Here is a 55,698-nt window from a genome sequence, read left to right as displayed (position 1 = left end):
TGGTGTGCGATCGGTTCCATCGATAGCTCGGTGGTTTCGAGCAACTCCCTTGCCCGGTCCACACGTTGGTGGAGGAGCCACTGCAGTGGGCTGAGGCCCGTTTCGGCATGGAAGCGGCGGGTGAGGGTGCGCACGCTGGTGTTCGCGTGGTCGGCCAGGTCGGCGAGGGTGAGCGGTTGGTCGAGGCGGGCCAGGGCCCAGGCGCGGGTGCCGGCGAGGGATACGCCGCTTTCGGGTGGGAGCGGTGACTCGATGAACTGGGCCTGACCGCCCGGGCGTACGGGTGCGGCGACGACCAGGCGGGCGACCGTGTTGGCGACGGCGGCGCCGTAGTCGGTGCGGATCAGGTGCAGGCACAGGTCGATGCCGGCGGACAGTCCGGCGGAGGTCAGGATCGGGCCGTCCTCGACGTACAGCACGTCCGGCCGCAGGTCGACGGCCGGGAAACGGCGGCGGAACTCGTCGGTCATGGTCCAGTACGTGGTGGCCGCGCGCCCGTCCAGCAGGCCGGCCTGAGCCAGGACGAAGGCGCCGGTACAGATCGAGGCGACCCGCTTCCCTTCGGCCGCGGCGGTGCGCAGCGCGGCCAGGACGCGCGGGTCGGCGTCGGCGCGGGCGCCGGTACCGGTGACGATGACGGTGTCCGCGTCGTCGATGGCGGCCAGGGTGTGCGGCACCACGATGTCCAGGCTGCCGGTGCCGATGACCGTGCCGGGGTCGGCGGTGCACACCCGTACGCCGTAGCCGGTCGTGCCGTCGGCCAGGGCGACCGCGCCGAGCACCAATTCCGGGATGGACAGGTCGAAAGTGGTCACCGGTGGCACGGCGACGACGGCTATTCGATGCACGGCAGGCATGGCCCGAACCTCCGGATGTTTGGCATTCCGGCCACTACCGTACGTCCGGGCGGGAGCGGGAGGGTGGGTGGGTGGGCACGTCCGGATCGGACGCCCGCCTTCCCTCTCTCCTGTGGAGCAACCATGTCTTCATCCGCCGCGTTCCATGTCGTCGTCGGCGCCGGTTCGACCGGGGCGGCCACCGCGCTGCTGCTCGCCGGATCCGGGGAGCGGGTCCGGATCGTCACCCGCCGGGGTGGCGGCCCGGAGCATCCGCTGATCGATCGCGTCGCGGCCGATGCCACGGACGCGGCCCGGCTGGTCGAACTCACCCGGGGCGCGGCCACGTTGTTCAACTGCGCGATGCCGGCGTACGACCGATGGCCGATCGACTGGCCGCCGTTGGCCTCGGCGCTGTTGACGGCGGCGGAGCGGACGGGGGCGCGCTACGTGATGTTGGGCAACGTGTACGGCTATGGCCGGGTGGCCGGCCCGCTGACCGAGGACCTCCCGATGGCGCCGACCACGGTCAAGGGCCGGGTCCGAGCGGCGATGTGGGCGGACGCGCTGGCCGCGCACGAGGCGGGCCGAGTCCTGGTCACGGAGGTCCGCGCGAGCGACTACCTGGGCGCGAACGCGTCGTCCCTGTACAACTTCCTGGTCGTCCCGGCCGTACTCGCCGGCACCCCCGCCGCCCTCCCGGCCGACCTGGACGCCGCACACAGCTGGTCCTACACCGGCGACGTGGCCCAAACCCTGGTCGCCGCGTCCCGCTCCGCCGAATCCTGGGGCCGCGCCTGGCACGTCCCGTCCACATCGACGTGGTCGGCCCGAACCCTCACCAACCGCCTGGCAGAACTGACCGACTCCCCGACCCCACACCTGACCCGCATGTCCGCAGCGGAGGTCCGGACGATCGGCCGCGAGAACGCGATCATGGCCGAGGTCGAAGAAATGCTCTACCTGACGGAACAGGAAACCATCCTCGACGCCACGACGACGGAAAAGCTCCTGAACGTAACGCCCACCGAGATCGACCCGGCCCTACGCGAACTGGCTGCCCCGCACGCCGCCTGACGCAACGTCAGCGTGGGCCGCCGACGAGCGCGGCCCACACTCGCGAACTCCGGCCTCCCGCCGGGTGGTTCACCTGCATGGCAACCAGGCGCCCCGAAGATTGCCCGGTTCTGGCAATGATCTTCGGGGCGGCAGGAGCAAGGCTGTTCATGCCGGTGGATGAACCACAAGGCACGGGCCGTAGGCCGCTGTTTCCAACGGCGGCATCGATCCGGAGCCGGTATGTCATCCCTCGGTTCCGCCCGAAGCTCCTGTTCTCAGCGTTCGCAAGGAAGGTCTACCCGTGAAACTGACCCGTGCCGCCATGACCGTCGCAGCCGTCGCTCTGACGCCCACGCTCCTGCTCGCCGGCCCCGCCTTCGCCGGCAACTCCGGCGGCGCGGCGACGACGTCGGTCACGGGCGCCTCGACCCCGGCCGGGGGCGAGATGTCCGACGAGGACGCCAAGGTTGCCATCCTGCGCATCATCGCCGACCCCAGCACCGGCCGAGGGGTCAATGACGCCGCGCAGGCGGCGCTGAACGGCACCGCGCAGGACCGGCGGTACTTCCTGGAGACGGGCCGCTGGGCAGCGCAGGACGAGGACGACCGCGTCGCCGTCTTCCGCATCCTCGCCGTCGCCCAGACGAACAATGACAGGGCGGTCGTCCAAGCGGCCACGGACGCGCTCAAGGCGGGCACTCCGGAGGCAGTGCGCGCTTTCCTGACGACCGGCTACCGCCTCGCCCAGTACGAGGACGACCGCGTCGCCACCTTCCGCATCCTCGGCGTCGCCCAGACGAACAAGGACAGGGCGGTCGTCCAAGCGGCCACGGACGCCCTCAAGGCAGGTACTCCGGAGGCAGTGCGCGCCTTCCGGACGACCGGCTACCGCCTCGCCCAGGCCGAGGACGATCGCGTCGCCGTCTTCCGCATCCTTGCCGATCCGAACATCAGCGACCGGCTCCGCACGGCGGCGCGGCAGGCCCTCGACAACGGCACGCCGGAGGCGTTGCGGTACTTCCTGGAGCACGGCCGGTACGAGGTGTAGTCCTGAGCCGACCCTTGACGACCGGCCGGCGAAGCCGTCGAACACGACCACTGGTCCGCGGGCTCCACCTTTGCCGGCTCGGGTCGCCGGGCGGGCGCGTCGTATGGGTCCGCCGGCCGTGACGTGTTTAATCGGTCCCGGGACGAGTGGCGCGGTGGAAGGAGCCTCGGTGGCTGTGGTCGTGGATCGGCAGGGGCTCGAGGTCTCCGGGATGGGGGACGAGGGCGTTCGGCATTTCGACCGGGCGCTTGACGCGCTCCTGTTCTTTCGACCGGAGGTGGGCACCGAGGTCGAGGCGGTGCTGGCCGCCTCGCCCGACGCGCCGATGGCTCGGGTGTTCGCTGCCTATCTCGGGCTGCTCGGGACCGAGGCGGCCGATGCCGCCGCCGCTCGGGAGCGGTTCTCGGGGTTTGCGCCGACCCGGGTCGGGCCCCGCGAGGTGGCGCATATGCGGGCCGCCGAGGCTTGGTTGGGTGGGGATATTCGGCGGGCCGGCGACATCCTCGGCGAGGTGGTCGTGGCGTACCCCCGGGACACCCTCGCGCTGGCGATCGGGCATCAGATCGACTTCTTCACCGGGGACGCGGTACGGCTGCGGGATCGGGTCGGCGGTGCGCTGAGCGCGTGGGATGCGGACGATCCGCATTATGGGCCCGTGCTCGGGATGTCCGCGTTCGGTCTGGAGGAGGCCGGGCACTACGACCGGTCCGAGCAGGCCGGGTTGGCGGCCGTGACGGCCAACCCGCGTGATGTGTGGGCGATCCACGCCGTGGTGCACACGTACGAGATGCAGGGGCGGTTCGCCGAGGGGATCCGCTACCTGGACGCCCGGACCGCGGACTGGACCGGCGGCAACTACCTGAACGTGCACAACTGGTGGCACTACGGCCTGTACTCGATCGAGGCCGGCGCGATCGACCGGGCGCTCGCCATCCACGACGCCGTACTGCACACCGACGCCTCCACCGGCGTGGCGATGGAACTCCTGGACGCCTCGGCCCTGTTGTGGCGCATCCACCTCGCCGGCCACCCCCAGGTCGAGCGCTGGACCCGGCTCGCCGACGCGTGGGCGGCGCGCGCGGACGGCCCGTACTACGCGTTCAACGACACACACGCCGTGATGGCCTACCTCGGCGCTGGCCGCATCGCCGCCGCCGAGGCGGTGATCCGCGATCGTGAGCGGTGGCTGGCCGAGCCGCACCCGGGCGTGACCAACCACACGATGACCGCCGAGGTCGGCCTGCCGGTGTGTCGCGCGCTGGTCGCGTTCGAGCAGGGCCGCCACCCGGACACCGTCGACATCCTGACCCCGATCCGGCACCGCCTGAACACCTTCGGCGGCAGCCACGCGCAGCGCGACGCGATCCAGCAGACCCTGGTCGAGGCGGCGCTGCGGGCAGGCCGCCACGATCTGGCCCGCACCCTCCTCAGCGAGCGGGTCAACCTGCGTCCGACCAGCTCGTACAATCGGCTCAAGCAGGCCCAACTGGCCGACGCGCTGGGCCGATCCGCCGAGGCCGCGATCGCCCGCGAGCGCGCCGCCGACAACACCGCCGCGATCACCGCCGCCTGGGGACGCTGACGACGTCGACCGGGCCGTCGACCACCCCGGCGGATGCGCGAGAATGGCCCATCCGTCCGTCGGGACCGAGCCGATCGACGCCCGGCGCCCGACGCCGTCGACGAACGCGGGAGTGTGGACAACGTATGGGTGAGTCCTGGGCGACCAGTGCCGGATCACGGCGCCAAGTGCCGGACGACCAGGGCCTGATCGCCGCCGCCGCGCAGAGTCCCGGCGGCTCGGTCGCCGAGATCGACCCGGCCTTCGCCGACGACCCCAACGGCTACGTCCCGGGTGAGGCGATCCGCGGCGCGTGGGTGGTCGGCCCGGACGGCCTGCTCACCGGCGAGTATCGGCACAACCCGCACCACGGCCCGCCGCAGGACGACTTCGCCAAGCTGGTCGAGGACGAGCCGTGGTTGGACTGGCTGGGCGAGAACCCGGTCGGCGCGATCCGCGAGTCGGTCACCGAGTGCTTCGCGGATCAGGCCCCCGGCGCCGAACTGACCTGGATGAAGATCCTCGACCCGCCGCGCGGCGCCACCTCCGGCCGCCCCGCGCCGGACGACGAGCAGTTCCTGATCCCGACCCGCACCGCCCTGGCCGTGTACTTCGCCGCGCAGATCGTCGCGCCCGACCGGGCCCGGGCCACCGTCTGCGGCATCTTCACCTGGGCCGCGACCGGCCTGGACACCCCGGCCGATCGGCGGGACCGGATCTGGCTCGACCTGGACGCCGACCTCGATTGGGCGGAGCAACAACTGGCGCCCCGGATGTACGCCATGGACGAGGACGCCCCCACCCCCGGCTAGCCGCCTACCCCGCCGCCCGCAGATACGGCTTCAGATGCCGAGCGATCGCCTCCGCCAACCCCGGCGGCACCGCGTTGCCGATCTGCCGGGCGATCTCGGTCTTGGAACCGCACCACACGAAGGTCTCCGGGAAGGACTGGAGCCGGGCCGCCTCACGATGCGTGATCGGCCGGTTGACCCGGTCGGCCGGGTCGTCCGGGTTCCACTGGGGGTGGAGGTACTGACCCTTCTCGGGCTTGTAGAACTCGGTCCGGATGGTCAGCGACGGATGGTCCCAGCGCATCCGGCCCATCACGTCCGTCGTACCGGACTTCTTGTTCCGCCAGCAGTCCGGCAGCAGGTGGTCCGGCAGGTCGAAGCGGCCCCCGCCCGGCGGCACGCAGTCGTACCGCAGCAGGGACCGTTCGATCGGCGTGCGGCCCAGATGCAGGTCGGCCTCCTTGAACACGCCGGGCACCAGGCGGCCGAAGAACTCGGTCTTGGACGCGGGCAGGCTGGTGGTTCCGGGCACTCTCGGCAGATCCTCGATCGCGTCCCGGACGGTGCGCCGGCGGCGCCGCCGATCGGGCCCGTGGGTCGGCGGCGGGGCGGCGATCTCGCCGATCCGCGAACCGATCACGATCGCCCGCTTGCGCCGCTGTGGGACGCCGTAGTCCACCGCCGGGAGCAGCGCGTCGGTCAGCGTGTACCCCTCCAGGAGGCCGCCGGGTTGCGCCTCGGCAAGGAGCAGGGCGAACTCGGCGGACTTCTGGAAACGGTCCACGTTCTCGATCACGAACACCTTGGGCTTCGCCCGCCGGACGAAGCGCAGGTATTCCTTCCAGAGCTTGTTGCGCGGATCCTCGACGTTGCGGCTGCCCAGGTTGGAGAAGCCCTGGCAGGGCGGCCCGCCGATGATCAGGTCGGCGCGCGGGATGTCCCGGTCCGGGATCGCCGCGATGTCGCCCCAGCGCATGTGCGCCTCGCCGAAGTTGGCGGCGTAGGTCGCGGCGGCGTGCAGGTTCCACTCGACCGCCAGGACCGGCCGAAAGCCCTTCGCGGCGGCGAATCCGGACGTCATTCCACCGCAGCCCGCGAACAGGTCGATCATGGTGATGGGTCGTGCCATGCGGACAGGTTAGCCGGCCGGGCGCCGCGCGATCACCGCGTCCCGTACCCGTGCCGCCGCCGTAGCCGCGTCCTCGTGCTCCCAGACCCGGACGACCAGCCAACCGGCCTCGGCCATCCGTCGGTCGGTGTCCGCGTCCCGGGCGCGGTTTCCCTCGATCTTGTCGCGCCAGAACTCGGCGTTGCGCTTGGGCCAGGTCGCGTGTGTGGGGCAGCCGTGCCAGAAGCAGCCGTCGACGTAGACGGCGACCTTGGTCGGGCCGAACACGACGTCCGCTTCGCGGCGGATGCCCTTGAGCGGGCGGCGATGGACGCGGTAGCGCAGGCCCATGCCGTGCAGTACGCGGCGCAGCGCGACCTCGACGCCGGTGTCCTTGCTGCGTTGGCGACTCATTCGTGCGCGGGTCGCATCCGTGGTGGTCAGGCTCGTCACGCACCCCATGGTGCCGGGTCGCACTGTCATCGCACCCGACTCACGTCGGATACGCCCGCGTCACGCCGGATATGCCCGCGCCTCGGTCGCCTTCACCGCCGCCCACACCGGCTTCCCCGGCGCCAGGTCCAACTCGGCCACGGCAAGCGGCGTGACGTCGGCGAGCAGCGGGATCGGGCCGGTCAGTTCGATGCGTACCGTGTCGCCGTGCAGTTCCATGCCGTCCACCTCGACCTGCCACAGATTGCGCGGACTGCCGTCGGGACGGCTTCGGTACAGGGTCACCGCGGTCGGCGGGAAGGCCACGAACACCTCGGCCGCGTCCGGGAGTTCGGCCACCACCAGACGCTGTCCGGCGGCCAGGTCGACGCCGCCCGCCGAGGTGGTGCCCCGGTACAGGTTGAGCCCCACGAGCCGCGCGACGTAGTCGGTACGCGGATGCCGGGCCACCTCCGCCGGTGTGCCGTCCTGTACCGCGCGCCCGGCCTCGATCACGGTCAGCCGGTCGGCCAGCACCATCGCGTCCAGCGGGTCGTGGGTGATCACCACGGCGACCCCGTCGAAGTCGGCCAGATGCCGGCGCAGCGTGGCGCGCGTCTGGACCCGGGTGCGGGCGTCCAGCGCGGCCAGCGGCTCGTCCAGGAGCAGGAGTCGCGGGTGGGTGGCCAACGCCCGGGCCAGCGCGACCCGTTGGGCCTGCCCGCCGGAGAGCCGGCCCGGTTTGACGCCCGCTTGTTCGGCCAGGCCGACCCGGTCCAGCCAGTCCGCCGCCAGGCTCCGGGCCTCGCGTCGGGCGATGCCCTGGCAGCGCAGTCCGAAGGCGACGTTGTCCAGCGCGGACAGGTGCGGGAAGAGCAGGTAGTCCTGGAAGACCACGCCCACCGGCCGCCGTTCGGGCGGGACGTACAGCCGCTGCTGCGGGTCCTCCAGGTCGACGCCGGCCAGCCGGGTATGGCCCGCGCCGAGCGGGGTCAGGCCGGCCAGCGCGCGCAGTGCGGTGCTCTTGCCCGCGCCGTTGGGGCCGAGCAGCGCGATCACCTCGCCGGGCGCGGCGGTCAGTCGTACATCCAGGCGGAACGCATCGCGGGCGACCACCAGGTGTGCGTCCAGGCCGGTCGGCTCCGCGCCGATCGTCTCTGCGCCAATCATCTTCCTGCCGACCGTCTTCCTGCCGACCATCTCCTCGCCGACCGTCTCCTCACCGCCGGTCACGAGGTCGTCATCCAGCGCTCGCGCAGGCCCGCCAGGATCAGTACGGACACCGCCAACAACACCAGGGAGAGCACGATCGCCGCCTCCGGGTCGGTTTCCAGGGCCAGGTAGACGGCCAGCGGCATGGTCTGCGTCTTGCCCGGGAAGTTGCCCGCGAAGGTGATGGTGGCACCGAACTCGCCGAGCGCACGGGCCCAGGCCAGTACCGCGCCGGCCGCCACGCCGGGGGCGATCAGCGGCAGGGTGACCCGGCGAAACGCCGTCCAGCGGGACGCGCCGAGCGTCGCGGCGGCCTCCTCGTAGCGCGGATCGGCCGCCCGCAACGCGCCCTCGACGCTGATCACCAGGAACGGCATCGCCACGAACGCCTCGGCCACCACCACGCCGGTCGTGGTGAACGGCAGCGTGTAGCCGAAGGTTTCGTCCAGCCACTCGCCGACGATCCCCCTGCGGCCGAGCACCAGAAGCAGCGCGACACCGCCCACCACCGGCGGCAGCACCAGCGGCAGGGTCACCAGTGCGCGGACCAGCCGGCGGCCGGGGAAGTCGGTCCGGGCCAGCAGCCAGGCCAGCGGTACGCCGAGCACCAGCACGATGCCGGTGGCCATGGTCGCGGTGAACAGGGACAGCTTGAGCGCCTCGCGGACCTCGGTGCTGCCGAGCTTGCTCCCCAGGTCGCTCCACGGCGCCTTGATCAGCAGCCCGAGCAGCGGCAGGACCAGGAACATCAGCCCGATCAGGCCGGGTACGAGCAGGGCCAGGGGCGCGCCGCCGCGGCGCGAGCGGCCGGCCCGCGGCCGGCGGCGGACCCGGGGAGCGTCGATCACGGGGCCTGGAAGCCCGCCGCGGTCAGCGCGGTGCGGCCGGGCTCGGCGAGCACGAAGGCCACGAACGCCTTGGCCGCGTCGCCGTTGGGCGCCTTCGCGAGCGGGACGATCGGGTACGTGTTGACCGCCTGCGCGGCCTCGGGGAAGTCCACGCCGACCGCCTTGGCGCCGGCGGCCTTGACGTCGGTGCGGTAGACCAGCGCGGCGTCCACCTCGCCCAGGGTGAGCTTGGTCAGCGCGGCCTTGACGTCCTGTTCGAGCGTCGAGGGGGTGAACTTGACGCCGGCCGCGTCCAGGGCGGTCTTGGCGGCGGCGCCGCATGGGACCTGCGGGGCACACTGGGCGACCTTGAGGCCGTCCTGCTTGAGGTCGGCGAGCGACTTGAGGTTCTTCGGATTGCCCGGCGCGACCGCGATCTGCAACGTGTTCTTGGCGAACGCGGTGGGCGTGCCGTCGGCGCTCTTCGCGTCGGTGACCAGCTTCATGTTCTTCTCGTCGGCCGAGGCGAACACGTCGGCGGGCGCGCCCTGGTTGATGCTCGCGGCCAGGGACGAGCTGCCGCCGTAGTTGAACTTGACGGTGACGCCGGGGTGCGCGGCCTCGAACTGCTTGCCGAGCGCGGTGAACGTCTCGGTGAGCGAGGCCGCGGCGAACACGGTGACGGTGCCCTTGAGCTGCTTGGCGTCGGCGGCGGCGGGCGCGCCGGTGCCGGCCTGCGGGCCGGCCCCGGTCGCCTTGGTGTCGTCCTTCTTCTTGTCGCCGTCGTCGCTGCCGCAGCCGGCGAGGGTGATCAGCGCCCCCGCGAGGAGTGCGGCGGTGACCGCCCGTCTTGCGCCTGCCGTGCCCATCGCGCCTCGTGCGCCCATCGTGTGCTCGCTCCCACTATTCGAGGGAGTGCTCACGCGCGCCCTCGGTCCGCTCCACCATGACATTCGTCGACTTCACCACCGCGGTGGCGAGCACCCCGACCCGCAGCCCGAGTTCGTCCGCGGCCTCCGCGCTCATCAGCGAGACCACCCGGTAGGGCCCGGCCTGGATCTCCACCTGGGCCATCACCGTGTCCTTGCGCACGTCGGTGACGATGCCGCGGAAGCGGTTGCGCGCCGACGACCAGCCCAGCCGGTCGCTGTCCGCGCGGGCGTCGCCGGCGGCGGCCGAGCGGGCGAACGCGGCGAGGGCCGCGCCCTCCACCACCCGCCGACCGTTCTCGTCCCGCCGCGCGTCGAGTCGACCGGAGTCCACCCAGCGCCGCACCGTGTCCGCGCTCACTCCGAGCAGCGCCGCCGCGTCACCGATCCCGAACATGTTCACGGCCGGGATCCTAGCCACGAGCGTCCCTCCCACAGAGCGAAGCCGATAACCGCAAACCACGGCAAAGCCGCCGCCTGCGGATGAATATCCTTGCAGATGCGAGGTGGGCTTGGCCATGGGCCTCGCAGATTCGATGTCCGACGGATTGCCGGTGGACCGTGTCGGACGGGTGCGCCACAATCCCGGCCGTGCCCGCACACGATGAACGAGACGACCTGTGGCGCCTGCTCGACGACTCCCGCGAGGCGAGCGCCGATCCGGACGAACGCCTGACCTGGCTGCGCGATCACCTCGCGACGCGCCCACTGCCGGAGATCCTCCGCTTCCAGGTCACCCTGGGCGAACTGCGCCGCCCCCTGGACACGTGGGTGCTGTGGACGGCCGCCACCCGGATCCTGGGCGGCTTCTGCTCCGACGACAGCTTCTGGTACTTCCAGCCCTGGCTGCTCGGCCTGGGCCGGGACGCCTACGAACGGGTGGTCGCCGACCCCGATGCCCTGGCCGACCTCCCGGAGATCCGCCGCCTGGCGAAGTCCCCACGCGAGTCCTGGCCGGAGGCCGACTGGCCGCAATGGGAGGCACTGAACTACGTCGCCGAGGAGGCGTACGAAGAACTGACCGGCAAGGAAACCGGCCTGGAAGAAGCCCTGTTGGCCCTCGACATCGACCTCCAGGTAGTCCCCGAGCCGCCCGACGACAACCTGTCCGAGGAGGCCCGCACCAAGCTCCTCCCGAACCTGTGCCGCCTGTTCCCGTAGCAACACCCCGGGCCCGTGCGGGAGTTCACCTCGCCTCCCGCACGGACCCGGCCGGGCGATGGCGCGCGGCGCCGTCTCCGCCGAACGCAAAGGGCACCGAAGGCAGGCCACCCACCACGCGCCCGAACCGAATCAGGATCCGGAGCGTCCATCCCCCCTGCCCGCCTCGCGCGACCTGCGGATTTCGCGCGACACCGACCCGGAGACCTCAAGCCCCCGCCGATCCACCACCACAACCACCGAGGCTCCTTCCATCGCACCACTCGTCCCGGGACCGATTAGACACGCCGGGGCCGGCGGACCCACACGACGCGCCCGCCCGCCCGTCGACCCGAATCACCCCACCGATTCCCCATCGATCCCCGAGAACCCACTGAAGTCCCCGGCCCGAACCCGCCGGGCCACCGCCTCGTCCGCATCCCGCCCGGCCGGCCCGATCGCCCACCCGAGCAACATTCGCCGCTCCAACTGGTCAAGCGGCGTATGCCACACGTCAGCCATGAAGTCGGCCACTTCATGCGGCCGAACGTCGGCCATGATCTCCGCCAACGTCTCGGGAAGCTCGACTTCCTCACCAAGCACAATCGTGGTTCGTTTCGCCATGACCCAAGGCTGCCGTCTCGACACGGAACGCAACAACCCGGCGCGCGCAGGCGATCCGCACGCCCCTGGACATGACGCGGAAGTCTCGTACAGCAGCGAGGTCACGGCCGACGCACCGAGCCCGGCACCTTTGCAGCCCTCATTCCCGAGGCATCGGTCATCCCTTCGGGTGAAATGTAACCAGAAGCGGGCGAAATGTAACTGGGCTCTGGTTACATTTGCTTCATGGCCACAGAACTGGAAGCCCTGATCGCGGAGTTGCGAGCAGCGGGCGGTGACTGCACCAACGTCGAGGTGAAGTCTGCGGCGGGTGGGTTGCCGCAGTCGCTGACCTCGACCCTCAGTGCACTGGCCAACCTCCCGGGTGGCGGCACCATCATCCTTGGCCTGGATGAGCGCTCCGGATTTCGTCCCGTCCTGCTGACGAATCCGCAGGATCTGAAACAGGGATTGGCACTCAAGGCCCGCGCCTTCACCCCACCCGTCCAACTCACCATCAGCGACGGGACCGTCGACGGCCACCCTGTCGTGGTCGCCATCGTCCACGAGTGCGACCCGTCCGCGAAGCCCTGCAAGGTCACCGCCTCCGGAGCCGCCTACCTACGCGGGTACGACGGAGACTTCGAACTCTCCGCGCTGGAGGAACAGGCGTTCCTCGCCACTCGACAACCACCGCGCTTCGACCGGGCACCAGTCGACGAGGCGACCTTCACAGACCTCGACGAGGAACTGCTCTCCGAGTTCCTCCGCTCGGTCCGCGAACGAGACCCCCGCGGCCTGGGCCGCTTCACCGACAACGCCGAACTGCTGCGGCGCGCCGGTGTCACCACAGCCGAGGGCGTCCCAACAGTCGCAGGAATCCTCGCTCTCGGCGTCCATCCACAACAATGGTTCCCACGATTCGTCATCCAGGTCTCCGCCGAACCACTTCCTGGCGACGCCCCCGGCAGCCGTGCCCGTAACCAAGCCACGATCACCGGCCCGATTCCGGCCATGCTCGACGAAGCACTCGCCTGGGCCCGTCGTACCTTCGACACCACCATCGTGTCCGCGCCCGACGGAACAGTGCACGACCGCCTCGACTACCCACTCCTTGCGTTCAGGGAACTGATCGCCAACGCTCTCGTACACCGGGACCTCGACAACTGGTCCGCCGGCCTGGCGATCGAGGTACGGCTCCGCCGCGACCGGCTCGTGATTTCCAACCCCGGTGGCCTGTACGGAATCACCGTCGAACGCCTCGGCCACGACGCGGTGACCTCGGCGCGCAACGCTCGACTCGTCGCGCTCTGTCAGCACGTACGCACCCCGGAAACCGGAGCACGCGTCATCGAAGCACTCGCATCCGGCATCCCCACCATCCGAACAGCACTGGCGGAGTCCGGCCTGCCGCCGGCGCACTACGGGGACGCGGGCATCCGCTTCACGGTCGTCCTGCACCGAACCGCATCGACGCCTGCGAGCATCAGTCTGAACGAGTCCGAGCAACGCGTCTACGACGCCTTGGTCCGAGGCCCCCAACAGGTGACCGACCTCCAGAGGCTCCTTGGTCTGTCCCCTGCCAACATCCGCAAAATCCTCCGCGCACTGCGCGGCCACGGACTGATCGAACAACTCGGGGGAAGAGGCCGCCCAACCAGCTACCGGCGTCCCCCTGAATAGAAACCACTGTGTGCGGACGTCAGAAGCCGTCGCACAGTGCGCGCGGGGGGCAGGGGACGCAGTCGGCGGTCGCGAACTTGACCACAGTCGTCCCGGTGCCCCGTTGGGTGCAAGGGCTCCAGGACGCGCTGGTCCTCGACGCCTACGCCGCACAAACGGCGATGACCGGACCACCGGCTCCCTCCCTGTCCCTGCCAAAGCCCCCCGTGCCGTCGGCGCCAACCGCCAAACCCCGGCCCCAGCGCGCCTGCGGTTTCGCGCGGGCGTTGGGCGGCGGGGAGTGCGATGTGCGGTGACCGGCATGCCATTTCGGCATCGAGCGCAACAACCTGGCCCGCCACCGGCCCGCACGCCCCCGGACATGGTGCGGACATGGCGAGGACAGCAGGGTTCGAATCCGGCCAAGTGTGGGTGATCGGGCGTCGACTCGGCGTAGCGTGGCCGGTATTCGCCGATAAGCGCACCCTCGGGGGTAGCCGATCATGGGAAATGCGAAGCCCGGCAACCCCACGCTGGTCCGGGCCCGAACCGCACACGGATGGCTGTCCCAGCGGCAGTTGGCCGGTGCCTTCCACGCCTGCGCGCTGAACCTGGGCCTGCGGCTGGAGGTCAGCCCCCGCCAGATTCGCCGCTGGGAGTCCGCGAATCCCCGGTGGCCGACACCCGACTATCAGCGCGTCCTGGAAGCCATGTTCGGCGTCCGGCTCGACCAACTCGGCTTCACCCGCCCGGCGCACCTGGTCGACATCGAGCCGCCCTCCGGCGATCCCCTGGATGATGCGTTCCGCAAACTCCAGGGCGAGGAACAACCGGGGTGGTGGCGAACGGAGGCGGGCGAAGTTGCCGACAACGAGGCCCACTACGCCCGTCTTGTCGATGCGGAACGCGAAGCGATAGAGGTTCGCGAGTACCTGCCGGCGCTGCTCCCCGGCTTGTTGCAGACCTACGAGTACGCGTACACGGTCCTGCGCGCGGGCTCACCGACCCTTGCCGAGGACGAAGTGATTCGGCGGGCAAAGCGTCGCGTGGAACGGCTCGACCGTGTGGGGCAGCCCACGAACGGCGGGTCCGTGTGGTTCATCGTGCACGATTGCGCCCTGCGAAACCCGGTCGGCGGTTGGTCAGTGCTCGTCGAGCAACTGGGCCACCTACTGGTCACGTTGTCTCGGCGGTCCGACGTACGCCTTCAAGTGCTCCCGGAGGACGTCGGCGCCCACCCGGGACTCGTGGCCGGACCGTTCTCATGTTACGACTTCGGCCGATACAAGGTCGTCTACTTGGAGGGGCTCACAGGACGCTCGTGGACTTCGCGGCCGACATGCCTCGCGGCCTACACGTTGGCCTACTCTCATCTTCAGGCGGCGGCTCTGTCGCTGGATGCGTCGATTGAACGCATCACGCAGAGGCTTGCAGAAGCGGAGATGATGGCAGCATGCGGATTGGGAAGTGGCGGAAGAGCAGCTACAGCGGCAACGAGAACTGCGTCGAGGTCGCCGGACAGCTTGATGACCGAGTGTGCGTCCGAGACAGCAAAGTTCGAGCCTCCGGACCCATGATTCCATTCGATGCACACGCGTGGGGCGCCTTTGTCGGCGCGACTCGCTGATGGTGGGCACCGGGCGGTGGCAGAAGAGCAGCCACAGCGGCACCGAGGACTGCGTCCAGGTCGCCGATCGATCCGATGACCGCGCCCGAGTCGGAGTTCGAGACAGCAAGGTTCGAGTCGCCGGACCGGTGATCACATTCGACGCGGAAGCGTGGGTCGCGTTCGTTGGTGTCACTCGCTGACGGGGCCGAATCGGCGAGGGACGCTTCCGAATCAGGATTCGGAAGCCTCCCTCGCCTCTGCCCACTTCGTCCGACCTGCGGTTTTCCCTCGACGTCGAGTCGCCCCCGCTCGTCGCGTTCCGGAACCGGAACCGGGTCGTGACGGCTCGTCAGCCGCCGTTCCAGGCCTGCTGACCGCCCTCACCGCCGCACCGCGATGAGCCGCACCGCGATGAGCCGCACCTTGATGAACCACGGCTCGGCCCCCGCGGTCCAGGCCACCCATCGGCGATCATCCCTTGGTTGATCGCCCCGGTCCGATCGGACCATGGGCGCGCCGAAGGTGAACGGTGCCGCCCTCCCGCGGCCGTATCGGCTGCCTACCGCCCGGCGCGAAGGTGGCGGGACCGAACCGGCGTCGGCCGGATCCCACCCGCCCCCAGGACGTCGCCCATGCTCAAGAACGCCCTCCGCACCCTCGCCGCGCAGCGCGCCCGGCTGGCTCTGACGGTGCTCGCGATCGTCTTCGGCGTCGCCTTCGTGGCCGGCGTACTCACCCTCAAGGACACCATCACCGAGGCCTCCGCGTCGGCCGCGGCGGACGACTTCGCCGGGGTCACCCTCGGCATCCGGGCCGACCCCGACCGCGCCACGGCCGACCGGCCGGCCCTGGATCCGCGCCTGGTCGATCGGCTGCGCACGCTGCCGGGTGTCGCGTCCGTGCGCGGCTCGGTCTCCGGACCCGCCGTGGTCGTCGACCGCAAAGGGCACCTGGTCGGCCGGGTCGAGGAGGCCGTGGGCACCAACCACGCACCGGGCCCGAATGGCGTGGACCCGCTGTACCGGGTGACCGCCGGCCGTACACCGACCACCGCCGGCGAGGTCGCCCTGGACGAGGCGGGCGCCCGCTCGGCGGGCTATCGGGTCGGCGACCGACTCCGGGTGGTCGCCGGCGGCGGCACCCTGGACGCCACCCTCGTCGGCACCGTGCATGCCGACGACGCCCGGATCCGGCTCGGCGCCACCCTCACCCTGTTCGACACCGCCACCGCGCAGCGCCTGTTCGCCGCCCCCGGCAGCTACGACCTGATCACCGTCTCCGCCCGCCCCGGCACGCCCGACGCCGCGCTCACCCAGGCCGTCCGCGCCCTGCTGCCCGCCGGCGCCGAGACGGTCACCCACGCCACGCTCACCGCCGAGCGCCGCGACGTCGCCGCGGCCGGCACCGCCGGACTGGCCACCGGACTCCTGGTCTTCGCCGGCATCGCGCTGTTCGTCGGGACGTTCATCATCACCAACACGTTCACGATGCTGATCGGGCGACGCACCCGCGAACTCGCCCTGCTGCGCGCGGTGGGCGCGACCCGCCGTCAGGTCACCCGCTCGGTGCGTTTCGAGGCCCTGGTCACCGGGCTGATCGGCGCGCTGCTCGGCCTGCTCCTGGGCATCGCACTGGCCGCCGGGCTGCTCGCCCTGCTGCGCGGCACCGACGCCGAACCGCCGCGCGGCCCGCTGGTGGTCCGGCCCGCCACGATCGCCTGGTCCCTCCTCGTCGGCGTCGGCGTCACCGTCGCCGCCGCGTGGTTGCCCACCCGTAAGGTGGCCCGGATCCCCCCGATGGCCGCCCTGCGCGCGACCCCGCCGAGCCCGGCCGGGCTGCGCCGCCGCAATCTGCTCGGCCTGTTGATGCTCGGCGGCGGGGTGGCCGGCGCGTACGCGACCACGCGGGTCGGGTCGGGCGGCGAGGGCGAACCCCTGCTGGTCACGGTGTGCGGGATGGTGGCCGTCACCGGCGTGCTGATGCTGATCCCGATGTTGTCCGTGGCGGTCATCGGGCTGCTCGCCCGCCCGCTCACCCGCGTGTTCGGGGTGACCGGTCGGCTGGCGAGCCGCAATGCCCTGCGCGATCCGCGACGTACCGCCGCAACCGCGTCGGCGTTGATGATCGGCCTGTTCCTGGTCACCGGCCTGACCGTGATCGGCGCGTCGCTGCGGGACAGCCTCGACCACGCGGCGGCGCGCGGGCTGACCGCCGACTACGCGGTGTCCACCACGCTGCGCGACCCGATGGCTCCCGCGACCATCGAGCGGATCGGCCGCCTGCCGCACGTCGCCGCCGCGAGCGTCTACCGCACGACCACCGCGCAGATCGCCGGCGGCGAACGCGAACTGGCCGCGCTGGACCCGGTCTCGGGCCCCCGGGTGATGCGGCTCGACTTCGTCGCGGGCGGACCCGAGGCGCTCGGCACCGACCTGCTGGTGGAACGGATCGAGGCAGAGAAACGCGGGCTGAAGGTCGGCGCGACCGTGCCGGTGACGTTCCCCGACGGAGTCCCCGGGACGTTGCGCGTCGGCGGCATCTACCGCGCCAACCCGATCGTGCTCCCCTACCTGGTCTCCACGAAGACCCTCGACCCGCATCTCGAACGTCCGGCCGGCCGCCAGGTGTTCGTCCGCGGTGTGGCGGGCGAGCAGGAAGCCCTGCGGGCCACGCTGGGTGCGACCTTCGGCCCCGATCCGGCCCTGCGCGTGCAATCCAAGGACGAGTTGCGCAAGGGTCTGGCCGCCGGCATCGACACGCTCCTGAACATCGTCTACGGCCTGCTCGGGATGGCCGTCCTGATCGCGGTCATCGGCATCGTCAACACGCTCGCGATGTCCGTCCTCGAACGCACCCGCGAGATCGGGCTGTTGCGCGCGATCGGCCTGGACGCCCGCCGGGTGCGCGACCTGATCCGTCTGGAGGCGGCGCTGATCTCGCTGTTCGGCGCCCTGCTCGGGGTCGGCCTCGGCACCGCCGTGGGCGTCCTGGCGGTGCGCGGGATCGATCTGGGCAACGTGCCACTCGGCGCGACGGTCCCGTGGTTGCGGATCGTCCTGTTCGTACTCGGCGCGATCGGCATCGGCATACTCGCGGCGGCTTGGCCGGCCCGGCGGGCGTCCCGGATGTCGGTACTCGGCGCGCTCGGGACCGACTGACATGCGCCGACTCGGGATACGGCGACCCGGGATGCGGCGATTCGTACGGGGCAAGCAGCTCGCGGTCGGGGCCGGCTGAATGCACCGAACCACACCCGGCGGCCGACTCGCGCTCCGGCTGCCCGGCGAGCGGCCGAAGCCGCCCCGCCGGCGGCCGGAGCCGCCGCACGAGTGGGCAGAGCCGCCGCACGAGTGGCCGGACGGCTGGACGGCGGCCGGTAAATTGGCGAACGTGCCTCGTCCTCCCTCCGCGTCGATCCCGCGCGCCGTCGTGTTCGACGTCGTCCTCGCGGTATTCGTCGCCGCCTCGGCCGGGGTGTTGCGCGCGCTGGACTCGGCCGACAAGGACGGCACGCCGACGCTGAGCGGCGTGCCATGGGTGGGGGTGCTCATCCAACTCGCCGCCGGCGCCGCACTCGTCCAGCGCCGCCGCCGGCCGCTCGCCTCGGCCGGGGTCGTATTCGCCCTCTCGCTCGCCGGCCCGGTCCTGGCCGGACCGTTCTCGGCCTACGCCCTCGGCGCGTATGCCACGCCCCGGCCGGCCAGGTGGGTGTTGGCCTTCGGGCTCGCGGTGACCATGTGCGAACCGTGGCGGGTGCAGCCGGGTGGGGACCTGTTCGTCGAGTTCCTCTCGATCGGCATGCCACTGCTGCTCGGGATGTATTTGGCCTCGCGCCGCGGTCTGCTGCTCGCGCTGGCCGAGCGGGCCGAGCGGGTCGAGCGCGAGCAGGCCCAACGCGACCGGCAGGCGCGGGCCGACGAGCGGCGCCGGTTGGCGGGCGAAATGCACGACATGATCACCCACCGGGTCAGTCTGATGGTGCTTCAGGCCGGCGCGCTGCGCACCATCGCCGAGCGGGACAACGTCCGCTCGGCCGCCGAGGAGCTGCGCCTGACGGGCTGTCAGGCGCTGGCCGAGCTGCGCGAGTTGGTCGCCGTACTGCGCGACCCCGACGACCCGTCGCCGGTCGGCGCGGGCGCGCGTACCGGCGCACCGACCGGGCTGGACGTATCCGACCTGATCGCCGACTCGCGGGCGGCCGGTGTGCCGATCGAGGTGACGGTGACCGGCACACCGGCGACCGAGGACGCGCCGGCCGTCGTGCGTACCGCGCGTCGGGTGGTACAGGAGGCGCTGACCAACGTGCACAAGCACGCCCCCGGCGCACACGTCCAGGTGTCGATCCGGCACGAACCGGCGGGCATCGCGGTCACCGTCGCCAACACCGCGCCGGCCCGCCCGCCGGACGTCGACCTCGGCACCGGCGGCACCGGCCTGCTCGGCCTGCGCGAACGGGTCGAACTCCTCGGCGGACGGCTGCGCGCCGCTCCGGGCGACACCGGCGGCTTCACCCTGGACGCCTTCGTCCCGATCACCGCTCCCGCTCCCGCTCCCGCCACCGCCACCGCCACCGCCACCGCCCACCATGACCCGGACGAAGGTGCCGCATGATCCGACTCCTGCTGGTGGACGACGAACGTATGGTGTGCGCGCACCTGCGCACGATCCTCGGCGGCACCGCGGACATCGAGATCGTCGGCGAGGCGTACGACGGCGCCGAGGCGCTGGAGCAGGTGGTTCGGCATCGCCCGGATCTGGTCCTGCTCGACCTGCACATGCCCGGCGTGGACGGGCTCTCCGCGCTGCGCCGGATGGTCCGGCTCGATACGCCGCCCAAGGTCGTCGTACTGACCACGATCGACACCGACGACCACGTGCTGCGCGCGCTGCACACCGGCGCGGTCGGCTTCCTGCTCAAGGACACCCCGCCCGAGGACCTGATCGCGCTGCTGCGGGTGGCCGTCGACGGCACCACGGTGTTGTCCCCCGCCGCCGCGCGCAATCTGATCGGCGCGACCGCGGCCCGGGAGAGCGCGCGCCGGGCGGCCCGGCAGGCGATCCGCGACCTCAGCGAGCGGGAGACCGAGATCCTGGCCTGCCTCGGCGAGGGCCTGTCCAACGGCCAGATCGCGACTCGCCTGCACCTCACCGAGGCCACCGTCAAGGCGTACGTCTCGCGCACCCTGAGCAAACTCGCCTGCGTCAACCGCACCCAGGCCGGCCTGATCGCCTACGACGCGGGCCTGACCGGCTGAATCCGAGACCCGGCGCCTCGGGCCAGGCGGGGTCAGCTCACCAGGTCGCGCCAGAACGGCACCGTCACGGGCGCGTATTCGATCGGCCCGCCGTCGAACTCGGCCGCCAGGTAGTTGGTCAGGTCCGCGCCATAGACCACGATGTCCGTCTGCATCATCGACAACACCGGATGCCCCCACTGCCCCTCGGTCCCGGGCAGGTAGCGGTGGCCGTACACCGGCACCATCCGCGGCGCCCGCGCCAGGTGGTAGCGCGCCGACTTGAGCGCGTGCTTGAGCTGCGCCGGACGCGCGCCCCACACCTCGGGCCAGAACGCGTTGTGCTCCACGTCGTACAGGACACCCTCCACCGGCCAGCCCAGTTGCGCCTTGAGGCCGCGGGCGTTCCCATCGCGCCAATTCGGCCAACCCTTGCCGGTCGGCAGCGCGGTCGACAACAACAGTCGGTGATCGGCGGCGAACCGGAATCCGAAGGCCGCCTCCACCGAGTCGAATTCCGCGCCGGTCAGCCCGGGGGCGAGCTCGGCGCCGGTCTGCGCCAACAACCGGCGGAAATCCTGCTCGGTCGGTCGATCCGGGGGCGGAGTGCTGGTCATGGCCACCGAGCGTAGTCGGCGTCGGTCGCCGTCCCGGGCCGCCCGGGCCGCGCGTGGTGTGATTTTGGCCAACTCGGGCCCGCCGGGCTCCTGAAAGTCGGATCATCGGTGTTCTAGCATGAGCGCTCGATGCCGGGATGAACGGTGTACGGGATGAGAACCATGTAACGGTGTAACGGTGTTCGGATGAACGGTCGGGGGACCCGTTGATCGACGTAGTTCGGCATGTCCCACGGGCCGTCCGATGACGGTCCCGTTTCTCGCCGCCGTCGCGGCCTTCCTCGCCTTGGTGGCCGTCCTGATGTGGTACACAATCCGCCGCGGCTCCGCGTCGATCGTGGCCCGCGCCGACTCCCGGTTGGCCCAGGCCGAGGCCGCCCACCGGGCGGGCCGGTTCGCCGCCGCCGAGCGCGGCTACCGGCGCATCGTCGAGGCGCTGGGCAAATCCGATACGGACGAACTCGCCGAGGCCCGGGGGCGGGCCCTGGTCGGGCTCGGCGAGGTGGTCGGCCGACAGGGCCGCTCGGCCGAGGCGATCGCGGCCTTCCGGACCGCATTCGAGCTGACCAGGCTGCCCGCCGCCGCCCTGGAGCCGGCCGCCGCCGACGCCACCCGGCGGGCCGAGCCGGACCCGCTCGACATCGCGCTCTGCGTCGACCTGGTCACCCGCACCGACACCGACCCCGACCATGTCGCCTACGACTTCCTGGAGGCCCGGTGTGTGGTCGCACCCGGCCTGCCCAAGCACGAACTGGTCGCGGTGGAGCAGCTCGCGGCCCAAATCGAGGCGGGCGCGCCACGCCTGGAATGGGCGGTCTACGGCCGCGCCTGCGCGCTGCGCGATCTGGGCCGGCCGGCCGAGGCGATCGCCGCGTTCGAGCGGGCCGACCGGCTCGTGCCGCGCGCGGCCACCTGCTACGAACTGGGCAGGCTGTACCGCGACACGGGTCGGCCGGACGAGGCGCTCGCCGCGTTCGAACGTTCGCTGACCATCGAGCCGGAGCGGTCCGAGGTGCTCTACGCGATGGCGCTGACCCACCTGCGCCGCAAGCCCGCCGACCAAGCCTCCCGGGACATGGCGCTCGAGGCCGCGATCGCCCTGCTCGCCCGCACCTGCACACTCGCTCCGGGCCATGCCCAGGCCTGGCTCGGCCTGGGCCGCGCACAACACGCGCTGGGCCGGCCGGGCGCCGCCCTCGAACCGCTGCGCCGGGCGGCCGAGCTGCTGCCCCAACACGTGGACGTACAGCTCGAGTTCGTCGCGCTGACCCTGGCCCGGGGGGAACGTATGGCGGCCTTCCCGGTGTTGCGGCGCGTATTGATCCTGCAACCGGGCCAGGTCGAGGCCAATCTGACCCTGGGCACGCTGCACGAGGAGGACGGCGACTTCGCCGCGGCGGCGCCGTGCTTCGAGCGGGTGGTGACCGCCGAACCCGGGCACGACCGGGCCCGGTTCGGGCTCGGCCGCGCGCTGTTCGAGCTGGGCGAGGCGGCGCGGGCGGTGCCGCACCTGGCCCGGTTGCGCGACCGGGACGCCGGGCAGCATCACCTGCTCGGCCGCGCGTACAGCGCCGCCGGTGACCCGGAGGCGGCCGACGTGGCGTTCTCCGCCGCGATCGAGGCGGGCGACGACAGTGCGCTCGTGCATCACCGGCAGGCGTGTGTACGGTTGCGTTGTGGTCGGCGACAGGATGCGATCGCCTCGTTCTGGCGGGTGTTGGACCGGGTGGACGAGGATTCGCCGTTGGCCGCCGAGGTGTTCCTCTTCCGCGGCATCGCCTATCGCGAGGAGGGCGACCCGGGCGCGGCGCGGGCCGACGCGGATGCCGCGGTGGCCGTCGCGCCGGGCGATCCGCGGGCCCACTACGCGCGCGGGCAGTTGGCCGTCCTGGAAGACGAGTGGACGTTGGCGAGGCACGAGTTCGAGATCGCCGCGCGGCTCGACCCGGACTACGCGCCGGCCCGGTTCGGGCTGGGGTTGGTCCGGGAGCACGCGGGTGATCCGGTGGGCGCGGCCGAGGAGTACGAGGGCGGGTTGGCGCTGCGGCCGGACTGGACACCGGGCGTGGTGCGGCTCGGCGCGGCCCGGATCGCGGCGGGCCGGATCGCCGACGGGATCGAGGTGCTCGGGCCGGTGCGCGGCGAGCCGACCGGGTCGGCGCGCTTCCAACTGGGCCTCGGCTACGCGCAACTGGGCCGGGTGGAGCGGGCGGACGAGCTGTGGGCGGCGCCGGACGGGGTCAACGACGCGATCCGCGCACACAACGTGGCCACCGCGCGCGATCTGCTCGCCCGGGCCGCGCTCGGCGCCGGGGACCATACACTCGCCCGGGAGCACTGGCAGGCCTGTCGGGACACGTTTCCCGAGCACGAGGGCTATCGGGTCGCGTTGGCCGAGACGTTGTTCCGGGAGGGCGCCGAGTTGTTGCGGTTCGGCCGCGACCGGGGGGCGCCGCTGAGCGCCGCGCGGGACCGGCTGAACGCGGCGGTCGCGTTGGTCCCGGGCGATCGGCGGATCCGGGTACATCTGGCGGTGGCGGCGCTGTACGCGGGTGAACCGGCCCTGGCCGTACGGTTGTCGGCCGCGCTCGACCCGGTGGCCGATCCGCGCGTGGGACATCTGGCGCCGCTGGCCCGGCTGGCCCTGGGCGCGGGTACCGTGCCGCTGGGCGCGCTGGTCGAGACCGAACCGGCCGCGTGGGCGGTTCGCGGGATGCATGCCGCGCGGGCCCGGCGGTGGGACGACGCGGCCGAGGCGTATCGGCAGGCGCTGGTGGTGCCGGGGCCGACCGAGCCGGAACCGGCCGCGGCGGTCTGCGAGGGGGCCGGGTGTGTGGCCTCGGCGCGGGCGGTGTGCGGGCAGTGCGGGCGCGCCTACTGCGCCGAACATGGCGTGCTGGAAGGCGAGTTGCCCGCCCGGTGTGGGTGGTGCGCCGATGCGATGTTGACCGCGTTGGCCGCGTGCGCCGGGCAGGCCGGGGCGGAACGAGACGCCGAGGCCGAGCTGATCCGGTGGACCGGCGGCCGTGGGCGCACCTCGGCACACCACCTGCTGGCGCTGCTGCGGGCGCAGCGGGACGACCACGACGCGGCGCTCGCGGGCCTGGAGCAGTTGTTGGCCGGGCCGGCGGCTACCGACGAGGGTCGGTTGATCGCGGCACGGGTGTATGTCCGCCGGGCCGCCGCGCACCGCGCCGACCTGGTCGCCGCGTCGGCGGATGTGGAGCGGGCCGCGCGCCTGGTCCCCGAGTTGCCGGAAGTGCGGCGCGCCCGGCCGCTGTTGCGCTCGTGGCAGGCGCTCGCCCACGCGCTGGCGGATCGGCACGACGCGTCGATCGTGATCCGGTTGGAGCTGGAGCGGGCCGACCCGACGGATGTACGCAATCTGCAATGCCTGGCGTTGTCCGCGTTGCGCGCCGGGCAGGCGGGCGATCCGGGGCAGACCACCGCGATGTGGCAACTGGTGTGCGGTACCTGGGCGGCGGTGTTGTACAGTCCCCGGTTCTGGGTGGACCTGGAGTCGCGCACCGGGCGGGAGATCTCCGCCGAGCGGATCGAGGCGGCCCGCGACGAGCAGATCGAGCGGGTGTTTCGGGAACTGCGCGAGCGGGCCGAGGGCAGCGAGGGCGCGGTGGCCGCGCTGTATCGCGAGCTGGAGCAGCGCTGGGCGTTGGAGATCGCCGCCACGGAGCGGGTCGCCCGGGTCGAGCCGGTCATCGCGGGTGGGCCGATGTTCCTGGCCCGGGTCGCGGACGCCGAGCACGGTTCGCCGGCGGGACACGAACTGGCGGCCTCGGTACGGGACGTCGTGGACGCACATACCGCCGACCTGCTGGGCCCGCTCGGCGTGTACCACCACCTGATCGACGCGGGCCGGTTCGACGAGGCGGTGGCGGGATTGACCGCGCTGGCCGGCCTGGCCGGGCCGGCCGCGACGCCGGGGGTGGCCGAGTTGCTCACCCGGGCGCATCTGGCCCGGGCCCGGGATCTGGGCGAACGGGGGTCGTGGGCGGCGGCGTTGGTGTGTCTGGAGCAGGCCGAGCCGATCCCGGCCGACGCGATCGAGCTGGCCGCCGAGGTCGGCGTGCAGGCGGCCCGGGCGGTGGACGAACACGCCGAGGCAGCGCGGCTGTTGGAGCGGGCGTGGGCGCTGGCCCCGGACGGCCCCGGGTTGCGTGCGGCGTTGGCCGAGTCGTACGCGCGGCTCGCCGGTCAGGCGCACGAGCGCAAGCAGCACCGGGAGGCGATCGTGCTGGTCCGCCGGGCGTTGGAGCTGACCCCGGACGACCCGGCGGTGCGCGGCCTGGCGGGTGGGGCGCTGCGCGGGCTGGTGATGGAATTGCTGGCGACGAATACGGATGTGGCGGTGGCGGAGGCCGTCGAGGCGATGCGCGAGGCGTACACACTGGATCCGGGCGAGGCGAGCCGGATCGGGCTGACCAACGCCCTGTTCCTGAGCGCGGAGCGGGACGCGCTGCGCGGCGGGGCGCGCGAGCAGGCGGTGGCCGCGATGCGCGAGGCACTCGAACTCGCGGACCCGGAAGGGGAGTCGGGTGGTGCGGCGGCGGAGGCCCGGCGGCGAGTGGCCGCGCTGCTTGTGGAGGCGGCGGGGGTAAGCGAACAGGACGAGCACTTCGACCGAGCGATCACGCTGCTCGACGAGGCCCGGCACTACGGCGACGACCCGGCCACCCGACGCGCGTTGGCGTTCAACCACTACTACGCGCGGCACTATCAGGCGGCCGAGGAGCTGTTGCGCGACGAGATCGCGAGCGGCCCGGACGTCGAGTCGCTGCGCGAGGCATGGCTGGTGGTGGTCGTCGACTGGGGCTACGCACTGCTCGCCGACGGGCGTGCATACGACGCGATCGACGTACTGGTGCGCGGACTTCGCGAACACGAGGAACCTCGGCTGCGGGACGCGCTGGTCGCGGTGTACCTGCGCGAGGAGCGCTATCAGGACGCGATCCGGACGCTGGAGGCGATCCCGCTGACCCCGGAGAACACCCAACTGCTGGCGCTCGCACTGCACAACGAGGGTGTCCGACAGGCGAACATGGGCCACAACCACACCGCGCTCGTCCACCTCGAACGCGCGAACGAGTACCACGCCACGGACGGCACGCGGGAAATCCTGGACGAGATCCGGGCCCGAATCCACGGCTACGAGTAAGTACATGATCCACGGCTACGAGTAAGTACAGGAGTCCGGAAGATGCCCGCAGCAGAGCCCTCGCCCTACGCCGTCCTCGGCATCACCCCGGCAGCCACCCCACCCGAGGTACACGCCGCCTACGAACGTGCCCTGGCCGCCGCCACCGGCACCGTCGCGCGCGAGGCGTGCACCACGGCCTACCTCCACCTGCGCAACACCGGCCGCCGCCTGGGCGCCGACATCCTCGAATACGCCGCCCCCGACCCATCCACCACGGCCCGCGAGGCCTTCGCCGGCGTAACCAACGAACCCCTGCCCACCCCCGACGCCGCCACCCCACCCATCGCCACCCTGATCCCGCTGCGCCGCCCCACCACGGCCAACGACCACCGAGAACCCCCACCCACGGACAGCACCTTCGCCACCCCGACCCGCTTCGCGGCCGGCGCAGATGTCCTGCCGGAGGTGGACATCCCGATCTGACCGGGCCAACCAGCCCGGCCACCGGCTCCCAGCCCCGCCCGCGGCCGGTGGCCCACCGGATCGGCATCGGCCCGGCCTCCGCGTCCCGACCCGCCCGGCGCGACCCACCCGACCCGCCTCGTGGCCGCACGCCGACCCGCCCCGCACGCTCCAACACCCACGCGGCCCGGTCCGCCCAACCAGCCCCGCCCGCGCCACCCGGCCCGCGCGCTCCGCCGCTCGGATGTACTCCCTCGCTCGGGTGCGCTCCGTCCCTCGGGTAGGGGATTTCGCGTTCTGATGGTTGACCTAGTCCACTGTTGTGAGGATGGTGGCAGGCAGTTGTCCGGACCAGGGGAGGGACGCCGTGGCCAAGCGGTTCGAGGGACGTAGAGCTTTGATCACCGGGGCCAGCAGGGGAATCGGGGCGGCGCTGGCGGTGCGGCTCGCGGCCGAGGGGGCCGATGTGGCGGTGACCGCGCGGACCTTGCGGCAGGGCAACCTGGCCGGGTCGCTGGAGCGGACCGAGACGCTGATCGCCCGGCACGGACGCCGCAGCGCGGTCGTGGTGGCCGACCTGTCCGACGAGGCGCAGCGCGCCCGGATCGTACCGGCCGCCGAGGACCAGCTCGGCGGGCCGATCGACATCCTGGTCAACAACGCGGCGATGGCCTCGTACGCATCGCTTCGGGTGTATCCGCAGCGCCGCGCCCGGCTGCACTTCGAGGTGAACGTGCTCGCCCCGATGGAGCTGTGTCAGGCGGTGGTACCCGCGATGGCCACGCGCGGCGAGGGCTGGATCGTCAACGTGACCAGCGGTACCGCCCGGCCCTGGGCCGGGCCGCCGTTCGAACTGGGCGTGCTCGGCACGAAGTCCGCGGTGTACGGCGCGTCCAAGGCCGCGTTGAACCGGATCTCCAACGCGCTGGCCGCGGAGCTGTACGGAACCGGAATCCGGGTGAATACGATCGAGCCGCGGGCCGCCGTGCTCAGCGAGGGCGCGGAGGAGTTGGTCGGCGGCCAGTTGCGGCCCGACCAGATCGAGACGATGGACCAGATGGTCTCCGCGACCCTCGAACTGTGCGACGGGCCCGCGTCGCGCACGGGCGGTGAGTACGTAAGCCTGGACCTGCTGGCCGAGTTCGGCATCAAGGTCTGACCCCGCAACGCCTCACCCGGGCAACCGCAACAGCAGCGCGGCGAGCAGGCGGGTCTTCGGGTCGGCCCAGTCCAGGCCGGTCAGCTCGCCCGCCCGTTTGATCCGGTAGCGCAGCGTGTTGGGGTGGATGTGCAGCGCCGCCGCCGCGGCGCGCACGTCGCCCAGCGCGTCGAGCCAGCCCAGCACCGAGGCCGCGTACTCCGTGTCGTGCTCGGCGTCGTGCGCGCGCAACGCGATCAGCCTCGGGTCGCGGATCTCCTGATGCTCCGTCAACAGGGCCTGGATCTCCCCGTGCAGCACCTCCGGGCGGACCTCGGACAACGCCGCGACCTCGGCCGACACATCGCCGCTCGCCATCGCGTCCAGGACCCGGTCCGCCGATTCCCGGGCCGCCGCCGTACGCGCCAGGCTGGGCACCGGATCGCCGACCGCGCCGCGCACCGCCAGTCCCAGGTGGCCGTGCGCGGCGGCGGCGATCTCGTGCGCCCAGCCGAGTACGACCGCCTCGGCCGGCGGCGCGGACAGCAGTACGTAGAGCCGTGGGCCGACCGCCGCGACCTGGGCGTGGCTGTGTCGGGCCGCGGCGTATACCGAGACCAGGTTGGCCAGTTCGGTCCGGGCCAGCTCCTGGGACGACTCGGACGACTCGTCGGGCGTACTCGCGTGCACGGCGAAGCCGAGCACCAGGACCGGCCGTACCGGGTCGAGGCCGAGCTGCGCGGCGGCGGTCCGGGCCGCGACGGTGCCGGTGAGCAACCCCGCGACGCTCTCCCGGGTCGGGCCGGCCTCGGCCGCCGGCCGGGTGCGGCGCCGGACCAGGTGCAACATGGCCACCCGCGCCGCGCCGAGCAGCACCTCCTCGGCCCGATCCGCCAGCGGTTGGCGGCCCTCCTGGACCCAGATCGTGCCGAGCCAGCGCCCGCCCGCGTGTACCCCGACCGCGAGCCGCCGCCGGATGCCCAGATCGGGCCGCTCCTCGACCGCGACCACCTCGGTCGTGGTGCGCAGCCGGTGGAAGACGCCCCAGTCGCGCAGCCGGGCCAGGTATTCCTCCGGCCCCTGCCAGCCCAGGATGGACAACCGGCGCAGCTCGTCCGCCTCGTCCGGGCCGGTCGTACGCGAGTAGGCCAGGACACGGTTGGCGCTGTCCTCGATGCTGACCCCGCCGCCGGTGAGCATCGCGGTGGTCTGGGCGAGCGAGAACAGGTCGCCGCCGTCCGGGGGTTCGGCGTCGGGTGGTTCGTCGAGGGCGGCGTGGGCGAGCGCGGCGACCTGCTCCCAGCGGGCCTCGGGGCGTACCGACAGCAGCACCACGCCCGCCGAGTCGGCCACCTCGCGCAACGCCGCATGCTCCCCCTTGACCGCGACCGCCGCCGCGCCGGCCGCGCCCGCCGCGCGAACCGTGCCGACCGCCGCCCGGCCACGCAGCCCGACCGCGAGCAGCAGATCGCCGGGCATCGCGTGCGGCTCCTCCTCGGGGTCGAGGATCGTGACGTGCCGCACCACGCCCTCCAGGCCGCCGGCCGCCGCCGCGACCCGGACCGGGCCGTCGCCGACCGGGCCGCCGAGCGCGGCGAGCAGTTCGCGCAGCGGGACGCCGGGCTGCGTGCTGGTGGACTGCGTGCCGCCGGGCTGCGTGCTGGCGGACTGCGTACTGCCTGACTGCGTGCTGGCGGGCTGCGTGCTGGCGGGCTGCGTACTGCCGGGTTGGGGCACTTCGCGCCTCTTCATATCGGTTGGCCGATAAGACATCGGGGTTGGCTGATGAGCCAAGGCGGGAGTTTCGAGTTTAGCCGATCGGATAAACAACCGAGGCCCACTCCGGCCTACCGTTGAGCCCGAGATCCCTGCCCGGATCCGCCGCGGACCATCGACCGGCGGAGCCCACGGCCTACGGCTTACGGCATACGGCTTTACCGAAGCAGCCCCGCAGATCACCCGAACGATCATCCGAACAGGAGCGCCGTCTTGGACGCTGTGACCCAGGTCCCCGCCCCGGTCAACGAGCCGGTACACGACTACGCCCCCGGCACGCCCGCGCGGGCCCGCCTCGAAGCGAAGCTCAAGGAACTGGCCGCGGCACCGATCGACCTCCCGATGACCATCGGCGGCGAGCACCGGATGGGTTCCGGGGAGCGCGGGGATGTGGTCCAGCCGCACAACCACGCGGCCCGCCTGGGCACCTTCGCGCACGCCGGCACCCAGGACGCGCAGGACGCGATCGACGCGGCGCTGGCCGCCGCGCCGGCCTGGGCCGATCTGGCCTTCGACGACCGCGCGGCGATCTTCCTCAAGGCCGCCGACCTGCTGGCCGGCCCGTGGCGCGAGACGCTCGCCGCGGCGACCATGCTCGGCCAGGGCAAGAACGCGCAGCAGGCCGAGATCGACTCGTCCTGCGAGCTGATCGACTTCTGGCGCTTCAACGTGCACTTCGCCCGCCGGGTGCTGGCCGAGCAGCCGATCAGCAGCCCCGGGGTGTGGAACCGTACGGACCATCGCCCGCTGGAGGGCTTCGTCTACGCGATCACCCCGTTCAACTTCACCGCCATCGCGGGCAACCTCCCCACGGCACCTGCACTGATGGGCAACGTGGTGGTCTGGAAGCCGTCCCCGACGCAGACCTACTCGGCGGTGCTGCTGATGCGTCTGCTCGAGGAGGCCGGACTGCCCGCCGGCGTGATCAACCTGGTCACCGGCGACGGGCTCGCGGTGTCCGAGGTGGCGCTGAAGCACCCGGCGCTCGCGGGCATCCATTTCACCGGTTCCACCGCGACCTTCCAGCACCTGTGGCGCACGGTCGGGGAGAATATCGCCGGCTACCGCACCTACCCGCGGATCGTCGGCGAGACCGGCGGCAAGGACTTCGTGGTCGCGCACCCGAGCGCCGACCCGGACGTGCTGCGTACGGCGCTGGTGCGCGGCGCGTTCGAGTACCAGGGCCAGAAGTGCTCGGCCGCATCGCGCGCCTACATCCCGCGTTCGTTGTGGGAGAGCGGCTTCAAGGACGACTTCCTGGCCACGGTCGACGGCCTGTCGATGGGTGACGTCACCGACCTGAGCCACTTCCTGGGCGCGGTGATCGACGACCGCGCGTTCGCCAAGAACAAGGCCGCGATCGACCGGGCGCACGCGGACGACACGGTCGAGGTGGCCGCGGGCGGTACGTACGACGACAGCGTGGGCTGGTTCGTCCGACCGACCGTGCTGGTGTCGGCGAACGCGGACCACGAGATCTTCAAGGACGAGTACTTCGGCCCGATCCTGGCCGTGCACGTCTACGAGGACGACGCGTACGACGCGATGCTCACGCAGATGGAATCGGTGTCCGCGTACGGGCTGACCGGCGCGATCATCGCCCAGGACCGCGAGGTGATCGCCCACACCGCGCACGTACTGCGGTTCGCGGCGGGCAACTTCTACATCAACGACCGGCCCACCGGTGCCGTGGTGGGTCAGCAGCCGTTCGGCGGCGGGCGCGCGTCCGGGACCAACGACAAGGCCGGCGCGATGCAGAACCTGATGCGCTGGACCAGCTCGCGTTCGATCAAGGAGACGTTCGTCCCGGCGACGGACCACCGCTACCCGCACATGGGCTGACCACTCTCGTATTTCGGGATCGTATTTCGGGCTCGTACTTCGGGTTCGTACTTCGGGAGAAGACATGCTCCGCAGCCCCATCCTCGCGGCGGCCCGGTCGCCGCGGACCCGCTCGCTGGTCGAGCACCTGCCGCCGACGAAGGCGATCGTGGACCGCTTCGTCGCGGGTGACGTACTCGCGGACGCGGTCCGGGTCACCCGCGAACTGGTGGACTCCGGCCGCAAGGTGACGCTGGATCACCTGGGCGAGGACACCACGGACCGGGCCCAGGCCGACGCGACGGTGGAAGCGTACGAGGCGCTGCTCGCCACGCTCGGCGAGACCGGGCTTGCGCGTAGTGCCGAGGTGTCGGTAAAGCTGTCCGCCGTGGGGCAGTTCCTGCCCGGCGACGGCGAGCAGATCGCGCTGGACAACGCCCGGCGGATCTGCGTGGCCGCGGCGGCGGTGGGCACCACGGTCACCCTGGACATGGAGGACCACACCACCACCGACTCGACCCTGGGCATCCTGCGCAAGCTGCGGGTGGACTTCCCGTGGGTGGGCGCGGTGTTGCAGGCATACCTGCGGCGCACCGAGCAGGACTGCCGGGACTTGGCCCACGAGGGTTCGCGGGTACGCCTGTGCAAGGGCGCGTACCAGGAGCCGGAGTCGGTGGCGTTCCAGGACAAGGGCGAGGTGGACCGCTCGTACGTGCGCTGCCTGCGGATCCTGATGCAGGGTCAGGGCTACCCGATGGTGGCCTCGCACGACCCGCGCCTGATCGCCATCGCCCGGCACCTGGCGGACAAGGCGGGCCGGGCCCCCGGCAGCTTCGAGTTCCAGATGTTGTACGGCATCCGCCCGGAGGAGCAGGCCCGCATCGTCGAACACGGCGACCTGATGCGGATCTACCTCCCGTATGGCGCCGAGTGGTACGGCTACTTCATGCGCCGCTTGGCGGAGCGCCCGGCCAACCTGACCTTCTTCCTACGGGCGATGGCCACGAAGGGGTAGCGGGCGGGCTTGAGCTGCAAGCGCCGGATGGGCCAATGACGTCCCATCCGGCGCTTGCACGTTGTGGGGGGCGTGCGTCGGGCGCACCCGGGGTCGCTTGCTCCGCCCACGTCCGCCGGCCGTCGCTCGCCCCGCGACCAATGCCACGGCCGGGCCACGGCCAGGCCATGGACGAGACGCCCCGAGACCCCGACGTCACCATCCACACCGGCGGCGCCATGTGGCCGACGCCTGGCGAGATCCGCGCCGAACTCCCGGCCGAGGCCCGCGCCGAGTTCGAACGGGACTACGCCCACGGCCTCCAAGTAGCCGCCAACCTCGGCGACTTGGCCCAACTGGCCGACATCCTCGTCCCGTGGCAACGCCGCCTCCTACACCAGCAGGCCGGGACGTACGACGACATCCTCGCCCGGGCCGGCGCCATCCGAGCCGGCGAGGACGTCGGCGCCATCCCACTCGCACGACTCCGGGAGACGAGCGGGTGAGCCATCCCATCGAGTAGCAAGCACTCGTGGTCAGCGTCGTCGGCCGCACGACGGCGAGAGTTTGGCACCCGGGATGGTTCGCGACATTCTGGTGAAGCAGGTAGGTCTGAGCGAGGACGACGCACTGAAGGCGGTGGGCGCGAAGTGAGCGAACTCTTCCACCTGATGATTCGGGATACCCCGACCGGTTTCTACGCGACGTCACCGCAGGCACGCGGCTTCGTGATGGGCCGTTCGACCCTCGATGAATTGCGCGCGGATCTGCTCGACGCCTTGGCGTTCCACTTCGAAGAGGCCCGCCCACTCGAAATCGTCGAGCACCACGAACGCCTTCACGACCTCGAGGCCGGCGAACTCGTCACGCGCTTGGCAGCGGATAGGCACCACGGCGAGCGGCTTGAGGTCTACGCCCGCATCGCCGCCGCTCTCCGCGTCCCCGAGCAGGTCCCCGAGCTGCTGGGCGGGATCCGCAACCGGGTGGGTGAGGCCGTCTATCTCTGTGCCGTTCCGTCGGACACACTCGGGTGGCTGTTCACCCAACTCGATGAACAAGGCGACGCGTTCTCCGTCGCGCTCGCCATCTCGGAACCGTTCCTGATGACCTTTCCATTCACCGTCGGACCGGAAGACGAGGTCGACAGCGCCAGGGAGACCGTCACCATCGGATCTCGCGGCTACACCAAGGACACGACGTTGGCCGAGATCATGAAGCGCACGGCCATTGTGAGCCCAGTGAAGTCCGTGGCCAGGGTGGCTTGCTGAACCAGCACGCACCGTGAATGCTCCCGCCGCCGACCGGCGAATTCCAGGGGCATTCACGGTCCCTGAGGCGCCCGAAGCGATCTACGTGGGCGCCGTCGACAGGCTCGAAGACCTCGAGTCGACCAGGCCGATCAGATCGGTCGGGTGGGCGGTCCTCCCTTGTACATCTCGGCGGCGGGCGCGGTGACGGTCTCCCGGGTGCAGATGCCGTGTTCGTACTCGACCATCCATTGGGTGCCGTCGTGCCAGATCTTGGTGATCGTGCCGCCGTGGTAGTTGCGGGGGCCGAGCTTGCGCCAGAGGTTGTCGCCGATCGACCAGGGCGGTGAGGTGGACATGATCTCTCCTCGGATGCGGAAGGGAGCGGGGATGCGGCCTTGCGGTCGGGCGACCGTTTCCGTCGGTCGGCGGGTCACGCTCACGACGCGAGCGCGGCGCCGGTCGGGTTCGGTGAGGGTGTGTTCGCGTTCCAGGATCATCCGTACGTAGCCGGGGGAGAATCCGGTGGTGCGAGCGATGGTGTCGGTGGGGATGCCGCCGCGGTGAGCGTTCGCGACTGCGATACGGAGCACGGCACCGGCGGCGCGGCAGTGTTGTCGGTGGGCGTACTGCTGACGCTGTGACGTCGTCGCGGGGTTCGGGTAGCAGCCCTCAAGTCGCCCGCGTTCGGCGGTGGCTGCGGCGAGACGTGCGAGGGGTGACGGGTGCATGGTCCTCCGTCCGGGCTGTGGGTGGGTGGCCTTGCCCGGCCGGGCGTGCGGGGGTCTTCAGGCACCCGGCCGGGCAAGGGTCGAGGAGCCCGGTCCCGCAGTCGCGCCCGTGACTGCGGGACCGGGTGCCGCCCGCCGGCAATGGCCGGACCCGGGCGGCGGCAGGGGCCAGTTCGTCAGCCGCCCGAGTTGGACGAGCGGCGCACCGACGGGGCCGGGCAGGTCCGGATCAGGTACATGCGGATCTCGTGCTGCAGCATCACCAGCTCGGCACGAGTCACGTCGGTGGGCGGCCGGCCCGAGAGTTCGACGCGGATCGGTCGCTCTTCGTTGCCGGATGCGGTGACGCGGATAGGGGTCGTGCGGTGCTCGGACATACCGGCTCCCTCACCAGTGCGATCGGTGCTCGCATCGATCGTCCCGGCGGCGCACCGGCGCCTCTACCGCCGCAACCACCGCCGTTCATGGGAAAGGCGAAAGGTCTCTCCGTGACGACGCCGACAGCACTACCGTCGTATCCACCGTCATCTCTCCGCCATCTTCGGGTGCGGGACTACGTCCGGTGATTTTGCGGGGTTAGCGTCGGAGACAGAGTCGAGCCGAGACAGCGGGCGGGGGTCCGATGACCGAGGCACCAACGCTCCTGCGGGTACTGATGACGCGCAGGCACTGGCAGGTGTACGAGACCTTCCGGCAGCAGTTCGAACGTGCGGCCAGCGACCTCGCACGCGACGGGGACACGGCCTGCGCCGGGCTGACCATCTCCAAACGAACGATGGAACGTTGGTACGGCGGCGAGGTACGGAGCAATCCGCACCCACCTCAATGCCGAGTCCTGGAGCATCTGTTCGGGCAATCGATCGACGTACTCCTGGCACCTCCCCCGCCCGCTCTCCCAGTGGCCGCACCCGCAGCCCCTCCGGGAGCGCTGCACCGGGGAGCATCCGTACCCCGAAGCGGCGATCGGTTCGGAATCCTTCCCGAGGATGGCGCCGGGACCACCGGCGGCATGCAGCAGTGTGAGAGGCAGGTCGCAATGGCGGCAAGGCGCGCAGCGCAGTTCATGAGAACGGCAGAGGCCGGCAATATCGGTCAGGAGACGCTCGACCAGATCCACGACGACGTCCACAGGCTGGCCTTGTCGTACCAGCAGGTCCCGCTCCCGGTGATCCTCGGGGACCTTCTCGACGTCCAAGAAGACGTGTTCGGCCTCTTGGAGCACGGGCGCGTGAAGCCGATGCAAGCCCGAGACCTCTATCTCCTGGCGGCCATCACCTCCGGGATGCTCGCCAAGGCAAGTCACGACACGGGAAACGCGCACGCAGCCCTCACCCAGGCCCGCACCGCCTACGTGTGTGCCGACAACGCCGACCACCAGCCGATGCGCGCCTGGGTTCGTGGTCTCCAATCCCTGATCACGTATTGGGCCGGGCGCACCGAGGATGCCGCCCGCTACGCGGCGCTCGGTGGCGCGATCCTGCCGGAAGGCGCCGGCACCACCGGCGTGTGGCTGTCGTGCCTGTCCGCGCGTGCCCACGGGATACTGCGCGATGGCGACGCCGCACGCGCCGCGATCGAGCGCGCCGAGCGCCTCCGCGAGCACGTTGTTCCCGACGATCTCGACAGTGTGGGCGGACTGTTCGCGTTCGGCGAGGCCAGGCAGATCTATTACGCGGGCGAGGCACTGGTCCACCTCGATCCGGCCGACCGGCGTGCCGAGACCACCGCCCGGGCATCCGTCGAGGCGTATCGGGCAGTCGACCGCGTGGAGTGGGCGTTCGGCGACGAGGCCGGTGCGGCAACCAACCTGGCACTCGCCCAGGTCGCTCAAGGCGAACTCGACGGGGCGGCAGAGGCTGTACGGCCTGTACTCGACCTGCCGGCGGAGCGGCGCAACTTCGGAATCGTCGAGTCCACGCGCCGCGTCCACGCCGCGCTCCTGGACAGCGACCAACGCCGATCGCCGATCGCCTCGCGACTCCGGGAGGAGATCGAGGACTATGCGCTCACCACCACCGCTGCGATCCTGCGGTGAGCGGCATAGAGTCGGCGAGCATGATCGACATCACCGGTGCCCATCTGGCCCTGCGCGAACTTCATCCCGACGACGTCGACGCGGTCCTCGCGATCTACGGTGACGAAGAGGCCACCCGCCACCTGTCGTTCGAGCCCCGCACCCGCGAGCAGGTCGAAGCCATCGTCGAACGCTCGATCGCATCGGCACGGGTCGACCCACGCACCGAGTACGCAACGGCGGTCACCCTGGACGGAGACCTCATCGGCTTCGCCCGGCTCGCCCTCGACCCGCACAGCCCGCGGGGAGCAACCATCGGATTCGCTCTCCGTCCGGACACATGGGGACACGGTTACGGCGTCGAGACCGTGCATCTCCTCGCCGCACTTGCCTTCCGGCACCTCGACCTCCACCGGATCTGGGGCGCCCGCGCCCCGCTGAACGAGATCTCGGGACGAACCATGGAACGCGCCGGATTCACCCGCGAAGGCACCATCCGCGAACACGTCCACGTCCGAGGCACCTGGCGCGACTCCGCCGTATACGCGCTCCTCGACCACGAATGGAAACCTCCGACCGGGTTTCCGTCGTAGTCACGCTCACCGACGCCGAGCGCATCCAGTCCCGTGATCTCACCGACACCACGCGCACCGCAACTGCATCGACCGGAAGCCCGGCGCCGAGGAGCGCCCCGGCACCTTGACCGACTTGACCATGCGACCCTGAAAGAGATCACCAGGAGGACCACGTGACCGATCGCCCCACACTCAAAACGACCCTTCGCGGCGAGCCTATCGAGCTGCCCGGGACTCTCGCCGACATCCGGGCCGCGCTCCCCGAGGACCAGCGCGCCGCCTTCGACGACGAGATCAACAACGTCTCCATCCTCAGCCTGCCGACCACCGCCGCCCAATGGGCCATGCCGCCCGAGATGCGGGACGAAATCGAGGCCGACGCCGCCCGCATCCGCGCCGGCGACTTCACCGGCCTCGTCAACCCCGACGGCACACCCTTCACACCATGAGCCGCGCCTACCGGGTGGCCTACAGCCCGCGTGCCGAAAGCGAGTACAACGCCATGCCCTCTGCGTTACGACGCCGCTTCGACGCGGCCGTGAGCGACATGGCTCAAGACCCGTACGCGTGCGGGGATCCGATCAGGGGCAACCGCGACCGCCGCTCCGCAGCGCTCGCTGGGGTCATCACCGAGTACGAAATCAGCAGCAGCGTCTTGACCGTGACCATGCTGAAGGTGCTGCACGCCTGAACCGTCGGGCACGAAGAAGGCCCATCCCGAACGAGAGCGGGAGGAGTCGTTTCCAAGTGCTCCAGCGCGCAGCCCTGGAGCGGGATTGCCGGACACGGATTCGCGCAGCTACCGTCCGATCAGGTGCACGAGTTCGGACAGTGAGTCGACAGTCCAGTCGGCAAGGTTCACGCACGGCGGGTTCGAAGGTCCGATGAGTCTGATCCGGACACACGACGGGCGTGATCTGGTCTACATCGAGGGGCAGATCGGTGGTGTGTGAGCAGCGGACGCTGCCGTCATCGCGCAACGGCATGGCAGGACCCAGACGCAGGCCCTTCGGGCAGCGGTATCAATCGAATTCATCGAGCTGATTGCAGGAAAGCTATGACCGATGAGCGTATGGCCACTGGGACGTGGCGAAAGAGTAGCTACAGCGGAAACCAGAGCGGTAACTGCGTCGAGGTCGCGCCCCTGACCGCGATGGTCGGTGTCCGCGACAGCAAAATCACTGACTCGCCGGTCGTCCGGACCGGAACCGAGGCATGGGCCGCGTTCCTCAACTCCCAGCGCTGAGCATCCCCCTGTGAGTCGTGTCCTCTACCTCGTCGTCTGCGCCGCAGGCCCCGCGCCGCACGTCGGAACGCTGATCCGCGATGCGATCGAGCGGGGCCGGGACGTGTGCACCATCGCGACCCCGGCGGCGGAGAGCGGCGGGTTCGTCGACCCGGCGGCCATCGAAGCAGCCACCGGACGCCCGCTCCGCCACCGCTACCGGCGCGCCGACGAGCCCGGTCGATGGCCCAAGGCGGACGCCGTCGCCGTCGCCCCGATGACCATGAACACCGTCACCAAGTGGGCCGACGGACACGCGGACACCTACGCGCTCGGCATCCTCACCGAAGCCATCGGCCTCGAACTGCCAATCGCCGCCCTCCCGTTCTGGAACGCCGCCCAGGCCGCCCACCCCTCCGTCGACCGAGCCATCACCACACTCCGCACCTGCGGCGTCCAAGTCCTCTACGGCAAACCCCACTTCACCCCACACCCCCCAGGCACCGGCGCCACCCGCATCCCCACCTACCCCTGGCACCACATCCTCGACAACCTCGCCGACCGCACCACCGGCAGGTAACCCACCCGCGCGCACCGACTATCGATCACGGGCGTCGCGCTGCCACCCCGGCCCCATGACCGACGACCTCCTCGACCCCGACCGACCCGCCATCACCACCGCCGCGTTCCTGCGGGAAGCGGCACGGAATCGGCAAACATGGTCGACATCACCGGCACTCGCCTGGCCCTACGCGAACTCTGCCCCAACGACATCGACGCGGTCCTCGCGATCTACGGTGACGAAGAGGCCACCCGCCACCTGTCGTTCGAGACCCGCACCCGCGAGCAGGTCGAAGCCATCGTCGAACGCTCGATCGCATCGGCACGGGTCGACCCACGCACCGAGTACGCAACGGCGGTCACCCTGGACGGAGACCTCATCGGCTTCGCCCGGCTCGCCCTCGACCCGCACAGCCCACGCGGAGCAACCATCGGCTTCGCTCTCCGTCCGGACACATGGGGAAACGGGCACGGCGTCGAGACCGTGCACCTCCTCGCCGCGCTTGCCTTCCGGCACCTCGACCTCCACCGGATCTGGGGCGCACGCGCCCCGATGTCGAGCTTGAGGTCGACCAAGCTTGCCAGCTGGGACAACAGGAGGCGGTCCACATCGGACCGCCTCCTTCGTCAGCATCACCACGCTAGTTGCGCAACGGACGGTGAGTCCCGACCGCAGCTTCCACGACGGACGGCCCTGGGAAGTCCTTCGCCAGTGCATCCATGAAGATCTCGTCCACCGGCTCCCCGAGCCAAAACCCGGCCTGCCGCAGTCGGCCCGATTCCTTGAACCCAGCTGTGCGATAGGCGGCAATCCCGGCTTCGTTCGGCTCCAGCACTTTGAGCCAGACCATGCGGAGCGCGCCCAGATGGAACGCCCAGTCCAACGTGAGCCGCGTGGCATCGCTGGCGTAGCCCTTGCCACGTTCCTCGGGGGCGAGCACGATCACGAACTCCGCTGTGCGGACGTATGTGTTGATCTGCAAGACGGTGATGCCGATGGCCTGTTGATCCTCACGGCGCACGACCTCGAACTGCTGGTAGCGATCGTTGCTGCGCTGACGTTCGTACCCGGCGTTGCGGACCTCCCACGCCTGCGCCCATTGGTTGCCGTAGCCGAGGATGGTGCCCAAGTCGTTTTCCCAGCGGTGATACTCCGGCAGCATCTCTTGTCGCGGCATTGCCAGGGCGAGCCTGTCACCGGACAGGAGGATATGGGGGCTGCTCATCGTACGTCTCCCTATCGGGCCGGCACAGGGCCGGGTCCGTCGGTCGTGTAGGTGGCGGTATAGAGGCTCGTACTCTCGGGTTCCTCTATCGGGCGTCCGTCCGGGCCGGCGATCCAGGCGTGCAGCCGCACCGGGTCCAGCGCCACACCATGCCGCCACTCCGCCCTGCGTCGGGCGAGGGCGAGCAACAGGGCTGCCGATGTCGATTCCTCCATGCACGCCCACCGGGTCGGCATAAGCCGCGCGGCGCGACGGGCCGCCCACACAGCGTAGCGAGCTTGACGCTCGGAGGCCGGGCGCAGTGCCCGCCCGCAACAAGCCAGCCGAACAAGCCTGCGGAATCGATATCGACGACGCCCCAGGGCGAGGGTCCCGGCGGTGGCGACCACCGCGACCGCAGCTCCGATTCGCCAGTGCAGAGGGGGGCGGGGCATGGGCACCAAGGCGGCGTCCTGATCGACCGTGCCCCACGACATCGATGGCTCAGGAAGCGAAATGACGCGCACTCGCAGGGCCGTGACGTCGTTCGCGGCGGGGCGCATCTCCGTGTGGCCGGTCGTGTAGTCGATGAGAACGCAGACATACGAGGAGACTGCGGCAACGGTAGTCGTGCTCATCGCGCGCCCCCGCCAGTCGACGCATCCCACCGGATGCGTTCCGCGCGCCCAACCGCGTCGAGCCAGCATTCCGCTGCGAAGGCCGAGAGCAAGGGAGGCCAGACGGTGCGAGCCCCCAGTCCAGCCGCATGCATCGCTGCGCGCAGCGGACCAGGGTCGACCAGACCCATGCCGGCCAGGCGCCCGTCCGCAAGCGCCAATAGGCGAGGGAGGTTGGCGCGCACGCCGCGGTGGAAGTCCCCTACAAATACGCCCTTTGTGGGGCGCTCGCGGTGGGCTTGCGGCAAGACGTCGGCAAAGGTGTCCGCGAGAAGCGGCTTGTATCGACCGATGGAGCACCGTTGTTCGGGCGAGGCGGACAGCACGGCATCAAGCACCGCACCATCGAAGTAGGGGTTGTGCAGCGGCACACCGAGTGCCGCTGCAAGTTGGACGTCCGCGTTCGCCGAGCGCGCCACCGTGCGAACCGAGGCCGCCAACACGGCGTTGGCGTCGTCGGTCGTGTTCGGGAGCTCCGGAACGTCAGCCGTGAGCCATGTGGGGCGAGGGCGCCGGTTCCGGCCGATATAGGCCGCGTCTCGTCGCAGCGCCGCCACAATGAGCGGCCTAGGGTTCTGCTTGCGGAGCCGGGACCAGTCCATGGCATCCGTCAGGACCTGCAACAAGCGTCCGCTGCGAACAAGGTTGAGGAGGTATGTCGGTGGCGCGGTGAAGAGATTGTCTCCGCCATCCCCGGTCAGGTGAGCTTCGGTCCCCGCGTGGGCAACGGCTTCCATTTGGCCGGAGAACAGAGCCCATGACGGCGTTGACGGTGCGGGCTCGTCGGTCGCAGGCAGGGGGAACTCGCCGGAAGCGAACGGGAGATGGCGTCGGGCGAGGGGAAGGCAAGTACGCCGCAGGTGGGGCCCGGTCAATAAGCGTGCGTACCGCATATCGCCACCGTCTTCGGCGCCTGCCGGGTGCAACGTGATGCCGGTTATTGGGCCATATCGGGCGGCCAGCAACGTGACCGTGGTGGAGTCCATACCCGCCAGATCGGACGTCGCCACAACGCCTTCGACCCGAACGCGGATGCCGTCCGTGAGTGCGCACCGCAACGCGAAGGCTGCCTCTCGGGGCGACTGTTGCGGTGGTGACCACCATTGCGCCAGCGACGCGTCCGCGCCGCTTCGAAGGGTCAGAATACTGCCGGCCGGAACCGGGTGGACACCCTTCCATGCGGTCCGCCGCACAAGGGGAGCACTGCGGTCTCGCAGGTACGCAGCCAGCCAGTCCGTATCGACGTCCCCGGTGGACAGGAAGGCCAGGGCGCGAGCACTTGACCCCCACACCACACCTCCGGACGTGCTCACCGTATAGACGGGCGCGGCCCCGGACGCGTCGGTGACGACCTCCACCAAGCCCACATTCCGGGCCCGGACCGCCACGAAGGAACCCGCCCACACCCGCACAGCGGCCCCGAGGTCATCACTCGCCAATGCGTGAAGCATGTCTAGATCGGTTGCGCTGCATGGCCCGAACACGGCGAGGCGTTCCGCGCCCTGCTTCACGGCGTGCACTCCTTCGTCGGTGCCCATTGTCCACAACGGGGGATCACTCCATACCGAGTGCGCTCCTACGGGCGCAACGCGCATGCCAGGTGCGCATCCCCCGAACCACCCAGGACCGGTCACCTCGGCGCCTCCTTGTCCGGATAAGGAATCGGCGGCCCCATGCGGGGCCGCCGAAGGTTGACCTACCGGTCAGTCGTACGGGTTCTGCTTGGACTCCGTGCTGTCCTTGTCGCTGCCCCTCGTCAACTCGGCGGCGTCGCCCAAGACGATCACCTCCGGCGGAGTCAAGCCATCGTCCTGAAGCTCCGGCGTCGGGTTCTGCTCCTCCATGCTCTTCCCTCCTCTCAACGACTCGTTGAGGCAAGGTGCGCCTCCATGGTGTACCCCGAGCCGTCCGCTCGGGAGTCTTGCGGCCGATTCCCCGCATCAGCGAGTACGGCCACGACCGTTAGCTCTTGTAGGGCCAACACAGGTGCCGGCCGCCGCAGGCGTCGCATTGCTCGACACGCGCCATGTCTTCGCGGTACGCGCGCCCCTTGTTGATCTTCGCGAGTTGCGACTGGGCTTCCTCCAAGGCGGACCAGCGGTAGCGACCGAACGGATACCGCGAGGAACCGCCGCACAGCACACCGCCGTTGGCCAAAACCTCGGGCGCCCTGGGGCCCTCGGGCCCGTGGTGCGTTGCGTTGCGTGGATCCGTGTTCACAGGGCCCCCTAACGCGATATCCAGTGCCTCTTCGGGTTGGCTCTGGCAAACGTCGTTCCAGGCCGAACCGGGCGGCGGCACGACCAGGTACCCGTTGCTCTGTTCGATCGCCGCCCAGGGGAACCCGAGTTCCACGCTCCGCTCGGGACACGGAAGGTCCACCAAGCTCTCGGGCGCAAGAAGCGTGGCCGTCATGTTGATCCCACTCACGCGCGCTCTCCCTCTGTACACCGCGGGCACTCGCAAGTCGGCCACCGAAGAGCCAAAGCCGAACTGATGAAGGGGTCGTCATGGGGCTGGTTTACGTGGACTTGCTTCCCACGATCGAGGACCCGGCCGTCCCCGCCGGCAACATAGGTCTTGATCGTCATGCGGCTCTCACGGCGTTGCCCACGCCCCTCAGCGTTCACTTCCGGCCTCCCGGTGACCGATCCACTACTGAGAGAACACGCGTCGGCGTATCTTGTGAACGGTGCGAGGTTCAACAGAAACGTCTGGGGGATACGCGACCGATGCCGGCAGCGAAGACACTTGATCCCGAAGCCTCGATGTGGGACCTGTTCGGCGCCTACCTGCGGCTCTTCCGAACGCAAGCCGGTCTCACTCAGGACAAGTTGGGGAGTGACCTGCATACAACGGGTTCATTTGTTGGACAGGTCGAGACCGCACAGCGAAGACCCCATGAGGAGTTCGTTGCCCAACTCGACGTCGAACTCCGTGCCCAGGGCCTGTTGATCGCCACTGCGTTTCACGCCAATCGGCTCACCGATGATCAACCCGGATGGTTCGACACGTTCGCGAACGCCGAAGCGGCCTCCGTGAGGATTCGCACGTTCCAGCCCCAAGTAATCCCTGGGCTGCTCCAGTGCGAGGAGTACATGCGCAACCTCTGGAGTCGAGCTCGGGTGCCTGCGGCGACCATGGACACCTGGGTACAACGCCGACTGAAGCGAAAGAACGTTCTCACCAAGAAGGAGGCCCCCGAGTACTGGGCGGTCGTGGACGAGGCGGCGCTGATTCGCCTCGCCCAAAACAGCACGGTGGCCAAGGCTCAGCTCGCGCACCTCCTGGATCTGATCGAGTTGAACAATGTCATCCTGGAGATGGTCCCGATGGACGTCGGCATACACGCGTGCATGGATGGGGCGTTCGTTCTGCTCAGCGTCCCAGGCAAGGGCGAATGCACGTATGCCGAGGGAACGTTCGAAGGTCGAATGTCCACCGACGCCCATGGCGTCTACGAGGTGCAACGTCGTTACGATCTGCTTCGGGCCGACACGCTGTCGCCCGAACGCACCGAACGGCACCTGAGAAGCCTCTTGGAGGGCACAGCATGACCCAAGCACTTCCCTCTCAACCCGCCTGGCGCAAGTCGTCGTACAGCGGGCAACAGGGCGGCGACTGCATAGAGGCCGCCGAGTTGAGCAACGCAGTAGGCGTGCGCGACAGCAAGGACACAGGGCGTGGCCACCTGACCGTTGCGCCGGTCTCGTGGTCGGCCATGTTGAAGGCGATCAGGGCGCGTTGATGACGGTGTGAATGAATATGCCGGGCGGCGGCCCTGTCGATAGTGGGCCGCTCTTGGTGTTGGGCGCGGCGGGTACCTCGGGTGGACTTCGTCCCGAGGCCCGGACCACACATCCGGGCCTCGAAGTGGGGTCAGGTTCGGTAGACGAGGTACGGTCGTTGGTGTCGACGGCGGCGAGGGCGGGCGCGGAGTACGTCGAGGTGACTCCGGGGACGGGGACGAAGTGGCGGGACCACCCGCCGCTGGACTCGCTGATCCAGATCTTGTCGTCGTCGCGGCGGATGGCGCAGTACAGGGTGTCGCCCCGGACGGCGAGGGCGGGGGAATCCAGGGTGTCGGGGCCGTGGGTGGGGGTGCTCCAGCCGGAGTCGCCGGCGGTCATGAAGGCGACGTTGCCGTTGTCCGCGTCCCGGTAGGCCATCTGAATCATGCCGCGACGGGTGACCATCGCCGGTGTCAGGACGCTTCTGGCGTGCGGTATCTGCCCGGAGTTTGTCCAGGAGGTGGCGTTTTTGGACCAGTTGACCCAGATCCCGGCGCCGAGTGCGGCGTAGGCGCAGTGCAGGGCGTTGTCGCGTACGCCCAGCGTGGGGCCGCTGATCGCGCCCCCGTGGAGTTGGGTCTGTGCGGACCAGTCGACGCCGTTGGTGGAGGACAGCACGTAGGCGTGCGCGGTCGTGCCTGTGTAGGCGAGTTGGAGCCTGCCGCCGAAGGAGAGCAGCGCCGGGGCGTGGCGGGTCACCAGGTGGGGGACTCGCCGGAAGCCCGTCCATCCGGCGGGGTCTCGGCGGCTGACGTGGATGCCGTCGTCCAGGCCGCGGACGGCGATATAGAGGGCGCCGTTGTGGGTGGCCAGGGCGGGCGCGTCGGGGGTGGCGGCACCGGGCCACGGGAGGGTGGGGTGCCCCAGCCGGTGGGGCCGCGGGAGACGAGGGCGAGGTCCTCGGGCAGGCGGTTCATCTTGATGATGGCGTCCTGCAGGGCCTGGAACTCGCCGATCATCAGGTTGAAGTAGTCCGACGCGATCACGCCCACGGTCCTGCCTCGGAGGTACAGGCGGTACAGCTCCGACAGGGCGTACGGGTTCAGGTTCTGGGCGTACTTGAGGGGGGTGTCTCCGAAGGGGGGAGAGCCGGTGGCGCTCGTGTAGTTCATGAAGATCTTCGATTTGGGTGTGCCGGCGTTGACCGTCTTGACCAGGTGGTTGTGGAACGCCTGTCGCTTGTCGCCGAACGACGGCTTGTTCCAGTCGTCCTGGGTGTCGACCGTTCCGCCGCCGAGGCTGATTCCGCCGATGTAGGGCCAGCCCGTCATGAGCACGATCTTGCCGCGGACCTGCCCCAGGGTGGGGATGGTGGACGAGACGTGGAACAGCGAGGCGTTGTGGTCGAGGTAGGCCCGCTCGAAGACCCGCCTGAACTCGGCGGCGTCCGCATCGGACTTCGTCCGGGAGATCCGCATCAGGATCGTTTCCCGGGGGTGCGCGTGCAGGAATCCGCGGCAGATGTTCAGGACGTCGCCGAACATCATCTTCTGGTAGACCTCGCCGTGGTGGACGGCGAAGGAATCGCCCAGCGAGCGGCAGCGGATGTCCAGGAACCGGTTGCCCATCACCAGCTGGGTCTCCAGGCCGTGGGACTGGCACTTGGCGAACCCGAACGCCACCCCGTCGTGCTGTGCACCGGACTCGTGCGTGCCGGGATGGACATGTCGGCCAGGCTCACGCCGTCGGGGACACCGCGCATCCAATCGGTCCGGGGCCCGACCCAGGACGCGCTTCGTTGTGGGGGCGTGTCCTGCGTCGGCGACGGCTCCGTGACCGGAGCCTCCTCGACCGGCACCTCCGTGGTCTGCGCCGGCGCCGGCGGCAGGAGCACCTCGACGCCGTACGCGTCGTGGAGGACCGGACAGGACTCCTCCACCGGCCCGGGAACGTCCTTCTCGTCGTCGACGGGTACCTCACTCATCGCAACCCCCCTTGTCCGCACGTCGGTTCGGCGCCGACCGGCGCCTTCGTCCCGGTGGACCACCGGAACACGACACTGCGCACAAACTGTCAGGCGGCTGTTCCGTTGAGTAGTCGAAATGCGGCCATGATCGGACCCGCCCGCCTGCGGAGCGCTCGGTGTCGACTCGATCCGGCAGGTGAAACCAATTCGCCAACAGCGTCCTCCACGGGAGGGGGAGCCGCCCGTCCGTACTCGAACCATGACCGGTGCGGATTCAGGCGGCTACGGCGCCACCGACCCAATTAGGTCCACTCGATGCTGCTAGTAATCGCGTCCGAAGTATCTGTCAAGGCTGGCAACGGCGTATGGCGCTGCGTTGCCCGCTTCGCCTGTCGTCGAGGCGCTCCGAGGCTCCACAGGATTGCGTCACGCTCGGCCTCGGGGACGTGCAGTACTCCGACCGGGCCGAGGACGGCCTCAAGCCCTTGTCCGCCGCGCAGATCCGCGCCTTCAAATCGGCCGTCGAATCAACCGTGGGCAACGACCCCTATAGGCACGGGGATCCACGCAGGTCGGGTCCGACCGGGACCGCCGCGAGGCCACGATCACGGGCGTGTTCATCCGATACATGGTCAGCAACAGCGTCCTGGTCGTGAGCGTCACGCGCGCCGTCGCACTGTGAAACCGCGCATCCGCTCCTGGTACCGACGCCGACCGGCCAGAGCGAACGATCCCAAATGGAGACCCCCGTCCGGGTATCCGTCGTAGTTACGCTCCCCGAGGACCAGTCCCGCCGCGTTCGACGACGAGACGAGCCCGGCGGACGGAGGCTTGACCCTGACCCTGCGTCAGGGTTGGAGCCTTGGCGCATGACGAAGAAGATCACTTCCGCAGCCGGGACTCAGCTCGCCCCTCCCGTCGGCGGATTCCAGGAGATCGACGGCCGCCGCATTTTCGTGCATCGGACGGGCAGCGGCGGGCCCGCCGTCGTATTCCTCCCGGGTGCGAGCGCGGTCGGACTGGACTATTTCGGTGTCCAGCAAGGGGTTTCCCGGTTCAGCACCGCCGTGGTTTACGACCGTGGCGGCACCGGCTACAGCGATCCCCTCCCACTCCCGCGCACCGCCGCCGCGGTCGCCACGGAACTGCGCGAGCTGCTGCGGGCCTTGGACCTCCCCGCGCCATACGTCCTCGTGCCACACTCCCTCGGCGGCTTCTACGCGCACCGGTTCGCGCAGTTGTACCCACAGGACGTGGCGGGCCTGGTCTGGTTGGACGCCCTCAACCGCGACTGGGACGAGTTCCTGCCGCCCGCGATGCAGCTGGCCGAGTGCGAGCGGATGGGGCCCGACCCCGAGCAGCTCGAACAAATGCGCCCAGCCCTGCGCACGATGCGCGGCGAGTTGCTCGCGGACTACCCGGAGCGCGTGCGCGAACCGCTGATCGAGGCCCATGAGAGCGATGAATGGCTCCGCGTCGGCATCGCCGAGCGCAGCATGTTGGCCGGACTCGCCGCCGAACTGCGGGCCGGGCCGGCCATTCCCGACGTCCCGATCATCGCCCTCACCGTATTGGGCACCGACCCCGCCCAGCAGGCGCTGATGTCGGAACAGACGGTGCAGGAGATGCACGACGGCAAGCGGCGCATGGACGCGGCCCTGGTGAGCGCGGTCTCGCACGGCGAACAACGCATCCTCACCGACACCCTCCACCACCGGCTGTGCTTCGACCGCCCCGACGCCGTGGTCCAGGCGATCCGCGACGTCGTCGACCAGGCTGCGGCGGCCCGCCCCTAGACTCGGCGCGACCACGCGCGAAGATCAACAAAGGAGGACGGTGCTCACGATCGGCCAACTCGCGGCGACCGCCGGCGTGACCGTGCGCACCGTCCGCCACTACCACCACATCGGCCTGTTGCCCGAACCCGAACGCGACCCCTCCGGCTACCGCCGCTACGGCGCACAGGCCGCGGTCGACCTCATCCGGATCAGAACCCTCGCCGACGCCGGTGTACCGCTGGCCCGGATCGACGCGCTGCTGCATGCGCAACCGACCGAATTCGCCGCCGCCATCACCGACATCGACGCCGATCTACGGCGCAGGATCGAGCAACTCACCGAGTACCGCCGCCGGATCGCCGAACTGGACGGCGGTGAAGGGCTGGTCCTGCCTCCCGAGGTGGTCGCGATCCTGAACCGGATGCGCGCTCTCGGGGTCAGCGAACGCAGGGTACGGACCGAGCGCGACTCATGGATCCTGATGCAGGCACTGGACCCGCACGCCGTGCCGGTGCGGATCCGGGAGAAGAACGCCGGCCTCGACGATCCCGAGACGACGCGCCTGTTCCTCGCCTGCGATCAGGCAGTCGACTGGGATCCGCACGATCCACGCCTGGACCGGCTCATCGACGACCTGGACGCATGGGAGATCGAACACCAACGAGACGGCGGCGGCCCGCCAAGGTACCTGAAGCTGGTCTCCTCCCGGATCTCCGAGGCATCACCAGCCTGGCAACGCATCCTCGATGCCCTCGCCCACCGCGCCGAGCGGCGCCGCACCGCCAGGCACGACAGCTGAGGACGTTCGAGCGGTGACCGCCCCCTGAACCCCACACCCCGGCCGACCGATACGGGCCGGGCGCACACCAGGTCGCGTACGCCGCCCGTGTGCGCCCGCTACCGACCGCAACCGGAGCGATGCCATCCTGGAAGCCCACCGCCGACAGGAGGCCGCCCATGCCCAGAACCACCGTCGTCCGTGGCGAGCGCATCGAACTGCCCAACACGCTCGCCGAGATCCGCGCCGCCCTCCCCGAGGACCGTCGCGACGAGTTCGACAAGGTCATGTACGAGACTCCGCTGGACCGGCTCGAACGCGATGCCATCCTCCACTGGGCCCTCCCTCCGGAGGCGCAGGAAGACGATGAAGCCGTGCACGAACGTCTCAAGGCCGGCGACTTCAGCGACTGCGTGGATCGAGACGGGAACGCGATCCCATGAGCTACCGCGTGCAATACACGAATGAAGCCGAAGACGGTCTCAAGCCCCTGTCCGCCGGGCAGGTCCGGGCCTTCAAGAACGCCGTGGACTCGTCAATCGGTCGCGACCCCTACGGGTCCCGCTCCACGCAGGTCGGCAACGACCGAGACCGCCGGGAAGCCACGATCTCAGGGGTGTTCGTCCGCTACACGATCAGCGCCGGGGTACTGGTCGTCACCGTCACCCGCGCCGTCGCGCTGTGAAACCGTTCATCCGCCCCGGACGCTGATGCCGACCCACCAGAACGGCACACGTTCGGGAGGGTCGGCCCCACAGTGAATCCCGAAGTCAGCGCGGCAGCCCCAACTCCCTCGCGATCAACATCCGTTGCACCTCGCTCGTGCCTTCCCCGATCTCCAGGATCTTGGCGTCGCGCCAGAAGCGGGCCACCGGGAACTCGTTCATGAAGCCGTAGCCGCCGTGGATCTGGGTGGCGTCCCGGGCGTTGTCGACGGCGCTCTCGGAGCTGTAGAGCTTGGCCAACGCGGCTTCCTTCTTGAAGCGTTCGCCGTGGACCAGCAACGAGGCGGCGTGGCGCCAGCTCAGCCGCGAGTTGTGGGCGCGCAGCTCCATGTCGGCCAGCTTGAAGGCGATCGCCTGGTTCGCGCCGATCGGGCGACCGAACGCCTCACGCTCCCCGGCGTAACGGACCGATTCGTCCACGCAGCCCTGGGCCAACCCCGTGCCCAGCGCCGCGATGGCCACTCGGCCCTCGTCCAGGATGGACAGGAACTGGGCGTAGCCACGGCCGCGTTCGCCGAGCAGGTTCGCCGCCGGGACGCGGACGTCGGTGAAGGACAGTTCGCGCGTGTCGGAGCAGTTCCAGCCGACCTTGGAGTAGGGCGGCGCGACGGTGAAGCCCTTCGTGCCCGACGGCACGATGATCGTGCTGATCTCCTTGCCGCCGTCGGCCCTGGTGTCGGTGACCGCCGTGACCGTGACGAAGCCGGTGATGTCGGTGCCCGAGTTGGTGATGAAGCACTTCCCGCCGTTGATCACCCACTCCCCCGCCGCCTCGTCCAGCCGCGCGGTGGTCCGCGTGGCGCCCGCGTCCGAGCCACCGCCGGTCTCGGTCAGGCCGAACGCGCCCAGCATCTCGCCGCTGTTCAGCTTCGGCAGCCAGGTCCGCTTCTGCTCCTCCGTGCCGAACCGGTAGATCGGCATCGCGCCGAGCGACACAGCCGCCTCCAGGGTGATCGCCACCGAGGAGTCGACCCGGGCCAGCTCTTCGATGACCAGGCCGAGCGCGAGGTAGTCGCCGCCCATGCCGCCGTACTCCTCCGGGAACGGCAGCCCGAACAGGCCCATTCGGCCCATCTCGCGCACGATGGCGTAGGGGAATTCGTGCTTCTCGTACAGTTCGCCGATCGCGGGCGCGATCACGTCGTGCGCGAACTCGGCGACGGTGCGCCGGAGTTGCTCGTATTCGTCGTCGAGGCGGTGATCCAGCATGGTGGCAGCTCCCGGGTTCGGTAGCGGGCGGGGCGGGCTTACGCGCTCGTGGCGACGCCGCTCCGGGGAACGGTCGAGGTGGTCGGTCTGCGGGTGGGCAGCCGCTACGAGTTCGGCTTCGGGTTCGGTTACCGGCTCGGCTACCGGTTCGGCTACGGGTTCGGTTCGTCGAGTACCAGGCCGTGCGCGTCCACCCGCTTGCCATTCAGCGCCTGGACCGCGCGCGATGGGCTCGGGCGGCCGAGGAGTTCGGCCATCCAGGCGCTGGTGGCCACCAACGCGCCGAGGTCTACGCCCGTCTCGATGCCGAGGCCGTGCAACATCCAGACCAGGTCCTCGGTGGCCAGGTTGCCGGTGGCGCTCTCCGCGTACGGGCAACCACCCAGGCCGCCGGCCGAGGCATCCACGGTGGTCACCCCGAAGCGCAGCGCCGCGAGGGTGTTGGCCAGTGCCTGGCCGTAGCTGTCGTGGAAGTGCACCGCGATCCGCGAAGCCGGCACGCCCGCCTCGGCGAATGCCAAGAGCAGCGCGGTGACGTGGCCCGGAGTGGCGACGCCGATCGTGTCGCCCAGGCTGAGTTGCGAACAGCCCATCTCCAGCAGGGCCTTGCCCACCTGGACCACCTGGCCGAGCGGGACCGGGCCCTCCCATGGGTCGCCCCAGCACATGGACAGGTAGCCGCGCGTATCGATCCCGGCCGCGCCGGCCCGTTCCACCACCGGGCGGAACATCGCCAGCGATTCGGCCACCGTGCGGTTGAGGTTGCGTCGGGCGAAGGTCTCCGTGGCGCTGCCGAACACCGCGATCCGGTCCGCGCCCAGCGCAACCGCGCGGTCGAAGCCGCGCTCGTTGGGCACCAGGACCGGCAGCCGGCGATCCGCCGTCGCGATCTCCGGGTCCGCCCGCACCGCCGCGAACACCTCGGCGGCGTCGGCGAGTTGCGGCACCCATTTGGGCAGTACGAAGCTGGTCACCTCGATCGTGCCGAGCCCGGCCCGGGCCAGTCGCCGGACGAACTCGACCTTGGCCTCGGTGGGCACCACGCCGGACTCGTTCTGCAGCCCGTCCCGCGCCCCCACCTCGTGGATGAACACCCGCCCCGGCAGCCCGGGTTCGCGGTGCACGTCCGGCAGATGACGAGTCATCAGGCGGTCACCTCCGCCGACGCATCCGACGAGACATCCACCGACGCATCCGCCGACGCATCCGCCGAAGCCGGAGAAGCGTCCGGCACCACCACCGCCAACGGCTGATCCATCGCCACCGAAGCCCCCGCCACGGCGCCGATCTCGCTCACCACGCCGTCGAACGGCGCCACCAACGCGTGTTCCATCTTCATCGCCTCCACCACGACCACGGTCTGACCGCGCGTGACCCGATCCCCGACCGCCGCCTTGACCACGGTCACCGTGCCCGGCATCGGCGAGGTCAGCGCGCCGGTATGCGCCGCACCACCCGCCGCCTCGGCCCGCACCGTGTCCACTTCGCTCACCCGCCAGGTGTCCGGCCCATAGGCCAACCACCGCACGCCGCCCGCCGCCTCGGCCGCGTAGTCGAACCGCCGAGTCAGCCCGTCGTAGGCGACCGACAATCCGCCCGGCACCACTCGCACCGCCGCCGGCACCGGCGCCCCGCCGTCCACGGACACCTCGCCAACCTGGCCAACCCCGCCACCGCGTACCCGCACCTCGATCGGCTCCCCCGGCCCGATCCGCAACACATGCGTGTCCCAGGCCGGCCCGCCGACCCGCCACCCGGTCTGCGCCGCGAACGGATCCGCCCACCCGCCGGCCGCGACCCGCTCCGCCCGCGCCGCGAGCGCCGCCGCGACGGCCACCTCCGGCGGCGCCGGATGCCCCGTCAGCTCGTCGATCCGAGCCTCGACCAACCCGGTGTCCAGGTCGCCCGCGACCACCGCCGGATCGCCCAACAGCCGGTACAGGAAGCCCAGGTTCGTGGTCACCCCGAGCACGCGCGTCTGCGCCAACGCCGCCCGCAACCGGCCCAACGCCGTCGCCCGGTCCTCGCCGTAGGCGATCACCTTGGCCAACATCGGGTCGTACGAGCTGCCGATCTCGCCGCCCTCGCGCAGCCCGGAGTCGACCCGCACGCCCTCGATATCCGGCTCACACACCGTCAGCACCCGGCCGCCGGTGGGCAGGAAGCCCCGATCGGGGTCCTCGGCGTAGATCCGCGCCTCGACCGCGTGCCCGTGCATCGACACGTCGGCCTTGCCGATCGCCGCGCCGGCGGCGATCCGCAGCTGACTCTCCACCAGGTCGACCCGGGTGACCAGTTCGGTCACCGGATGCTCGACCTGGAGGCGGGTGTTCATCTCCATGAAGTAGAACGAGCCGGGATCCTCGGCCGGGACGATGAACTCGATCGTGCCGGCGCCGACATACCCGCAGGCCCGCGCCGCCCGTACCGCCGCGGCGCCCATCTCGGCGCGCGTGTCGGCGTTCAGGAGGGCCGACGGCGCCTCCTCGATGATCTTTTGATGCCGGCGCTGCAGGCTGCATTCGCGCTCACCCAGGTGCACCACCGTGCCGTGGGTGTCCGCGAGCACCTGGATCTCGATGTGTCGGGGGCGGTCGATCCAGCGCTCGATCAGCAGCGTGTCGTCGCCGAACGCGCCCTTGGCCTGCCGCCGGGCCGCCGCGATCTCCTCCGGGAGCAGCGCGCCGTCGTGCACGAGCCGCATGCCCTTGCCGCCGCCGCCCGCCGACGGCTTGATCAGCACCGGGAACCCGATCTCCCGGGCGATGTCCGCGAGTTGATCGTCCGTCATGCCGGCCGCGCCACCGCCCGGGACCACCGGCACGCCGAACTCGGCGACCGTCTCCTTGGCCCGGATCTTGTCGCCCATCAGCTCGATCACGCCCGCCGGCGGCCCGACGAAGACCAGCCCGGCCCGCTCGACCGCCGCCGCGAACACGGCGTTCTCGGACAGGAATCCGTAGCCCGGGTGGATCGCCCCGGCCCCCGAACGCAGCGCCGCGCCGACCACCGCGTCCACGTCCAGGTAGCTCGGTACGGCTACCGCCACATCCGCCTCGCGGACGTGGCGCGCGTCCGCGTCGCCCGGCCCGTACACGGTGATCGCGCGCACGCCGAGTCGGCGCAGCGTGCGGATCACCCGGACCGCGATCTCGCCTCGGTTGGCGACCAGTACAGCCTCGAACACCTCGTGACCCCTCACATCCGGAACAGACCGAAGCGCGGCTCGGCCAGCGGCGCGTTCCCGCACGCCGTCAGCGCGAGCCCCAGGACGGTGCGGGTGTCCAGCGGGTCGATGATCCCGTCGTCCCACAACCGCGCGGTCGCGTAGTAGGCGTTGCCCTGGCGCTCGTACTGGTCGCGGATCGGCTGCTTGAACGCCTCTTCCCCGTCCCAGCTCTCGCCGCGTGCCTCGACCTGATCACGCTTGACCGTGGCCAGCACGGTGGCGGCCTGTTCGCCGCCCATCACCGAGATCTTGGCGGTGGGCCACATCCACAGGAAGCGCGGACTGTACGCCCGGCCGCACATCGAGTAGTTGCCCGCGCCGTGCGAACCGCCGATCACCACGGTCAACTTGGGCACCCGCGTGGTCGCCACGGCGGTGACCATCTTGGCGCCGTGCTTGGCGATGCCGCCGTGCTCGTAGTCCTTGCCGACCATAAAGCCGGTGATGTTCTGGAGGAACACCAGCGGCACGCCGCGCTGGTCGCACAGTTCGATGAAGTGCGCGCCCTTGACCGCCGATTCGGCGAACAGGATGCCGTTGTTCGCAACGATGCCCACCGGGTGGCCGTGGATCCGGGCGAAGCCGGTGACCAGCGTCGTCCCGTACTCGGCCTTGAACTCGTGGAAGCGCGAGCCGTCCACGATCCGGGCGATCACCTCGCGCACGTCGTAGGGGGTGCGCGCGTCGGGTGGCACCACGCCGTAGAGCCCGGCCGGATCGACCGCCGGCGGCTCCACCTCCCGTACGTCCCAGGGCAGTTGCGGCCGGTCGCCGAGCGTGCCGACGATGTCCCGGACGATCCGCAGCGCGTCCTTGTCGTCGTTGGCGAGGTGGTCGACCACACCCGAGATGCGCGCGTGTACATCGCCGCCGCCCAGTTCCTCGGCGCTGACCACCTCGCCGGTGGCCGCCTTCACCAGCGGCGGGCCGCCCAGGAAGATGGTGCCCTGGTTGCGCACGATGACGGTCTCGTCGCTCATCGCCGGTACGTACGCGCCGCCGGCGGTACACGAGCCGAGTACGGCGGAGATCTGCGGGATGCCCCGGGCGCTCATCTGCGCCTGGTTGAAGAAGATCCGGCCGAAGTGGTCCCGGTCCGGGAAGACCTCGTCCTGCATCGGCAGGAACGCGCCGCCCGAGTCGACCAGGTACAGGCACGGGAGCCGGTTCTCCAGTGCGATCTCCTGCGCGCGCAGGTGTTTCTTGACGGTCATCGGGTAGTACGTGCCGCCCTTGACCGTCGCGTCGTTGGCCGCGATCACACATTCGCGGCCGGCCACCCGGCCGACGCCCGCGATGATCCCGGCGGCGGGCGCGTCCCCGCCGTACATCCCGTCCGCCGCCAGCGGCGCGATCTCCAGGAACGGTGTCCCCGGGTCGAGCAGGGTCTCCACCCGGTCGCGCGGCAGCAGTTTGCCGCGCGCGGTATGCCGCTCCCGGGCCCGTTCGCCGCCGCCGAGGGCGGTGATCGCCAGCCGGGTGCGCAGCTCGTCGACCGCGCTTTCGTGTGCTTCCGCGTTGGCCCGGTACGACTTCGCCCCCGGGTCGGCGGCTGTGCCGAGCACGCTCTCCATGACACCGCCTCGAGTTAACCTTCGTTCACCTGCCCCCGAGGTTAACCACGGTTAATCCGAGTGTCTAGCATGGACACATGACCGTGAGCCGTCGAGACCAGATCCTCCAGGTGGCCGCCCGGCTGTTCGCCGAGCGCGGCTACCAGAGCGTGGGCATGGACGACATCGGCGCGGCGGTCGGCATCAGCGGCCCCGCGCTGTACAAGCACTTCCGGGGCAAGGAGGCGATGCTGACCGAGTTGCTGGTGGACATCAGCGAGCAACTCCTGGCCCGGGGGCGGGAGCGGGCCGCCGCCGAGGATCCGGCGCAGGCGCTGGCGGCGCTGATCGAGGGCCAGGTCGAGTTCGCGCTGCGCCACCCGGACCTGATCACCCTGCACGACCACGCGCTCAACCAGGTCCCCAGCGCCGAGCGACACCGAATCCGCCGGGTCCAGCGCGCGTATGTGGAGATCTGGG

At 70.6% G+C, this 55,698-nt stretch carries 57 protein-coding genes and 1 pseudogene (2 of these 58 running past the window's edge); 34 read left to right on the top strand and 24 right to left on the bottom strand.

The annotated features are described in order from the left end of the window. Positions 1 to 857, bottom strand: the 5' portion of a protein-coding gene (locus ABIA38_RS15135) for a GlxA family transcriptional regulator (protein WP_424639130.1). 97 nt of this gene lie to the left of the window's left edge; 857 of the gene's 954 nt are visible here — the first part of the coding sequence; the start codon lies at positions 855 to 857; the stop codon falls past the left edge of the window. 123 nt (positions 858 to 980) lie between these two features. Between ABIA38_RS15135 and ABIA38_RS15130 the strand changes: the two genes are divergently transcribed. The 4 genes from ABIA38_RS15130 (at position 981) to ABIA38_RS15115 (ending at position 5,316) form a co-directional block, all read left to right on the top strand. Then, positions 981 to 1,913, top strand: coding sequence for an NAD-dependent epimerase/dehydratase family protein (locus tag ABIA38_RS15130; RefSeq protein ID WP_424639129.1), 933 nt, complete (start codon positions 981 to 983; stop codon positions 1,911 to 1,913). 283 nt (positions 1,914 to 2,196) lie between these two features. Then, on the top strand, positions 2,197 to 2,943 hold the full coding sequence (locus ABIA38_RS15125) for an ALF repeat-containing protein (RefSeq protein ID WP_424639128.1): 747 nt from the start codon (positions 2,197 to 2,199) through the stop codon (positions 2,941 to 2,943). Positions 2,944 to 3,118: 175 nt separating this feature from the next. Continuing rightward, entirely contained in the window at positions 3,119 to 4,525 is a 1,407-nt protein-coding gene (locus tag ABIA38_RS15120; RefSeq protein ID WP_424639259.1) for a tetratricopeptide repeat protein, read from the top strand. Between the two features lie 125 nt (positions 4,526 to 4,650). Further along, positions 4,651 to 5,316, top strand: coding sequence for a hypothetical protein (locus ABIA38_RS15115; protein ID WP_424639127.1), 666 nt, complete (start codon positions 4,651 to 4,653; stop codon positions 5,314 to 5,316). 4 nt (positions 5,317 to 5,320) lie between these two features. Here the strand turns inward: ABIA38_RS15115 and ABIA38_RS15110 are convergent, their stop codons facing one another. Genes ABIA38_RS15110 through ABIA38_RS15085 form a run of 6 tightly spaced genes read right to left on the bottom strand, consistent with a single transcriptional unit; the run spans position 5,321 to position 10,206 of the window. Further along, complete coding sequence (locus tag ABIA38_RS15110) at positions 5,321 to 6,424, bottom strand: DNA cytosine methyltransferase (RefSeq protein ID WP_424639126.1); 1,104 nt, start codon at positions 6,422 to 6,424, stop codon at positions 5,321 to 5,323. 9 nt (positions 6,425 to 6,433) lie between these two features. Further along, positions 6,434 to 6,865, bottom strand: a complete 432-nt coding sequence (locus tag ABIA38_RS15105; RefSeq protein WP_424639258.1) for a very short patch repair endonuclease — start codon at positions 6,863 to 6,865, stop codon at positions 6,434 to 6,436. A gap of 51 nt (positions 6,866 to 6,916) precedes the next feature. Next, entirely contained in the window at positions 6,917 to 8,005 is a 1,089-nt protein-coding gene (locus ABIA38_RS15100; RefSeq protein ID WP_424639257.1) for an ABC transporter ATP-binding protein, read from the bottom strand. Between the two features lie 59 nt (positions 8,006 to 8,064). Next, the gene (locus ABIA38_RS15095; RefSeq protein ID WP_424639125.1) at positions 8,065 to 8,895 is read right to left on the bottom strand and encodes an ABC transporter permease; all 831 of its coding nucleotides are present in this window, start codon (positions 8,893 to 8,895) and stop codon (positions 8,065 to 8,067) included. Continuing rightward, positions 8,892 to 9,761: a molybdate ABC transporter substrate-binding protein gene (gene modA, locus ABIA38_RS15090; protein ID WP_424639124.1), complete on the bottom strand. Its 870-nt coding sequence runs from the start codon at positions 9,759 to 9,761 to the stop codon at positions 8,892 to 8,894. The genes ABIA38_RS15095 and modA overlap by 4 nt, the downstream gene beginning before the upstream one ends. Before the next feature lie 16 nt (positions 9,762 to 9,777). Then, on the bottom strand, positions 9,778 to 10,206 hold the full coding sequence (locus ABIA38_RS15085; RefSeq protein WP_424639123.1) for a TOBE domain-containing protein: 429 nt from the start codon (positions 10,204 to 10,206) through the stop codon (positions 9,778 to 9,780). 188 nt (positions 10,207 to 10,394) lie between these two features. On the opposite strand from ABIA38_RS15085, the gene ABIA38_RS15080 reads away from it, so the two are divergent. Continuing rightward, positions 10,395 to 10,964, top strand: a complete 570-nt coding sequence (locus ABIA38_RS15080) for a DUF4240 domain-containing protein (protein WP_424639122.1) — start codon at positions 10,395 to 10,397, stop codon at positions 10,962 to 10,964. A 336-nt stretch (positions 10,965 to 11,300) separates the two neighbouring features. Here the strand turns inward: ABIA38_RS15080 and ABIA38_RS15075 are convergent, their stop codons facing one another. After that, positions 11,301 to 11,567: a hypothetical protein gene (locus ABIA38_RS15075; RefSeq protein WP_424639121.1), complete on the bottom strand. Its 267-nt coding sequence runs from the start codon at positions 11,565 to 11,567 to the stop codon at positions 11,301 to 11,303. Between the two features lie 225 nt (positions 11,568 to 11,792). Between ABIA38_RS15075 and ABIA38_RS15070 the strand changes: the two genes are divergently transcribed. From ABIA38_RS15070 to ABIA38_RS15040, 7 genes and pseudogenes are all read left to right on the top strand, one after another. Beyond that, the gene (locus ABIA38_RS15070; RefSeq protein ID WP_424639120.1) at positions 11,793 to 13,229 is read left to right on the top strand and encodes an ATP-binding protein; all 1,437 of its coding nucleotides are present in this window, start codon (positions 11,793 to 11,795) and stop codon (positions 13,227 to 13,229) included. Between the two features lie 482 nt (positions 13,230 to 13,711). Further along, positions 13,712 to 14,620: pseudogene (locus ABIA38_RS15065) on the top strand (helix-turn-helix domain-containing protein); the annotation flags it as partial. Between the two features lie 41 nt (positions 14,621 to 14,661). Continuing rightward, positions 14,662 to 14,835: a DUF397 domain-containing protein gene (locus ABIA38_RS15060; protein ID WP_424639119.1), complete on the top strand. Its 174-nt coding sequence runs from the start codon at positions 14,662 to 14,664 to the stop codon at positions 14,833 to 14,835. Further along, positions 14,835 to 15,017, top strand: coding sequence for a DUF397 domain-containing protein (locus ABIA38_RS15055; RefSeq protein WP_424639256.1), 183 nt, complete (start codon positions 14,835 to 14,837; stop codon positions 15,015 to 15,017). Before ABIA38_RS15060 ends, ABIA38_RS15055 begins: the two co-directional genes overlap by 1 nt. A 432-nt stretch (positions 15,018 to 15,449) precedes the next feature. Then, a complete protein-coding gene (locus ABIA38_RS15050; RefSeq protein WP_424639118.1) occupies positions 15,450 to 17,975 on the top strand; it encodes an ABC transporter permease in 2,526 nt (841 codons plus the stop codon). Between the two features lie 232 nt (positions 17,976 to 18,207). Then, positions 18,208 to 19,428: a sensor histidine kinase gene (locus ABIA38_RS15045; protein WP_424639117.1), complete on the top strand. Its 1,221-nt coding sequence runs from the start codon at positions 18,208 to 18,210 to the stop codon at positions 19,426 to 19,428. After that, positions 19,425 to 20,072 (top strand): response regulator, encoded by a 648-nt coding sequence (locus ABIA38_RS15040; protein WP_424639116.1) that lies wholly within the window; start codon positions 19,425 to 19,427, stop codon positions 20,070 to 20,072. The genes ABIA38_RS15045 and ABIA38_RS15040 overlap by 4 nt, the downstream gene beginning before the upstream one ends. A 32-nt stretch (positions 20,073 to 20,104) precedes the next feature. On the opposite strand, the gene ABIA38_RS15035 is transcribed toward ABIA38_RS15040, so the two are convergent. After that, complete coding sequence (locus ABIA38_RS15035) at positions 20,105 to 20,668, bottom strand: hypothetical protein (protein ID WP_424639115.1); 564 nt, start codon at positions 20,666 to 20,668, stop codon at positions 20,105 to 20,107. A gap of 244 nt (positions 20,669 to 20,912) precedes the next feature. On the opposite strand from ABIA38_RS15035, the gene ABIA38_RS15030 reads away from it, so the two are divergent. The 3 genes from ABIA38_RS15030 (at position 20,913) to ABIA38_RS15020 (ending at position 27,444) form a co-directional block, all read left to right on the top strand. Continuing rightward, the gene (locus ABIA38_RS15030; protein WP_424639114.1) at positions 20,913 to 25,841 is read left to right on the top strand and encodes a tetratricopeptide repeat protein; all 4,929 of its coding nucleotides are present in this window, start codon (positions 20,913 to 20,915) and stop codon (positions 25,839 to 25,841) included. A gap of 42 nt (positions 25,842 to 25,883) precedes the next feature. Beyond that, the gene (locus tag ABIA38_RS15025) at positions 25,884 to 26,306 is read left to right on the top strand and encodes a hypothetical protein (RefSeq protein WP_424639113.1); all 423 of its coding nucleotides are present in this window, start codon (positions 25,884 to 25,886) and stop codon (positions 26,304 to 26,306) included. 346 nt (positions 26,307 to 26,652) lie between these two features. Continuing rightward, the gene (locus ABIA38_RS15020; protein WP_424639112.1) at positions 26,653 to 27,444 is read left to right on the top strand and encodes an SDR family NAD(P)-dependent oxidoreductase; all 792 of its coding nucleotides are present in this window, start codon (positions 26,653 to 26,655) and stop codon (positions 27,442 to 27,444) included. Positions 27,445 to 27,456: 12 nt separating this feature from the next. On the opposite strand, the gene ABIA38_RS15015 is transcribed toward ABIA38_RS15020, so the two are convergent. Further along, positions 27,457 to 29,160 (bottom strand): PucR family transcriptional regulator, encoded by a 1,704-nt coding sequence (locus ABIA38_RS15015; protein ID WP_424639111.1) that lies wholly within the window; start codon positions 29,158 to 29,160, stop codon positions 27,457 to 27,459. Positions 29,161 to 29,412: 252 nt separating this feature from the next. Here ABIA38_RS15015 and pruA point away from each other — a divergent pair, with 252 nt between their 5' ends. The 4 genes from pruA (at position 29,413) to ABIA38_RS14995 (ending at position 33,282) form a co-directional block, all read left to right on the top strand. Then, positions 29,413 to 31,041, top strand: coding sequence for an L-glutamate gamma-semialdehyde dehydrogenase (gene pruA / locus ABIA38_RS15010; RefSeq protein WP_424639110.1), 1,629 nt, complete (start codon positions 29,413 to 29,415; stop codon positions 31,039 to 31,041). A 64-nt stretch (positions 31,042 to 31,105) separates the two neighbouring features. Next, positions 31,106 to 32,035, top strand: a complete 930-nt coding sequence (locus tag ABIA38_RS15005; protein ID WP_424639109.1) for a proline dehydrogenase family protein — start codon at positions 31,106 to 31,108, stop codon at positions 32,033 to 32,035. Positions 32,036 to 32,202: 167 nt separating this feature from the next. Beyond that, complete coding sequence (locus tag ABIA38_RS15000; RefSeq protein ID WP_424639108.1) at positions 32,203 to 32,520, top strand: DUF6247 family protein; 318 nt, start codon at positions 32,203 to 32,205, stop codon at positions 32,518 to 32,520. 144 nt (positions 32,521 to 32,664) lie between these two features. Further along, positions 32,665 to 33,282, top strand: a complete 618-nt coding sequence (locus tag ABIA38_RS14995) for a hypothetical protein (RefSeq protein ID WP_424639107.1) — start codon at positions 32,665 to 32,667, stop codon at positions 33,280 to 33,282. A 131-nt stretch (positions 33,283 to 33,413) separates the two neighbouring features. Here the strand turns inward: ABIA38_RS14995 and ABIA38_RS14990 are convergent, their stop codons facing one another. Continuing rightward, positions 33,414 to 33,620, bottom strand: a complete 207-nt coding sequence (locus ABIA38_RS14990) for a hypothetical protein (RefSeq protein WP_424639106.1) — start codon at positions 33,618 to 33,620, stop codon at positions 33,414 to 33,416. 120 nt (positions 33,621 to 33,740) lie between these two features. Here ABIA38_RS14990 and ABIA38_RS14985 point away from each other — a divergent pair, with 120 nt between their 5' ends. Continuing rightward, a complete protein-coding gene (locus ABIA38_RS14985; RefSeq protein WP_424639105.1) occupies positions 33,741 to 33,905 on the top strand; it encodes a hypothetical protein in 165 nt (54 codons plus the stop codon). A 263-nt stretch (positions 33,906 to 34,168) separates the two neighbouring features. Here the strand turns inward: ABIA38_RS14985 and ABIA38_RS14980 are convergent, their stop codons facing one another. Further along, positions 34,169 to 34,369 (bottom strand): hypothetical protein, encoded by a 201-nt coding sequence (locus ABIA38_RS14980; protein WP_424639104.1) that lies wholly within the window; start codon positions 34,367 to 34,369, stop codon positions 34,169 to 34,171. A 245-nt stretch (positions 34,370 to 34,614) separates the two neighbouring features. On the opposite strand from ABIA38_RS14980, the gene ABIA38_RS14975 reads away from it, so the two are divergent. From ABIA38_RS14975 to ABIA38_RS14945, 7 genes are all read left to right on the top strand, one after another. Continuing rightward, a complete protein-coding gene (locus tag ABIA38_RS14975) occupies positions 34,615 to 36,027 on the top strand; it encodes a hypothetical protein (RefSeq protein ID WP_424639103.1) in 1,413 nt (470 codons plus the stop codon). A gap of 20 nt (positions 36,028 to 36,047) precedes the next feature. After that, positions 36,048 to 36,599: a GNAT family N-acetyltransferase gene (locus ABIA38_RS14970; protein ID WP_424639102.1), complete on the top strand. Its 552-nt coding sequence runs from the start codon at positions 36,048 to 36,050 to the stop codon at positions 36,597 to 36,599. A gap of 155 nt (positions 36,600 to 36,754) precedes the next feature. Next, positions 36,755 to 37,030 (top strand): hypothetical protein, encoded by a 276-nt coding sequence (locus ABIA38_RS14965; RefSeq protein ID WP_424639101.1) that lies wholly within the window; start codon positions 36,755 to 36,757, stop codon positions 37,028 to 37,030. Then, on the top strand, positions 37,027 to 37,272 hold the full coding sequence (locus ABIA38_RS14960) for a type II toxin-antitoxin system RelE family toxin (protein ID WP_424639100.1): 246 nt from the start codon (positions 37,027 to 37,029) through the stop codon (positions 37,270 to 37,272). Before ABIA38_RS14965 ends, ABIA38_RS14960 begins: the two co-directional genes overlap by 4 nt. Before the next feature lie 366 nt (positions 37,273 to 37,638). Next, positions 37,639 to 37,827 (top strand): DUF397 domain-containing protein, encoded by a 189-nt coding sequence (locus tag ABIA38_RS14955; RefSeq protein WP_424639099.1) that lies wholly within the window; start codon positions 37,639 to 37,641, stop codon positions 37,825 to 37,827. Positions 37,828 to 37,837: 10 nt separating this feature from the next. Beyond that, positions 37,838 to 38,386, top strand: a complete 549-nt coding sequence (locus ABIA38_RS14950) for a flavoprotein (RefSeq protein WP_424639098.1) — start codon at positions 37,838 to 37,840, stop codon at positions 38,384 to 38,386. Positions 38,387 to 38,524: 138 nt separating this feature from the next. Next, positions 38,525 to 39,091 carry a GNAT family N-acetyltransferase gene (locus tag ABIA38_RS14945; RefSeq protein WP_424639097.1) on the top strand — a complete coding sequence of 189 codons (567 nt, stop codon included), beginning with the start codon at positions 38,525 to 38,527 and terminating at the stop codon, positions 39,089 to 39,091. Here the strand turns inward: ABIA38_RS14945 and ABIA38_RS14940 are convergent. The 5 genes from ABIA38_RS14940 to ABIA38_RS14920 form a co-directional block, all read right to left on the bottom strand. Next, on the bottom strand, positions 39,009 to 39,593 hold the full coding sequence (locus tag ABIA38_RS14940; protein ID WP_424639096.1) for a GNAT family N-acetyltransferase: 585 nt from the start codon (positions 39,591 to 39,593) through the stop codon (positions 39,009 to 39,011). The genes ABIA38_RS14945 and ABIA38_RS14940 overlap by 83 nt on opposite strands. A gap of 11 nt (positions 39,594 to 39,604) precedes the next feature. Then, positions 39,605 to 40,027: a lasso peptide biosynthesis B2 protein gene (locus tag ABIA38_RS14935; protein ID WP_424639255.1), complete on the bottom strand. Its 423-nt coding sequence runs from the start codon at positions 40,025 to 40,027 to the stop codon at positions 39,605 to 39,607. Between the two features lie 179 nt (positions 40,028 to 40,206). Further along, positions 40,207 to 41,883: an albusnodin/ikarugamycin family macrolactam cyclase gene (locus tag ABIA38_RS14930; protein WP_424639095.1), complete on the bottom strand. Its 1,677-nt coding sequence runs from the start codon at positions 41,881 to 41,883 to the stop codon at positions 40,207 to 40,209. 69 nt (positions 41,884 to 41,952) lie between these two features. Next, positions 41,953 to 42,093, bottom strand: a complete 141-nt coding sequence (locus ABIA38_RS14925) for an albusnodin family lasso peptide (protein WP_424639094.1) — start codon at positions 42,091 to 42,093, stop codon at positions 41,953 to 41,955. A gap of 118 nt (positions 42,094 to 42,211) precedes the next feature. After that, positions 42,212 to 42,679: a hypothetical protein gene (locus ABIA38_RS14920; RefSeq protein WP_424639093.1), complete on the bottom strand. Its 468-nt coding sequence runs from the start codon at positions 42,677 to 42,679 to the stop codon at positions 42,212 to 42,214. Positions 42,680 to 42,981: 302 nt separating this feature from the next. Between ABIA38_RS14920 and ABIA38_RS14915 the strand changes: the two genes are divergently transcribed. After that, a complete protein-coding gene (locus tag ABIA38_RS14915) occupies positions 42,982 to 43,806 on the top strand; it encodes a helix-turn-helix domain-containing protein (protein ID WP_424639092.1) in 825 nt (274 codons plus the stop codon). Further along, on the top strand, positions 43,803 to 43,997 hold the full coding sequence (locus ABIA38_RS14910; protein ID WP_424639091.1) for a DUF397 domain-containing protein: 195 nt from the start codon (positions 43,803 to 43,805) through the stop codon (positions 43,995 to 43,997). The genes ABIA38_RS14915 and ABIA38_RS14910 overlap by 4 nt, the downstream gene beginning before the upstream one ends. Here ABIA38_RS14910 and ABIA38_RS14905 read toward each other — a convergent pair. Genes ABIA38_RS14905 through ABIA38_RS14895 form a run of 3 tightly spaced genes read right to left on the bottom strand, consistent with a single transcriptional unit; the run spans position 43,984 to position 45,964 of the window. Next, positions 43,984 to 44,739, bottom strand: a complete 756-nt coding sequence (locus tag ABIA38_RS14905) for a hypothetical protein (RefSeq protein ID WP_424639090.1) — start codon at positions 44,737 to 44,739, stop codon at positions 43,984 to 43,986. The two genes, ABIA38_RS14910 and ABIA38_RS14905, sit on opposite strands and share 14 nt — an antisense overlap. Continuing rightward, positions 44,736 to 45,662, bottom strand: coding sequence for a phosphatidylinositol-specific phospholipase C (locus ABIA38_RS14900; RefSeq protein ID WP_424639089.1), 927 nt, complete (start codon positions 45,660 to 45,662; stop codon positions 44,736 to 44,738). Before ABIA38_RS14900 ends, ABIA38_RS14905 begins: the two co-directional genes overlap by 4 nt. After that, positions 45,608 to 45,964, bottom strand: coding sequence for a hypothetical protein (locus ABIA38_RS14895; protein WP_424639088.1), 357 nt, complete (start codon positions 45,962 to 45,964; stop codon positions 45,608 to 45,610). Before ABIA38_RS14895 ends, ABIA38_RS14900 begins: the two co-directional genes overlap by 55 nt. An 851-nt stretch (positions 45,965 to 46,815) precedes the next feature. Between ABIA38_RS14895 and ABIA38_RS14890 the strand changes: the two genes are divergently transcribed. The 4 genes from ABIA38_RS14890 (at position 46,816) to ABIA38_RS14875 (ending at position 49,187) form a co-directional block, all read left to right on the top strand. Further along, complete coding sequence (locus tag ABIA38_RS14890) at positions 46,816 to 47,742, top strand: alpha/beta fold hydrolase (protein WP_424639087.1); 927 nt, start codon at positions 46,816 to 46,818, stop codon at positions 47,740 to 47,742. Between the two features lie 40 nt (positions 47,743 to 47,782). After that, on the top strand, positions 47,783 to 48,523 hold the full coding sequence (locus tag ABIA38_RS14885; RefSeq protein WP_424639086.1) for a MerR family transcriptional regulator: 741 nt from the start codon (positions 47,783 to 47,785) through the stop codon (positions 48,521 to 48,523). A 158-nt stretch (positions 48,524 to 48,681) separates the two neighbouring features. Beyond that, the gene (locus ABIA38_RS14880) at positions 48,682 to 48,945 is read left to right on the top strand and encodes a hypothetical protein (RefSeq protein WP_424639085.1); all 264 of its coding nucleotides are present in this window, start codon (positions 48,682 to 48,684) and stop codon (positions 48,943 to 48,945) included. Next, positions 48,942 to 49,187, top strand: coding sequence for a hypothetical protein (locus ABIA38_RS14875; protein ID WP_424639084.1), 246 nt, complete (start codon positions 48,942 to 48,944; stop codon positions 49,185 to 49,187). Before ABIA38_RS14880 ends, ABIA38_RS14875 begins: the two co-directional genes overlap by 4 nt. An 85-nt stretch (positions 49,188 to 49,272) precedes the next feature. On the opposite strand, the gene ABIA38_RS14870 is transcribed toward ABIA38_RS14875, so the two are convergent. The 4 genes from ABIA38_RS14870 to ABIA38_RS14855 form a co-directional block, all read right to left on the bottom strand. Next, positions 49,273 to 50,433: an acyl-CoA dehydrogenase family protein gene (locus tag ABIA38_RS14870; RefSeq protein ID WP_424639254.1), complete on the bottom strand. Its 1,161-nt coding sequence runs from the start codon at positions 50,431 to 50,433 to the stop codon at positions 49,273 to 49,275. 155 nt (positions 50,434 to 50,588) lie between these two features. Beyond that, positions 50,589 to 51,581, bottom strand: coding sequence for a hydroxymethylglutaryl-CoA lyase (locus ABIA38_RS14865; protein ID WP_424639083.1), 993 nt, complete (start codon positions 51,579 to 51,581; stop codon positions 50,589 to 50,591). Further along, a complete protein-coding gene (locus ABIA38_RS14860) occupies positions 51,581 to 53,623 on the bottom strand; it encodes an acetyl/propionyl/methylcrotonyl-CoA carboxylase subunit alpha (RefSeq protein ID WP_424639082.1) in 2,043 nt (680 codons plus the stop codon). The genes ABIA38_RS14865 and ABIA38_RS14860 overlap by 1 nt, the downstream gene beginning before the upstream one ends. An 11-nt stretch (positions 53,624 to 53,634) precedes the next feature. Then, positions 53,635 to 55,239 carry a carboxyl transferase domain-containing protein gene (locus ABIA38_RS14855; RefSeq protein ID WP_424639081.1) on the bottom strand — a complete coding sequence of 535 codons (1,605 nt, stop codon included), beginning with the start codon at positions 55,237 to 55,239 and terminating at the stop codon, positions 53,635 to 53,637. Positions 55,240 to 55,316: 77 nt separating this feature from the next. On the opposite strand from ABIA38_RS14855, the gene ABIA38_RS14850 reads away from it, so the two are divergent. Then, on the top strand, positions 55,317 to 55,698 hold the 5' portion of the coding sequence (locus tag ABIA38_RS14850) for a TetR/AcrR family transcriptional regulator (RefSeq protein WP_424639080.1). It continues 182 nt past the right edge of the window; only the first 382 of its 564 coding nucleotides appear in the window; its start codon is at positions 55,317 to 55,319; its stop codon lies off the right edge, out of view.

This window comes from Embleya sp. AB8 (assembly GCF_049739465.1).
Taxonomy (GTDB): Bacteria; Actinomycetota; Actinomycetes; order Streptomycetales; family Streptomycetaceae; genus Embleya.
The sequence above is the reverse complement of the archived record's forward strand: the minus strand, read 5'-3'. Positions and strand labels throughout refer to the sequence as shown.

Bases quoted from the DNA above. Each gene is read 5' to 3' on its own strand.
- ABIA38_RS14940 (WP_424639096.1), bottom strand. From the start codon at position 39,593: ATGAGCAGCCCCCATATCCTCCTGTCCGGTGACAGGCTCGCCCTGGCA.
- ABIA38_RS15110 (WP_424639126.1), bottom strand. From the start codon at position 6,424: ATGGCACGACCCATCACCATGATCGACCTGTTCGCGGGCTGCGGTGGA.
- ABIA38_RS14990 (WP_424639106.1), bottom strand. From the start codon at position 33,620: ATGTCCACCTCACCGCCCTGGTCGATCGGCGACAACCTCTGGCGCAAG.
- ABIA38_RS14865 (WP_424639083.1), bottom strand. From the start codon at position 51,581: ATGACTCGTCATCTGCCGGACGTGCACCGCGAACCCGGGCTGCCGGGG.
- ABIA38_RS14880 (WP_424639085.1), top strand. From the start codon at position 48,682: ATGCCCAGAACCACCGTCGTCCGTGGCGAGCGCATCGAACTGCCCAAC.
- ABIA38_RS15060 (WP_424639119.1), top strand. From the start codon at position 14,662: ATGCGGATTGGGAAGTGGCGGAAGAGCAGCTACAGCGGCAACGAGAAC.
- ABIA38_RS15100 (WP_424639257.1), bottom strand. From the start codon at position 8,005: ATGATTGGCGCAGAGACGATCGGCGCGGAGCCGACCGGCCTGGACGCA.
- ABIA38_RS14935 (WP_424639255.1), bottom strand. From the start codon at position 40,027: ATGCCCCGCCCCCCTCTGCACTGGCGAATCGGAGCTGCGGTCGCGGTG.
- ABIA38_RS15035 (WP_424639115.1), bottom strand. From the start codon at position 20,668: ATGACCAGCACTCCGCCCCCGGATCGACCGACCGAGCAGGATTTCCGC.
- ABIA38_RS15025 (WP_424639113.1), top strand. From the start codon at position 25,884: ATGCCCGCAGCAGAGCCCTCGCCCTACGCCGTCCTCGGCATCACCCCG.
- ABIA38_RS14975 (WP_424639103.1), top strand. From the start codon at position 34,615: ATGACCGAGGCACCAACGCTCCTGCGGGTACTGATGACGCGCAGGCAC.
- ABIA38_RS14955 (WP_424639099.1), top strand. From the start codon at position 37,639: ATGACCGATGAGCGTATGGCCACTGGGACGTGGCGAAAGAGTAGCTAC.
- ABIA38_RS14895 (WP_424639088.1), bottom strand. From the start codon at position 45,964: ATGAGTGAGGTACCCGTCGACGACGAGAAGGACGTTCCCGGGCCGGTG.
- ABIA38_RS14855 (WP_424639081.1), bottom strand. From the start codon at position 55,239: ATGGAGAGCGTGCTCGGCACAGCCGCCGACCCGGGGGCGAAGTCGTAC.
- ABIA38_RS15115 (WP_424639127.1), top strand. From the start codon at position 4,651: ATGGGTGAGTCCTGGGCGACCAGTGCCGGATCACGGCGCCAAGTGCCG.
- ABIA38_RS14925 (WP_424639094.1), bottom strand. From the start codon at position 42,093: ATGGAGGAGCAGAACCCGACGCCGGAGCTTCAGGACGATGGCTTGACT.
- ABIA38_RS14915 (WP_424639092.1), top strand. From the start codon at position 42,982: ATGCCGGCAGCGAAGACACTTGATCCCGAAGCCTCGATGTGGGACCTG.
- ABIA38_RS15075 (WP_424639121.1), bottom strand. From the start codon at position 11,567: ATGGCGAAACGAACCACGATTGTGCTTGGTGAGGAAGTCGAGCTTCCC.
- ABIA38_RS14970 (WP_424639102.1), top strand. From the start codon at position 36,048: ATGATCGACATCACCGGTGCCCATCTGGCCCTGCGCGAACTTCATCCC.
- ABIA38_RS15070 (WP_424639120.1), top strand. From the start codon at position 11,793: ATGGCCACAGAACTGGAAGCCCTGATCGCGGAGTTGCGAGCAGCGGGC.
- ABIA38_RS15000 (WP_424639108.1), top strand. From the start codon at position 32,203: ATGGACGAGACGCCCCGAGACCCCGACGTCACCATCCACACCGGCGGC.
- ABIA38_RS14980 (WP_424639104.1), bottom strand. From the start codon at position 34,369: ATGTCCGAGCACCGCACGACCCCTATCCGCGTCACCGCATCCGGCAAC.
- ABIA38_RS14875 (WP_424639084.1), top strand. From the start codon at position 48,942: ATGAGCTACCGCGTGCAATACACGAATGAAGCCGAAGACGGTCTCAAG.
- modA (WP_424639124.1), bottom strand. From the start codon at position 9,761: ATGGGCGCACGAGGCGCGATGGGCACGGCAGGCGCAAGACGGGCGGTC.
- ABIA38_RS15105 (WP_424639258.1), bottom strand. From the start codon at position 6,865: ATGGGGTGCGTGACGAGCCTGACCACCACGGATGCGACCCGCGCACGA.
- ABIA38_RS15130 (WP_424639129.1), top strand. From the start codon at position 981: ATGTCTTCATCCGCCGCGTTCCATGTCGTCGTCGGCGCCGGTTCGACC.
- ABIA38_RS14890 (WP_424639087.1), top strand. From the start codon at position 46,816: ATGACGAAGAAGATCACTTCCGCAGCCGGGACTCAGCTCGCCCCTCCC.
- ABIA38_RS14910 (WP_424639091.1), top strand. From the start codon at position 43,803: ATGACCCAAGCACTTCCCTCTCAACCCGCCTGGCGCAAGTCGTCGTAC.
- ABIA38_RS15055 (WP_424639256.1), top strand. From the start codon at position 14,835: ATGGTGGGCACCGGGCGGTGGCAGAAGAGCAGCCACAGCGGCACCGAG.
- ABIA38_RS15050 (WP_424639118.1), top strand. From the start codon at position 15,450: ATGCTCAAGAACGCCCTCCGCACCCTCGCCGCGCAGCGCGCCCGGCTG.
- ABIA38_RS14960 (WP_424639100.1), top strand. From the start codon at position 37,027: ATGAGCCGCGCCTACCGGGTGGCCTACAGCCCGCGTGCCGAAAGCGAG.
- ABIA38_RS14945 (WP_424639097.1), top strand. From the start codon at position 38,525: ATGGTCGACATCACCGGCACTCGCCTGGCCCTACGCGAACTCTGCCCC.
- ABIA38_RS15005 (WP_424639109.1), top strand. From the start codon at position 31,106: ATGCTCCGCAGCCCCATCCTCGCGGCGGCCCGGTCGCCGCGGACCCGC.
- ABIA38_RS15040 (WP_424639116.1), top strand. From the start codon at position 19,425: ATGATCCGACTCCTGCTGGTGGACGACGAACGTATGGTGTGCGCGCAC.
- ABIA38_RS15030 (WP_424639114.1), top strand. From the start codon at position 20,913: ATGACGGTCCCGTTTCTCGCCGCCGTCGCGGCCTTCCTCGCCTTGGTG.